The 55,319-nt window shown below is 65.2% G+C and carries 57 protein-coding genes and 1 pseudogene (1 of these 58 running past the window's edge); 24 read left to right on the top strand and 34 right to left on the bottom strand.

The genetic code is table 11. From position 1 onward, the window contains the following. From QM712_RS10155 to QM712_RS10125, 7 genes are all read right to left on the bottom strand, one after another. Window positions 1–572, bottom strand: the beginning of a protein-coding gene (locus QM712_RS10155; RefSeq protein WP_415022956.1) for a dihydroxyacetone kinase subunit DhaK. Its footprint begins 1,045 nt before the window's first position; the window shows 572 of its 1,617 coding nt (coding positions 1–572); its start codon is at window positions 570–572; the stop codon falls past the left edge of the window. 109 nt (window positions 573–681) lie between these two features. Beyond that, a complete protein-coding gene (locus tag QM712_RS10150; RefSeq protein ID WP_415022955.1) occupies window positions 682–1,833 on the bottom strand; it encodes an ABC transporter substrate-binding protein in 1,152 nt (383 codons plus the stop codon). An 87-nt stretch (window positions 1,834–1,920) separates the two neighbouring features. Further along, complete coding sequence (locus tag QM712_RS10145; protein WP_415022954.1) at window positions 1,921–2,736, bottom strand: ABC transporter permease; 816 nt, start codon at window positions 2,734–2,736, stop codon at window positions 1,921–1,923. Window positions 2,737–2,747: 11 nt separating this feature from the next. After that, window positions 2,748–3,545, bottom strand: coding sequence for an ABC transporter ATP-binding protein (locus QM712_RS10140; RefSeq protein ID WP_415022953.1), 798 nt, complete (start codon window positions 3,543–3,545; stop codon window positions 2,748–2,750). 95 nt (window positions 3,546–3,640) lie between these two features. After that, window positions 3,641–4,690, bottom strand: a complete 1,050-nt coding sequence (locus QM712_RS10135; protein ID WP_415022952.1) for an alpha/beta fold hydrolase — start codon at window positions 4,688–4,690, stop codon at window positions 3,641–3,643. A gap of 8 nt (window positions 4,691–4,698) precedes the next feature. Further along, window positions 4,699–5,211, bottom strand: a complete 513-nt coding sequence (locus QM712_RS10130) for a GlcG/HbpS family heme-binding protein (RefSeq protein ID WP_415022951.1) — start codon at window positions 5,209–5,211, stop codon at window positions 4,699–4,701. A gap of 249 nt (window positions 5,212–5,460) precedes the next feature. Continuing rightward, the gene (locus QM712_RS10125; RefSeq protein ID WP_415022950.1) at window positions 5,461–6,399 is read right to left on the bottom strand and encodes a response regulator transcription factor; all 939 of its coding nucleotides are present in this window, start codon (window positions 6,397–6,399) and stop codon (window positions 5,461–5,463) included. A 173-nt stretch (window positions 6,400–6,572) separates the two neighbouring features. Here QM712_RS10125 and QM712_RS10120 point away from each other — a divergent pair, with 173 nt between their 5' ends. Continuing rightward, a complete protein-coding gene (locus QM712_RS10120) occupies window positions 6,573–8,654 on the top strand; it encodes a methyl-accepting chemotaxis protein (protein WP_415022949.1) in 2,082 nt (693 codons plus the stop codon). A gap of 5 nt (window positions 8,655–8,659) precedes the next feature. On the opposite strand, the gene QM712_RS10115 is transcribed toward QM712_RS10120, so the two are convergent. Then, window positions 8,660–9,250, bottom strand: coding sequence for an NADPH-dependent FMN reductase (locus QM712_RS10115; RefSeq protein ID WP_415022948.1), 591 nt, complete (start codon window positions 9,248–9,250; stop codon window positions 8,660–8,662). 57 nt (window positions 9,251–9,307) lie between these two features. Continuing rightward, window positions 9,308–10,255, bottom strand: a complete 948-nt coding sequence (locus QM712_RS10110; RefSeq protein ID WP_415022947.1) for a helix-turn-helix domain-containing protein — start codon at window positions 10,253–10,255, stop codon at window positions 9,308–9,310. Between the two features lie 301 nt (window positions 10,256–10,556). Here QM712_RS10110 and QM712_RS10105 point away from each other — a divergent pair, with 301 nt between their 5' ends. From QM712_RS10105 to QM712_RS10095, 3 genes are all read left to right on the top strand, one after another. Next, a complete protein-coding gene (locus QM712_RS10105) occupies window positions 10,557–11,684 on the top strand; it encodes a DUF2336 domain-containing protein (RefSeq protein WP_415022946.1) in 1,128 nt (375 codons plus the stop codon). Further along, on the top strand, window positions 11,681–12,010 hold the full coding sequence (locus tag QM712_RS10100) for a PilZ domain-containing protein (RefSeq protein WP_415022945.1): 330 nt from the start codon (window positions 11,681–11,683) through the stop codon (window positions 12,008–12,010). The genes QM712_RS10105 and QM712_RS10100 overlap by 4 nt, the downstream gene beginning before the upstream one ends. Before the next feature lie 68 nt (window positions 12,011–12,078). Beyond that, window positions 12,079–13,155, top strand: coding sequence for an HD-GYP domain-containing protein (locus QM712_RS10095; protein WP_415022944.1), 1,077 nt, complete (start codon window positions 12,079–12,081; stop codon window positions 13,153–13,155). 398 nt (window positions 13,156–13,553) lie between these two features. Here the strand turns inward: QM712_RS10095 and QM712_RS10090 are convergent, their stop codons facing one another. Next, on the bottom strand, window positions 13,554–14,231 hold the full coding sequence (locus tag QM712_RS10090; RefSeq protein WP_415022943.1) for a nitroreductase: 678 nt from the start codon (window positions 14,229–14,231) through the stop codon (window positions 13,554–13,556). Between the two features lie 134 nt (window positions 14,232–14,365). Between QM712_RS10090 and QM712_RS10085 the strand changes: the two genes are divergently transcribed. The 3 genes from QM712_RS10085 (at window position 14,366) to QM712_RS10075 (ending at window position 16,569) form a co-directional block, all read left to right on the top strand. Further along, complete coding sequence (locus QM712_RS10085; protein WP_415022942.1) at window positions 14,366–15,328, top strand: alpha/beta hydrolase; 963 nt, start codon at window positions 14,366–14,368, stop codon at window positions 15,326–15,328. A gap of 5 nt (window positions 15,329–15,333) precedes the next feature. Next, window positions 15,334–16,227 (top strand): dienelactone hydrolase family protein, encoded by an 894-nt coding sequence (locus QM712_RS10080; RefSeq protein WP_415022941.1) that lies wholly within the window; start codon window positions 15,334–15,336, stop codon window positions 16,225–16,227. A gap of 93 nt (window positions 16,228–16,320) precedes the next feature. After that, a complete protein-coding gene (locus QM712_RS10075; protein WP_415022940.1) occupies window positions 16,321–16,569 on the top strand; it encodes a hypothetical protein in 249 nt (82 codons plus the stop codon). 220 nt (window positions 16,570–16,789) lie between these two features. On the opposite strand, the gene QM712_RS10070 is transcribed toward QM712_RS10075, so the two are convergent. Next, complete coding sequence (locus QM712_RS10070; RefSeq protein WP_415022939.1) at window positions 16,790–18,412, bottom strand: ABC-F family ATP-binding cassette domain-containing protein; 1,623 nt, start codon at window positions 18,410–18,412, stop codon at window positions 16,790–16,792. A 123-nt stretch (window positions 18,413–18,535) separates the two neighbouring features. Further along, window positions 18,536–20,143 carry a multicopper oxidase family protein gene (locus tag QM712_RS10065; protein WP_415022938.1) on the bottom strand — a complete coding sequence of 536 codons (1,608 nt, stop codon included), beginning with the start codon at window positions 20,141–20,143 and terminating at the stop codon, window positions 18,536–18,538. Between the two features lie 230 nt (window positions 20,144–20,373). Here QM712_RS10065 and QM712_RS10060 point away from each other — a divergent pair, with 230 nt between their 5' ends. The 4 genes from QM712_RS10060 (at window position 20,374) to QM712_RS10045 (ending at window position 26,296) form a co-directional block, all read left to right on the top strand. Further along, window positions 20,374–23,148 carry a xanthine dehydrogenase family protein molybdopterin-binding subunit gene (locus QM712_RS10060; RefSeq protein ID WP_415022937.1) on the top strand — a complete coding sequence of 925 codons (2,775 nt, stop codon included), beginning with the start codon at window positions 20,374–20,376 and terminating at the stop codon, window positions 23,146–23,148. Beyond that, window positions 23,145–23,669 carry a (2Fe-2S)-binding protein gene (locus QM712_RS10055; protein WP_415022936.1) on the top strand — a complete coding sequence of 175 codons (525 nt, stop codon included), beginning with the start codon at window positions 23,145–23,147 and terminating at the stop codon, window positions 23,667–23,669. The genes QM712_RS10060 and QM712_RS10055 overlap by 4 nt, the downstream gene beginning before the upstream one ends. A gap of 20 nt (window positions 23,670–23,689) precedes the next feature. Beyond that, window positions 23,690–24,307, top strand: a complete 618-nt coding sequence (locus tag QM712_RS10050) for an Isoquinoline 1-oxidoreductase subunit (RefSeq protein ID WP_415022935.1) — start codon at window positions 23,690–23,692, stop codon at window positions 24,305–24,307. 123 nt (window positions 24,308–24,430) lie between these two features. After that, window positions 24,431–26,296 carry a tetratricopeptide repeat protein gene (locus QM712_RS10045; protein ID WP_415022934.1) on the top strand — a complete coding sequence of 622 codons (1,866 nt, stop codon included), beginning with the start codon at window positions 24,431–24,433 and terminating at the stop codon, window positions 26,294–26,296. 45 nt (window positions 26,297–26,341) lie between these two features. Here the strand turns inward: QM712_RS10045 and QM712_RS10040 are convergent, their stop codons facing one another. The 7 genes and pseudogenes from QM712_RS10040 to QM712_RS10010 form a co-directional block, all read right to left on the bottom strand. Next, window positions 26,342–27,046 (bottom strand): GrlR family regulatory protein, encoded by a 705-nt coding sequence (locus QM712_RS10040; RefSeq protein ID WP_415022933.1) that lies wholly within the window; start codon window positions 27,044–27,046, stop codon window positions 26,342–26,344. A gap of 254 nt (window positions 27,047–27,300) precedes the next feature. Beyond that, window positions 27,301–27,450, bottom strand: coding sequence for a hypothetical protein (locus QM712_RS10035; RefSeq protein ID WP_415022932.1), 150 nt, complete (start codon window positions 27,448–27,450; stop codon window positions 27,301–27,303). A gap of 55 nt (window positions 27,451–27,505) precedes the next feature. Continuing rightward, window positions 27,506–27,973: a hypothetical protein gene (locus QM712_RS10030; RefSeq protein ID WP_415022931.1), complete on the bottom strand. Its 468-nt coding sequence runs from the start codon at window positions 27,971–27,973 to the stop codon at window positions 27,506–27,508. Window positions 27,974–28,114: 141 nt separating this feature from the next. After that, window positions 28,115–28,936, bottom strand: a complete 822-nt coding sequence (locus QM712_RS10025; protein WP_415022930.1) for a tetratricopeptide repeat protein — start codon at window positions 28,934–28,936, stop codon at window positions 28,115–28,117. A gap of 32 nt (window positions 28,937–28,968) precedes the next feature. Continuing rightward, window positions 28,969–29,654, bottom strand: a pseudogene (locus QM712_RS10020) (substrate-binding domain-containing protein). A gap of 19 nt (window positions 29,655–29,673) precedes the next feature. Then, window positions 29,674–30,375, bottom strand: coding sequence for a GrlR family regulatory protein (locus QM712_RS10015; RefSeq protein WP_415022929.1), 702 nt, complete (start codon window positions 30,373–30,375; stop codon window positions 29,674–29,676). A gap of 198 nt (window positions 30,376–30,573) precedes the next feature. Beyond that, a complete protein-coding gene (locus tag QM712_RS10010; protein ID WP_415022928.1) occupies window positions 30,574–31,608 on the bottom strand; it encodes a glutamine synthetase beta-grasp domain-containing protein in 1,035 nt (344 codons plus the stop codon). 537 nt (window positions 31,609–32,145) lie between these two features. Here QM712_RS10010 and QM712_RS10005 point away from each other — a divergent pair. Next, window positions 32,146–32,349, top strand: coding sequence for a DUF2735 domain-containing protein (locus QM712_RS10005; protein WP_415022927.1), 204 nt, complete (start codon window positions 32,146–32,148; stop codon window positions 32,347–32,349). Window positions 32,350–32,457: 108 nt separating this feature from the next. On the opposite strand, the gene QM712_RS10000 is transcribed toward QM712_RS10005, so the two are convergent. Further along, a complete protein-coding gene (locus QM712_RS10000; RefSeq protein WP_415022926.1) occupies window positions 32,458–32,769 on the bottom strand; it encodes an MliC family protein in 312 nt (103 codons plus the stop codon). Window positions 32,770–32,858: 89 nt separating this feature from the next. On the opposite strand from QM712_RS10000, the gene QM712_RS09995 reads away from it, so the two are divergent. After that, a complete protein-coding gene (locus tag QM712_RS09995) occupies window positions 32,859–33,602 on the top strand; it encodes a tyrosine-protein phosphatase (RefSeq protein ID WP_415022925.1) in 744 nt (247 codons plus the stop codon). Between the two features lie 10 nt (window positions 33,603–33,612). Here the strand turns inward: QM712_RS09995 and QM712_RS09990 are convergent, their stop codons facing one another. Then, window positions 33,613–34,320, bottom strand: a complete 708-nt coding sequence (locus QM712_RS09990) for an SGNH/GDSL hydrolase family protein (protein WP_415022924.1) — start codon at window positions 34,318–34,320, stop codon at window positions 33,613–33,615. Between the two features lie 118 nt (window positions 34,321–34,438). Between QM712_RS09990 and QM712_RS09985 the strand changes: the two genes are divergently transcribed. From QM712_RS09985 to QM712_RS09975, 3 genes are all read left to right on the top strand, one after another. Further along, entirely contained in the window at window positions 34,439–35,119 is a 681-nt protein-coding gene (locus QM712_RS09985) for an SDR family oxidoreductase (RefSeq protein ID WP_415022923.1), read from the top strand. A 92-nt stretch (window positions 35,120–35,211) separates the two neighbouring features. Beyond that, entirely contained in the window at window positions 35,212–35,898 is a 687-nt protein-coding gene (locus QM712_RS09980; protein ID WP_415022922.1) for a DUF2161 domain-containing phosphodiesterase, read from the top strand. A 103-nt stretch (window positions 35,899–36,001) separates the two neighbouring features. Further along, on the top strand, window positions 36,002–36,307 hold the full coding sequence (locus tag QM712_RS09975; protein WP_415022921.1) for a hypothetical protein: 306 nt from the start codon (window positions 36,002–36,004) through the stop codon (window positions 36,305–36,307). Between the two features lie 78 nt (window positions 36,308–36,385). Here QM712_RS09975 and QM712_RS09970 read toward each other — a convergent pair whose 3' ends face one another. Next, window positions 36,386–36,997: a GNAT family N-acetyltransferase gene (locus tag QM712_RS09970; protein ID WP_415022920.1), complete on the bottom strand. Its 612-nt coding sequence runs from the start codon at window positions 36,995–36,997 to the stop codon at window positions 36,386–36,388. Window positions 36,998–37,147: 150 nt separating this feature from the next. Then, window positions 37,148–37,549 (bottom strand): PaaI family thioesterase, encoded by a 402-nt coding sequence (locus tag QM712_RS09965; RefSeq protein ID WP_415022919.1) that lies wholly within the window; start codon window positions 37,547–37,549, stop codon window positions 37,148–37,150. Window positions 37,550–37,667: 118 nt separating this feature from the next. Between QM712_RS09965 and QM712_RS09960 the strand changes: the two genes are divergently transcribed. Further along, window positions 37,668–38,456 (top strand): cobalamin-binding protein, encoded by a 789-nt coding sequence (locus QM712_RS09960; RefSeq protein WP_415022918.1) that lies wholly within the window; start codon window positions 37,668–37,670, stop codon window positions 38,454–38,456. A gap of 81 nt (window positions 38,457–38,537) precedes the next feature. Here QM712_RS09960 and kynU read toward each other — a convergent pair whose 3' ends face one another. The 5 genes from kynU to QM712_RS09935 form a co-directional block, all read right to left on the bottom strand. Continuing rightward, window positions 38,538–39,740 (bottom strand): kynureninase, encoded by a 1,203-nt coding sequence (gene kynU / locus QM712_RS09955; protein ID WP_415022917.1) that lies wholly within the window; start codon window positions 39,738–39,740, stop codon window positions 38,538–38,540. An 8-nt stretch (window positions 39,741–39,748) separates the two neighbouring features. Then, a complete protein-coding gene (gene kynA / locus QM712_RS09950; protein WP_415022916.1) occupies window positions 39,749–40,588 on the bottom strand; it encodes a tryptophan 2,3-dioxygenase in 840 nt (279 codons plus the stop codon). Between the two features lie 34 nt (window positions 40,589–40,622). Further along, entirely contained in the window at window positions 40,623–41,432 is an 810-nt protein-coding gene (locus QM712_RS09945; RefSeq protein ID WP_415022915.1) for an alpha/beta hydrolase, read from the bottom strand. Window positions 41,433–41,685: 253 nt separating this feature from the next. Then, window positions 41,686–42,963, bottom strand: a complete 1,278-nt coding sequence (locus QM712_RS09940; protein ID WP_415022914.1) for an ArgE/DapE family deacylase — start codon at window positions 42,961–42,963, stop codon at window positions 41,686–41,688. 55 nt (window positions 42,964–43,018) lie between these two features. Continuing rightward, window positions 43,019–43,744, bottom strand: a complete 726-nt coding sequence (locus tag QM712_RS09935; RefSeq protein ID WP_415022913.1) for a pyridoxamine 5'-phosphate oxidase family protein — start codon at window positions 43,742–43,744, stop codon at window positions 43,019–43,021. A 74-nt stretch (window positions 43,745–43,818) separates the two neighbouring features. Between QM712_RS09935 and QM712_RS09930 the strand changes: the two genes are divergently transcribed. Together QM712_RS09930 and QM712_RS09925 are read left to right on the top strand one after the other, a co-directional pair. Continuing rightward, the gene (locus QM712_RS09930; protein ID WP_415022912.1) at window positions 43,819–45,288 is read left to right on the top strand and encodes a PLP-dependent aminotransferase family protein; all 1,470 of its coding nucleotides are present in this window, start codon (window positions 43,819–43,821) and stop codon (window positions 45,286–45,288) included. A gap of 70 nt (window positions 45,289–45,358) precedes the next feature. Then, window positions 45,359–45,604, top strand: a complete 246-nt coding sequence (locus QM712_RS09925) for a DUF6719 family protein (protein WP_415022911.1) — start codon at window positions 45,359–45,361, stop codon at window positions 45,602–45,604. Window positions 45,605–45,615: 11 nt separating this feature from the next. On the opposite strand, the gene QM712_RS09920 is transcribed toward QM712_RS09925, so the two are convergent. Both QM712_RS09920 and QM712_RS09915 read right to left on the bottom strand, forming a co-directional pair. Further along, a complete protein-coding gene (locus QM712_RS09920; RefSeq protein ID WP_415022910.1) occupies window positions 45,616–45,978 on the bottom strand; it encodes a hypothetical protein in 363 nt (120 codons plus the stop codon). Between the two features lie 33 nt (window positions 45,979–46,011). Further along, window positions 46,012–46,176 carry a hypothetical protein gene (locus QM712_RS09915; RefSeq protein ID WP_415022909.1) on the bottom strand — a complete coding sequence of 55 codons (165 nt, stop codon included), beginning with the start codon at window positions 46,174–46,176 and terminating at the stop codon, window positions 46,012–46,014. A gap of 398 nt (window positions 46,177–46,574) precedes the next feature. Here QM712_RS09915 and QM712_RS09910 point away from each other — a divergent pair, with 398 nt between their 5' ends. Beyond that, on the top strand, window positions 46,575–46,775 hold the full coding sequence (locus QM712_RS09910) for a hypothetical protein (protein WP_415022908.1): 201 nt from the start codon (window positions 46,575–46,577) through the stop codon (window positions 46,773–46,775). Here QM712_RS09910 and QM712_RS09905 read toward each other — a convergent pair. Continuing rightward, window positions 46,765–47,313 (bottom strand): CreA family protein, encoded by a 549-nt coding sequence (locus QM712_RS09905; RefSeq protein ID WP_415022907.1) that lies wholly within the window; start codon window positions 47,311–47,313, stop codon window positions 46,765–46,767. The genes QM712_RS09910 and QM712_RS09905 overlap by 11 nt on opposite strands. Window positions 47,314–47,510: 197 nt before the next feature. Between QM712_RS09905 and QM712_RS09900 the strand changes: the two genes are divergently transcribed. The 4 genes from QM712_RS09900 (at window position 47,511) to QM712_RS09885 (ending at window position 51,597) form a co-directional block, all read left to right on the top strand. Beyond that, window positions 47,511–49,223: a L,D-transpeptidase family protein gene (locus QM712_RS09900; RefSeq protein ID WP_415022906.1), complete on the top strand. Its 1,713-nt coding sequence runs from the start codon at window positions 47,511–47,513 to the stop codon at window positions 49,221–49,223. Between the two features lie 90 nt (window positions 49,224–49,313). Continuing rightward, complete coding sequence (locus tag QM712_RS09895) at window positions 49,314–49,883, top strand: glutathione peroxidase (RefSeq protein WP_415022905.1); 570 nt, start codon at window positions 49,314–49,316, stop codon at window positions 49,881–49,883. Between the two features lie 163 nt (window positions 49,884–50,046). After that, the gene (locus QM712_RS09890) at window positions 50,047–51,033 is read left to right on the top strand and encodes a polysaccharide deacetylase family protein (protein WP_415022904.1); all 987 of its coding nucleotides are present in this window, start codon (window positions 50,047–50,049) and stop codon (window positions 51,031–51,033) included. Window positions 51,034–51,042: 9 nt separating this feature from the next. After that, window positions 51,043–51,597 (top strand): dihydrofolate reductase, encoded by a 555-nt coding sequence (locus QM712_RS09885; RefSeq protein ID WP_415022903.1) that lies wholly within the window; start codon window positions 51,043–51,045, stop codon window positions 51,595–51,597. A gap of 26 nt (window positions 51,598–51,623) precedes the next feature. On the opposite strand, the gene QM712_RS09880 is transcribed toward QM712_RS09885, so the two are convergent. The 3 genes from QM712_RS09880 to QM712_RS09870 form a co-directional block, all read right to left on the bottom strand. Next, window positions 51,624–52,076 (bottom strand): DoxX family protein, encoded by a 453-nt coding sequence (locus QM712_RS09880; RefSeq protein ID WP_415022902.1) that lies wholly within the window; start codon window positions 52,074–52,076, stop codon window positions 51,624–51,626. A 312-nt stretch (window positions 52,077–52,388) separates the two neighbouring features. Then, window positions 52,389–54,698 (bottom strand): NADP-dependent malic enzyme, encoded by a 2,310-nt coding sequence (locus QM712_RS09875; protein ID WP_415022901.1) that lies wholly within the window; start codon window positions 54,696–54,698, stop codon window positions 52,389–52,391. A 239-nt stretch (window positions 54,699–54,937) separates the two neighbouring features. Then, the coding region (locus tag QM712_RS09870; RefSeq protein WP_415022900.1) for an amino acid--tRNA ligase-related protein at window positions 54,938–55,319 on the bottom strand (382 nt) is incomplete at its 5' end.

The following is a 55,319-nucleotide window of genomic DNA, read 5'->3' as shown; positions in this document are numbered from 1 at the left end:
AACGACATCCCGATGCTCATGACATTGGAGGCCGCGCGACGCGCGGCCGCAGTCACCTCATCCAGGTCACCTCCGCGCTCGGACACGGCTCCCGCGAGCTTGTGCACGAAGACCGTTCCGGCGATGCCGCGGGGACGGCCGATGTCCGGGATGGCGATATCGTCCTGGACAATCACCATCGTCACTTTCCTGCCCAATGCACGGGCCCGTTCGGCAGCAAGACCGAAGTTCAGACGATCGCCGGTGTAGTTCTTGACGATAAGGACACAGCCGGCAGGTCCCGTCACGGCCAAGATTCCCGCCAACACCGCATCGACGGATGGAGAGGCGAAAACGTCGCCGCATACGGCCGCCGTCAGCATGCCCGGGCCGACAAAGCCAGCATGTGCTGGCTCATGCCCGGACCCGCCGCCGGAGATCACGGCGACGCGGGACCGATCCCAATCCGACCGGGCGACCACGCGTATGAATGGGTAACCGTCCAACCTGACGAGCTGGCCACCGGAAGCGGCAACCAGACCGTCAATTGCCTCTTGAACGATGTGTTCCTTGGCGTTGATGAATTGCGTCATTCTGATTGGCTCTTTGTCTGGACATTGGGCCCGAATATAACGCCTCGCCGGGCACCGGGAGATAGGTGCCTGGCGAGGTAGCGTCACCGATGCCTGGGCCCCAGTTCTATCAGTTGATGACGTTGTCGTAGAATTTCGCTTCGACGTCGGCCATGTCGATCGCCGCGAGATCCTTGGGCAGTGCATAAGCATCGGCATCGGCATGAACCTTCGCCTTGTCGAAGTCGTTCGCTCCGGCGATGAATTCATTGGTGACATAACGGCGGGTATCGATGTCGATACTCGATTGGCCGATGGTCTTGAGTATCTTGAAGAAATTGTCCCAGGCCGAGATGTTGTGCTCGCCCCAGCCTGCGCGCCCCGCCATGTTGCCCTTGAAGGTGCGGTGGATCTGCATGAGGCTCTCAGTGCCCGCTCGCGGACCGTAGTTTGCCTTGGTCGTCGGCAACGCGTTGAATACGATATCTGCAGCGGCGCGCGGATTGCGGTCGGCGAATTCGCTGCCCATGGCCCAGCCCTTCAAGTACTTCTTCAGGAACTTCAGCCGATCGGCATCCTCCAGATCGGACCGCCGCACGACCAGCGAATTCGACGGCAGGGGTGAGCCGCGCATGCCCAACCAATAGTCGAACTTGAGGCCCTTTGCGCCCAGATCCGCTCTCAGGCCCTCCCAGGCAAGGCAGGCGTTCCCCTGTCCGCTGGCAAGCGCCGTTGTCCAGGTCGGCCAGCCGGCTTCGACATAGGTGATCTTTTTGGGATTGACGCCGACCGCGGCGAACATCGGGTCACAGATCGACTGCCAGGCGGCCGACCCCAGAAGCACGGTCTTGCCTTCGAGCTGTTTCAGATCCTTGACGCCCTCGCCTTTGCGGAAGGCGACGTTGAAGAGATCGAGAAAGCCGCTGCCGAAAACCGAGACAAGGTCCATCCCCGCGTTGACCGCGAACGACAGGACGCCCAGCGAGGGAAAACCGACATCAGCCTGTTGCACCGCCAGGAATTTCACCACCGCGGTCCCGTCTGAGGGGCCTGGCTCCATGGCGGTTTCGACCCCGAGGTCACCGAAGTAGCCCATCTTTTTGGCCACCCAGTAAGGGTAGTCGTCCATCACCTCGATGGTGCCGCGCGGCGAAATCCAGGTGAAGGGCGACTTGTAGGGCTTGGCCTCGGCCGGGCCCGGGGTCAACAGGCTGCCACCGAGAACGGTCGTCGTCACAAGGCCGGTGGCGCTGACTTGCAGCAGCCGCCGACGCGTCATCATTTGGTGATCCATAGGTCTCCTCCCTCGTTGATTGGGCCGCAGCGTTCGTATGTCCCGGGACGAGCGCGGCGCTTCGCCCGTTCCTGGTCAGCTTTCCCAGCCGACCAGCCTTTTTCCGAGCCAGAAAAAGAAGGCGTAGATCGTGATCCCGGTGACGGCGAGGATCACGATGCAAGCGAAGAACTCCGGCATTCGAAGCGTCGAAGAATAGGTCGTCAGGCGGCTGCCCAGCCCGAACCCGCCACCCGACATCTCGGCGCCGACCGCGGTGATCATGCCGAAGATCGCACCGATCATGAGGCCTACGATCACCATCGGCATGGCCATCGGGATGCGGATCTTCGCAAAGATCTGCAGGGTCGACGCCCCGCAGGATCTCGCCAGCGCAATCTTCATCGCGTCGACACGCCGAAATCCGGTGGCTGCGTTGATCATCACCATCGGACCGGAAGCGAGCGCGACAGCGATGATCCTCGGCGTGAATCCGAAGCCGAAATTCAGGATCAGGAGCGGCACGAGCGCCAGCATCGGCGTCGTGACCAGCAACAGGATGTAGGGCGTGATCACCTTCTCCACGAACGGGAATTGCGTGATGACCGCAGCCAGGACCAGCCCGATCGACGCGCCGATCGCATAGCCAGCAAAGAGCTCGATCAGCGTGTAGAAATAATGTTCGCAGATCGTCGAGATCTCGGGCGAGAGGAATACGCCGGCGATGGCCGAAGGGGTCGGCAGGATGTATCGCGGCACCTCGAACAGACGCAGCAGCAGTTCTCCTCCGCCGACGACCAGCAGGGCCACCGCGATGATCGCGGCGACTTCCTTGCCCCCTTGGTTGCCAAGCCCGCTGGTAATTCCCGTCGCGCCCGCGATGCCGGCACCGGTCTGAGTTGTCTCACTCATGGTGACCTCCCTCATCTCGCCATAGCGACAGCCGGCGTCGCCGGCCGCTGGTGTTGAATGTCGTGCTTGATCATGTTGACGAGGTCGAAGAACTCGCGCGATTCCATCAGGTCCAGGGACCTCGGCCGCGGAAACGGAATGTCCACCACCCGCGCGATCTGGCCCGGCCGCGCGCTCATGATGTAGACCTTGTCGGCGAGGAACACCGCTTCTGCGATGGAATGGGTGATCAGGACCACCGTCTTGCGGGATTCCAGCCAGATCTCCTCCACCAGCTTGTTCATCTCGTCGCGGGTGAAGGCGTCGAGCGCGCCGAAGGGTTCGTCCATCAAGAGGACCGCGGGGTCACTCGCCAACGCACGCACGATCGACGCACGCTGCTGCATCCCTCCCGACAGTTCCCGAGGCATCTTGTCGCCGAAGCCGCCCAGCCCTACCCGCTGCAGGAACGTATCGATCCGCGCGGCGTCCGGACGTATTCCGCGAATCTCGAACGGAAACTCGATGTTCTTGCGGATCGTCCGCCAGGGCAGAAGATTCGCCTCCTGAAACATCATGCCGATACTGGGATGTGGGCCTGTAATCCATTCCTCGCCAAGCGCGATGGCGCCTGAGGTGAGCTTGTGCAATCCCGCGATCGACCAAAGCAGCGTGGTCTTGCCGCAACCCGAGGGGCCGACGACGGCGATGAATTCACCCTGGCGCACCGTCAGATCGACGTCCTTCAGTGCGTGAACTTCGCCCGATTGCGTCCTGTAGATCTTTGTGGCGCCCCTGACGTTGAGCGCCTTGCCCTTGGTCTGTTGCATCTTGCACGCGTCCTCAGGCGCGGTCGTCCGGATATGTCTCTGCGTTCCCCGAAGCGACAGCACCGGGGGCGGTTCAAAACCGAGCTTGGAAGTTGTCAGATCGCCAGCAATTCAGTCAGGTGACGATCGACCTGCTGCATGTATCCCGGCTCGAATCCGTTCAGGCCCATGTGACCTTCAGGAGACTCGATCACGCGAAACAGAGCGTCCGGCAGAAGTCGATAGTCTGCCTCGCATTCCTGCGGCGGAAAGAAACCATCGTGGCTGATCGGCATGACCATCGTCTTTGCCTTCACCCGCGCCAGCGCTCGGGCGAGGTCACCCGCGGTGTGTCGCGATACGTCAGCCCGTTGCCACTTGTGCATCTCGCACAACAGGACATTGGGGTCCATCGGCTCGAAATAGGCCTTCATCACGCCGTTGATGAAATCCTCGAGCGACGACATACCGACGATGCTGCGCCAACGCTCCTCTTGATAGAACTGCGTAGACCAGCCGAGCGTCGCCACGATACGCGCCATCCGGTCCATGCCCTCGCGCACAACGAGGCCCGAGGCGTACCAGCCACCGTTCCAGCAAGGGTCGGACGTGATCGCTTCCTTGAGCGTTTCGACGAAGACCTGCTGGTGCAGCGAAATGCGGGCCGTCGCAGCGATCGGCGCTGCCCGTTCGACCATCGTCGGATAAGCGACAACCCATTCGTAGACCTGCTGCCCGCCCATCGACCCGCCGACCACAAGGGCCAGTCGTTCGATCCCGAACAGGTCCGCCAGCATCCGGCGCTGGGCGCGGACGTCGTCGCCGATCGTCAGCTTCGGAAACTTCGCCATCGCCTGTGGTGCCGGGGTGTTATGCGGCGACGACGACACGCCGCTGCCGAGCTGATCCACGATGATGATGAAATATCGGTCCGGATCAAGCGCGTGGTTCTGCCCGACATAGACGTCCTCCATCACCTTGCCTGTTCCCGAGAACCAGGTTGTCACCAGGATGGCGTTGGATTTCTCCGCGTTCAGCTTACCGAATGTGCGGTAGGCCAGCTTCGCGCCGCGCAGCGTTTCGCCGCTTTCAAGAATGAGGTTGCCGAGTTCGTAAAGCTCGAACTCGCCCTGCGTTTCGCGGTCGTAAAAGGGGTTCTCGATCATGGCGCCACTCAGTTCAGGCTTTCTGAAACTGCATTGAGGCCCGCTTGCGCGCAGCTTTCGTCCTGATCCTCGCTGCCGCCGCTGACGCCAATCCCACCGATGACATCGTTCGTCGCGGTCTTGATGGGCAGACCGCCGGCAAAGGCCACGAGACCAGGGACAAAGGCTGCCCCGGGCAATCCGGCATTCACGCCATCGCGCTTCACACCAAAGGACAGATCGGCAAATGTCCGGGTCGGCGCGGCATACAGCGACGACGTGATCGCCTTGTTCTGCGCAATGTCGATGCAGGCCTTGCACGCACCATCCTGTCGCGCGGCGGCGATCAGCCGTCCCCCATCGTCGACCACGACGACATTGACCTTCGCGTATCCGCCGGCGGCCTGCGCGGCGAAACAGGCTGCAATCATCTTTTCGGCCGCGTTGTAGGTAAGCACCGGCTTGCTCTTCAGGCCCCCGGCCATGCCGAGCGTCGGCGAGCAAACCACGAGCAGTGTCGCCGCAAGCAATTGTTTGGCCATCTCCCCCTCCCTTCCCTTCGCCAAGCCTCCCGTCCGGGATGGTTCAGCGCGGCACGATGATTCACGTGCAATCCGGGTCTACCAAGGGACGTGTGGGGCCATCTATCGCGAAGGTTCGCGATACCGGTCAGGCCCCGCGAAGCCCGGCTTCATCGATCCGATATCCTGGAGATACTTCTCTTCAGGAGCAGAGGCGGGCTCCCTGACTTTTGCGAATGCGACCTTCGCAGGCGCGTCTTCCGCGGTTCTTCAGACCAGCGGCAAGTCCGTCCGCGCAAGCAGGCTGACCAGCGCGGAGGTGCTGGAAGCGCCGGTCTTCTGCCGGATGCTTCGGAGCTGATGATCGATCGTGGAAAAGGACCTGCGGCGAACTCTGGCTATTTCCTTGTAGCTCATCCCCTTCGCGACCAGTCTGGCAACCTCGATTTCCGAGGCCGTAAGGATTGCCAGCCAGGCATTCGCCTCTCCATTCCGTCCCGTCGGGTCTCGATCGGCAATCTCCTTGGCAACGGCAACGATCGGGCTCAGGACATCGACCACCGTCTGCTCGAAACAATCGTACAGGCCGGATTCCCAAGGGGCAAAATGCTCGGTCCAGTCGGCGCAGATCAGGCCGTAGCTGCCGCGTCCGGTCCGAAGCGCCCAGGCGAATTTCGACTTGGTTCGCGCCCCCGAAAGCCTCTGCCGCAGCTTCATCGTGATGCGGCTATCCTGCTTGATATCGGCAAAGATCACCGGGCGGGGATCCAGCCACATCGCCTGCATCGCGGCATCCCGATTGTCGACGGCTTTGCCGCCGAACGAGGGAACATCGTAGTCTGCGTCTTTTGCTTCGGCAAAACCCGGGAAATAGTCGCTTGCTTCGCGCATTCCGAAACCAGTGTCGACGCGCTGACAGCGAAGTTCGGCCCGCAGCCAGTTGGTCGCAATCGACCAGCAGCCCGACAGGTCATCGAGATGAAGCAGCATGTGGGCGGCCAGATCGCGCGCATGAGGCAGGCGGATCGCACCACCATCGAGAAGCCGGGTGCGCAGCGTCCGCTGCCTTGCAAAGACATCCTCGCGGAAATCCTCTGCAAAGGCCGGGGTGTGCCACGTTTCCTGGCTTTGCGTGCCCACCAATTCTTCCCTGTTTGGACGTCCCATCTCACGGGCCTGCGCCGGGCGAAATTTACGGTAGATGGACACCGGGCGACAAGACGCCTTTCCTTCGACTTTATGCCAGCCGCCTTCCAAGTCAAACCCGGGTCGGCCGGTGCCCCATCCCGGCATCCGGCCGGCAACGTAAACCCCGGATTAAGCTCGCCTGCCTATCGTCTGTGAAGAATGGCTTTCTCCTTTACGTAATTGCCGGACGGCTCATGAAAATCGGTACGCTCCTGACCACCGCCATCGTCTCGCTCTCGACCGTTGGCGGCGGCCTCGCCGTCTATGTTGCGGTGACGAAATACCAGACGATGGAGAGGATCACCGAAGCGCAGGGCCGGCTCTCGATCGTCCGCGCCGTGAGCGACATTCCGCGCTATCTCAATCCCGAGCGGGGCTTTGCCACCAACATCCTCTATGGACCTGCGACCGTCGATCCGGCGCAGCTCTCCGAGCATGACAAATTGCGCAAGCAGACCGACGGCGCGCGCGACAGGATGAACGCGTTGCGCAAGAAGCTCCCCGGCTCCTTCGATGACGGCAACGCCATCGGCGGCAGCATCGACACCATCAATTCGAAATTCGCCGCGCTGCGCGAGGCCATCGACAAGGCGATCATCGGCCCCGCGGATGCCCGCAAGGACGCCGCCCGGAAGATCGTCGCCGACAACGCCGTTCTGAACGCCGGTGTCACGGCGCTGCTGAACGAGCAGGTCCGCCGCATGGCGATCCTGAACGGCGATGCCTATCGCCAGGCCAACTACGCCAACATCGCCATGACGCTCCGCGACATCGGCGGCCTCAATGCCAGCGTGCACAAGAACCTCGTCGGCGGAAAGAAGGTCGCGAACGACGCCGAGAAGGCGGAAGTCGCCCGCTCGCAAGGACGCAACGACCAGATCGTCATGTCGCTGATGGAATTGCGCGGCAACCCGGCGACACCGGCGAACGTCGCCGCGGCGCTGGAGACGATGAACGCGATCTATGTCGAGGAGTTCGGCCGCGAGCTCAAGCTCGCCAAGGAAGGCGCCGTCAGCGGCAAGTACGAGCACGACGTCGAGACCTACTATCTGGCGTCCCAGCGCGGCCTCGGCACCGTCATCGGCGTCCGCGACGCGCTGTACGACAACGCCGAGCAGATCCTCGCGGGCGCATCCGCCGCCGCGCACGCCAGCTTCACCATCGCGCTGCTCGGCCTCCTCGCCGTGCTGATCGCCAGCGTCGGCCTCGTCGTGATGGTCCGCCGCAGCGTCTGCGCGCCGATCGTCAACCTGACGTCGCGAATGTCACGGCTCGCCGATGGCGACGTTGCCGACAGCATTCCCGGCGCCGAGCGGTCCGACGAGATCGGCGCGATGGCGGCGGCGGTCCAGGTCTTCAAGGACAACATGATCCGGGCCGACCGGCTCGCGGCCGAGAAGCAGGCCGAGAACGACGGCAAGATGCGCCGCGCGCAGGCGCTCGACGACCTGACCCGTGCCTTCGAAGCCAAGGTGTCCGAGCTCGTCGGCGGCCTGTCCGAGGCGTCCTCCACGATGGAGAGCACGGCGCAGTCGATGACCTCGACCGCGGCCCAGACCAACAGCCAGGCCGCCGTGGTTGCCGCGGCGTCCGAGCAGACCTCGACCAACGTGCAGACCGTTGCAAGCGCCACGGAAGAGCTGACCTCCTCGATCGCGGAGATCGGCCGCCAGGTCGCCCAATCGACCGAGATCGCGGCCCGCGCCGTCGAGAATGCGCGCCGCACCGGCGACACCGCACGCGCGCTCGCCGAGGGCGCGCAGAAGATCGGCGACGTCGTCACGCTGATCCAGAGCATCGCAGAACAGACCAATCTCTTGGCGCTGAACGCGACCATCGAGGCCGCGCGCGCCGGCGAGGCCGGCCGCGGCTTTGCCGTGGTCGCTTCCGAAGTGAAATCACTGGCCGGCCAGACCGCCAAGGCCACCACGGAAATCTCCGAGCAGATCACCGCGATCCAGACCGCGAGCGACGAGACCGTGACGGCGATCCGCCACGTCGCCGACGTCATCGCCGAGATCGACCAGATCGGTACGGCGATCGCTGCCGCGATCGAGGAGCAGGGCTCGGCGACCGCGGAGATCTCCCGCAGCGTCCAGGAAGCCGCCCGCGGCACCCAGGAGGTCAACGCCAATATCACCGGCGTGCAGCGCGCCGCCGACGATACCGGCGCGGCGGCCCATGACGTGCTGGGCGCGGCTGAGCAACTGTCGACGCAGTCGCGCGACCTCGCCGGACAGTTCGACCGCTTCCTCAGCGAGGTCAGGGCCGCATAAGCGGCTCAGTACGGCGGGGCCTTCCGCGCCCGCTGCGCCTTGGCGGCCTCGATCCACCACAGCAGATCGTCGGCAAAGCGCGGGAACGAGCGTTCCAGCGCCTTGCCCCCCTCGCCGATCGGTTCGGATTCCGCCGACAGCGTCTGCGCGATCGGACCGACGCCGATGGTGCTCGACACCACCACCATGCCCATCTCCGACAGCGTGCCGTGCCAGGCGGTCGAAGCACGTGCGCCGGACAAACGCCCGGCCGAATAGCTGGCGATCGCAGCCGGACGCCAGAACCACTCTTCCAGGAAATGGTCGGTGAGATTCTTCAATCCGGGCTGAATGCCCCAATTGTATTCGCCGGTGACGAACACGAAACCGTCGGCGCCGCGGATTTGCCCGGCCAGCTTCTCCAGCGCCTCGGGAGCCTTGCCCTTGGGGTGTTCCTTGTACATGCGGTCGAGCATCGGCAGCCCGATCGCCTTGGCGTCGATCAGCACGACGTCTTCGCCACGAGCGCGCAGGCGATCGACGACGAAATTCGCCAAGCGGATGCCCATGCGGTCGGAGCGGTAGGAACCGTAGAAGACGAGGATCCGGTTGCTCATTGCCGGCAGGCTAGCACAGAACCGGTTTCGCGGCGCGCGCCATTTGCCGGCAACGCATCACGACCGGCGGCCGCGCTCCAGCGTCTCCGACGGCGCCTCCCCGAACTGTTCGCGATAGCTCCGGGAGAAGTCGCTGAGGTGCCAGAAGCCTGACGCGAGCGCCACGGCCTTGACGCTCTCCGCGCCCGCGAGGAGGCGCTGACGCACCAGCCAGAGACGACGCAGGCGCAGATAGCGATGCAGGCTCATGCCGCGATAACGCCGGATGACGTCATGCATGGTGCGGACGGAGATGCCGAGTTTGCGTGCCAGCTCCTCACTGTAGATGGGCTGCGCGAGATCGTCCGACACCAGCGCGCGGATATCCTGGAATATCTTGAAGTTTCGCGCGTCGTTCGGCCACGAGGTCCATCGCGCCGGCACGATGTCGGCGATGGCCGCGTCGACCGCTCCGAAGAGGGATTCCTTCATCGCACGGGCCTTGAACGGCACCTCGATGGGATCGATCGGCTCGGACGCCGCCGCCACCACCTCCCGCACGACCCGCCGCAGACGGTTCAGCGCCGGAATGCCGGTCTCGAATATCTTGAAGGTCGAATTCGTCGGCGGCCAGCCGCGGTCCTTGACCTCGGGCCGAAACACCACCGAGGCGATCTGTCTCGGCGCCTCTTCGATCGTATTGTAGGCGGCGCCGCCGCTGCCGATGACGATGACCGCGCGGTCACGCTGCGCGCCGTTGAAGCGGATCGGAATCTCCGTCTCTTCCATGGCGAAGCCGACGGCCGTGCAATCCGCCGTGAGCTGCGCGTCCACGACGCGGGGAAACGCGCGCGTCACGTTCACGTCGCAGCCCGGCAGTTGCAGGATGATCTGCTCGGTCGAAATTCTGCGCACGAACGGCGTGAACTCGATGTTCAGGCCGCGTATCGAACTGCGAAATTCGTCGACATCGAAGAAGCGAAAAATCTTTGGCGCCAAACCCGGCGCATCATCAATATTGGTCATGGCAAAATGAAAAGCGGCGTCAGGAAGTCGCAAGCGCCGACGAAAACCGGTGTGATTTTCCCCCTTCCGGCTCCAAGCAGAACCGAAAGACTCATCCTATCCTCCTGCGGTCAATTGGCGAGGGTTCAACTCAAAGGACAAGCTGGCTCAGGGCCGTCCGCCAAATTTCGATAGCGTTTCCCGTGAATTAAAGGTGTGACCATACCCGAACCACCGGCGTCTAAAACTCAAATTAACAACTCTGAGGCGCAATAGAGTTTGTTCAATACTCAGATTTTTAGCATTTTCAGGCCTGCCACCGATGGCAAATTCGCCTGCCGATATCCTTGCAGAACTGGAAGAAGCGGTCGCGGCCTGCTCGCCGGAGCGGTGCGCGCGGATTCTGACGGGTATCGTCCGCCTGCTCGCGGTCGGCTCCGACCAGCCTAACCAACAACTGGTCAACGTGGCTGACGCTATCCTCCGTCGCCTGACGGGACGTGTCGCCCCCGCCGCGCTGGTCCCGGTCAGCCTGGCACTTGCCGAACTCAAGGCAGCTCCGAAGGAGACTCTGCGGGAGTTGGCCCTGCACGCCGATCCGGACGTGGCATGTCCGGTCCTGCTCAAATCCCAGGCAATCTCGACGGCGGACCTCGAGGCTGCCGCGACGTCCCGCGGCGAGCGGCATCGGCTCGCGATCGCCGCGCGGGGCACGCTCGAAACAGCCGTGACCGAAACGCTCGTCAAGCATGGCGCCCGCGACGTCCATCTCGCGTTGATCCAGAACCCCGGAGCGGGCTTCTCCTCCGCGGCCTATGCCGCGTTGGCGGCCAGGGCTGAACGGGACGGCGATATCGCCAAGGCGCTGGCGCTCAGGCCGGGCATCCCCGACATCGTTCTGCGCAAGCTGCTTCCTCCCTCGCCCGATCCGAAGACTCCGGCGAGGCTAGAGGCGCCCGCCTCGCCGCCCCAGCAGGCCGCCGCGCCAGCCGGCGCAACGCCCGCCCCCGTCGTGCCGAAGCGCCCCGGCTCGGCCGAATATGCGAAGGCGCGACCGGAGATCGTCGCGCTCAACCGCACCGGCAAACTCAACGACTCCACGGTGAACCGCTTCGCCATCCGGGGGGAAACCGCCAATCTGTTCACCGCGCTGTCGGTGCTCTCGTCGGCTCCCATCGAGATCATCGAGCACGTGATGACCGATGCCGATTGCGAGGGTCTGGTGATGGCATGCCGCGCTTCGCGGCTGAACTGGCAGACCACGCTTGCGATCCTGAGCAATCGCGGCGGCGCGCGGCTGTCCTTCGCCGAACGCTCTCGGGCGCAGGAGATATTCGACACGCTGCTTCTGTCGACGAGCCAATGGAGCGTGCGCTGGGGGGAAATTGCCGCGAACGCCAATCCGGGTGATCCGGGACATTGCGGCGTCAAGGTTGGGGGCAGCCGATGAGATTCGATAGTCGCAAGGCGCTTCGCGTCCGGATGGATCACAGGCAGCCCGTCAACCTGATGGGTGCCGACGGCACCTGGCGCCGCAGTTGCGTCCTGGTCGACGTCTCGGAGACCGGCGCCAAGCTCGAGGTCGAAGGCACGCTCGACGTGCTCCAGGCCAAGGAATTCTTCATGCTGCTGTCCTCGACGGGGCTCGCCTACCGGCGCTGCGAACTGGTCTGGATCGACGGCACCATGGCCGGTGTCCATTTCATCACCGCGGACACCAAGAAGAAACCGACGAGCCGTCAGGACGGCTCGCAGAAATTCGACCACAACAGGTAGGTCCGACATTCATCTCATCGAACTCCGACGCATTGCAGTCCAGGCTAATTGTGCAGAACGCGCGAACCATGTCCATTGTTAGCGGCACCCACGGGGTGGACCGTACGTTCGTGCACGTCCTGGCCGACACATCCGACAAATTGTCGGGTGTCTGCTCGATCCTCGAACACAGATTCACCGTTGCCGCGGAACGGCTCGACGCGGAATCCAGCCTGCCGCAGACGCCCGCTGCCGTCGTCGTCCGCGCGGAGCTGCGCGACGTCGACAGCATTGCGGCGATCAAGAAGCGGGCCACGAAGCTGGCAAAGGCGAGGAAGCTGATCTTCCTCGTCGAGCACAGCTCGCACGTGTGCGTCTCGCAGGCCTATGCGCTCGGCGCGACGCTCGTCCTGCCCGGGACCATCAACCGAACCAGGCTGCTCGCCGCGCTTGCTGATCCCCCTGCTGCTTCATCCGGTGCCGAGCCGCAACCGGACAACGCCGTCGAGACCGCGGCGACCGCCATTGCGTCGATGTTCACGGCCGTCACGCTCGGCGAGCCGATCGACATCGACGGCACGAAGGAGGCCGGTCGCAAGATCGCGGAGCGCATCAGCGAACACGGCCTGTCGGAATGGCTCACGACAGTGCGGCGCCATCACGAGGGAACCTATCAGCATTGCCTGCTCGTGACGGGAGTCGCGATCGACTTCGGCCTCAGCCTCGGCGTCGGAAGAACGGATCTCGAGCGCCTGTATTCGGCCGCCATGTTCCACGACATCGGCAAGGCCCGGATCCCGCTCGCCATCCTGGACAAGCCGGGCCGTCTCGACGACGACGAACGCGCCCTGATCGAGACGCATCCCGCCGCGGGCTACGAGTTCCTGAAAGGACATGCGGCGATCTCGCCGGAGATTCTCGATGCCGTGCGGCATCACCACGAATATCTCGACGGAAGCGGATATCCGGATGCGCTTTGCGGCGAGAACATCAGCGACATCGTGCGAATTCTCACGATCTCGGACATCTTCGCGGCGCTGATCGAGCATCGGCACTACAAGCCGCCGATGCCGCGCGCGGAGGCTTACAACATTCTTTGCGGGATGACCGGAAAGCTCGAGAAGGCGCTCGTGACTTCCTTCAAGCAGGTCGCAATCACGAGATGAGCGCACGCGCGAGCGCGCGGCGATGCCGAGGACAGTAAGCCGGGCCTAGTGAGTCGCCCGGTACTTGGGACGGTGCGGGATCGACCTGCAGGCCAACCCTTCCGCAATCTGCTTCATGTCTTCGCGTCTGCCGCTGCGGATCAAGCGGCCGAACTCTTCAGGACTGAACGGAAGACTTGGATCGTCTCCCACCGCATGCCGCACTCGCGGACCGAAGAACCGTAGAACCAGGCTAGCCAGCCGCCGCATGTCAATTCCCTCGCGCCAGCAACAAACCTTTTACTGTGGCCATTGTTCCTCCCGCACGATCGAGATTGCAAGAGGAAGCAACGAGCCCACACGAAAAATTTCAGCGGGGGAATAATCGTTCTCGTCGCCCCGGCCGCGGCTGTAGTGCCTCAATCGGCAAAGCCGACGTAACGTACGAAGTCGCCATTCTCCTCGCGATCGGAGCGAACGGTATTCGCGGCGAAGCTCTCGTCGGGATAGCCCAACGCGACGCACGTCATGATCACTTCGTCGTCCGGGATCTTGGCGACCTCGCGCACGATGTCGGAGCGCATGATGCCCTGCCCGTTGATCACCGAGCCGAGCCCACGGTTCCAGGCCGCGAGCACGATGCCGTAGCTGAGCGCGCCGAGATCGAAATGACAGACGGCACCGGGATCGAGCACGCGATCGTAGGTGAGCACCAGCGAAACCGGCGCATCGAACTGGCGGAAGCCGCGCAGCACCCAGTCCTGTCGCATCGGCTTGTCGTCGCGTTCGATACCCATCGCTCCGAACAGCTTCTTGGCGATGTCGACCTGCCGCGTGCGATGCACGCCCTGGTACTCGCCATGGCTGACGATGTCGCGCTTGACCTTCGCGCCGGCGATCATCTCCTCCATGTTGCGCCGGCGCACTTCGTCCAGCGGCGCACCCGTGAGCACGTGGACGTGCCAGGGCTGTGTGTTCATCGATGACGGCGCGCGCTTGGCACTTTCGATGATCGCCTCGATCACGTGTCGCGGCACCGGCTGCTGCCTGAACCCGCGGACGCTGCGGCGCGACTGCACAAGCGTTTCGAATTCCACCTCACGACCTCCCATGCTCATCCGGCAGCATTGCAAGACCGCCGGTTGCCGATGCGGCGCACGAAATCTATGCTAACCCGCAAGCAAGACCAAGAACCCGGTGTGGACCCGCCACGCCCCGTGAGGACCAGACAATGCCTGCACCACTCGATCCCGTCATCGCAGAGATCATTCCGAAGCTGCCGCTGCGCGATCCGACCACGATGACGCCACAGAGCGCCCGCGATGCCTTGCGCGCACTCGCTGCCGCGCGCGCCGCGGTGCCGCCGCCGCCCGTCGATATCGTCAAGGACATCCAGGTGAAGGGCGGCGCCGGTCCGCTCGCGGCGCGTCTCTACAGGACCGGCAGCGGCTCCGCGCCGACGGTGGTGTTCTTTCATGGCGGCGGCTGGGTTGCGGGTGACCTCGAAACCCACGACCGGCAGGCCCGACTGCTGGCGATCGAAACCGGCGCGGTCATCGTCTCCATCGACTATCGGCGGCCGCCGGAGACGCGCTTTCCCGGCGCGTTCGAGGATGCCTTCGCGGCGGCGCGCGATGTTTTCAGCCGTGTCGCGGAATTTGGCGGCGACGCGAAGCGCCTCGGGGTTGCCGGCGACAGCGCCGGCGGCAATCTGGCGGCGACCACCGCCATTGCCTGCCGCGATGCCGGCATCAGGCTCGCCGCGCAAATGCTGGTCTATCCCGTGACCGACGTCGCCGGCAGCTATGCCGACGCGCGCGAGAATGCACGCTTTCCGTCCCGCAGCGAAAACGCGGAGGGCTATTTTCTCTCCCGCGCGGTGATGGAATGGTTCGCCGGCCATTATCTGGCTGATCCCGGCCATGCCGCGGATTGGCGTGTGTCGCCGCTGCGCGCCGCATCGCTGGCCGGACTTCCGCCCGCGATCGTGACCACCGCCTGGTTCGATCCGCTGCGCGACGAAGGCGCGGCCTATGCGCGGGCGCTGGAGGCCGCCGGCGTGCCGGTCAGGCATCATGAAGGCGCCGGCCTGATCCATGGCTATTTCGGGCTGGGCGAGGCCTCCGAGGTTGCGCGGGCCGAGGCGCAGCGTGGACGGGCCGACTTCAAGGCCCTGCTCGCACGCGGGATCTGATCGCTTTGCGGCCGGACCGGAACGCATCATGGTATCGGCCCGGTCGTCTCTGGATCGGCCTGATCGCGGCACTGCTGTCGATCCGGCCGGCCTCTGCCGCACCGCAAACCGTCTCGTTTCGCAGTGCAGACGGCAGCACCGAGCTCGTCGGCTACCTGTTCCAGCCCTCCACGCCCGGGCCCTGGCCGGCCGTCGTCATGCTGCATGGCCGGGGCGGCCCCTACTCCATCAACGACAACGCCGATTGCACCTATGTCGGCGCCGGCACGGCGTCGCGCTGCAACGCCACCACATTGTCCCGGCGCCATGCGATGTGGGGCGAATACTGGTCGGCGCACGGCTACCTGGCCCTGCTCCCGGACAGTTTCGGCCCGCGCGGCAAGGCGCACGGCTTCGGCCGCTTCACCCATGGCGATCCCGATCGCGCCGACGTCAACGAGAAGACCGTGCGGCCGCTCGATGCCGAGGGTGCTCTGGCCTATCTGCGTCAGCGCAGCGACGTGATCGGCAACCGCATCTTTCTCCAGGGCTGGTCCAATGGCGGCAGCACCGCGCTGAACGTGATGATCCGGCAGGCGACCCAGCCGGGCTATCGCGGCGCGCTGGTGTTCTATCCGGGCTGCGGGCCGGCCGCGCTTCTCGCGCCGGTCATCCCCGCCACGGCGCCGATTGCCGTGTTTCTCGCCGCCGACGACGAGGAAGTCTCCCCGCAGAACTGCCAGCGCGTCGTCGACCGATCGCATCAGGCCGGCGCGCGCATCGATCTCACCGTGTACCCGGGCGCGACCCACGATTTCGACGATCCTTCGTCCCGGCGGCAGTCCGTGCCCGGGAATCGCGACGCGATGGACGATGTCCTCGTCAAGGCCGTTGCGATCCTCGACCGCTGGAAAAATTGAAACGAATGCGAATGCCGCCGCGCCGATCCAGCTTGATTGCGCCACGATTCCGGGTTCCAATTCCCTCGCCACTTTTGGTTTAGGGAGACACCCATGATGAAGCGGATTTTCCTGGCTGCGATCCTCGCCACCTTTGCAGCCGGCTCGGCCCTCGCGGACGACACCTGCGAGAGCAAGGCTGTCGGCAAGGACGGCAAGGCACTGGCCGGCGCGGCCAAGACCTCGTTCATGAAGAAGTGCAAGGCCGACGCCTGTACGCCCAAGGCGGTCGGCTCCGACGGCAAGCCGCTCGCCGGCGCCGCCAAGAACAGCTTCATGAAGAAGTGCGAAGTCAGCGCATAACGCGCCGGGATCAAGATCCACTCACCTTGCCCCGCTCGCGGGGCGAGGTGACGTCTTCAGGCCGCTGCACTCGTCAAACGCCCGTCGGGCCTTCGTCGCGCGATCATCGCGATGTCGCAGATCCCGGGAGTTGCCCCGTACGGGCCAGCGCGAGTCCTGCCTGTCTTCCGCTCCGACAGTGGCGGATGTCGCTTCGAGTTATCCGGGCGACCGAGCCCGTCTACGACCGCAGTCCGGGCGCTTCCTGGCCGGTGCGCGCGACGTATTCCGTATAGCCGCCGCCATACTGGTGGATTCCTTCGGGCGTCAGCTCGAGCACGCGGTTGGACAGCACGCTGAGGAAATGCCGGTCGTGCGATACGAACAGCATGGTGCCCTCGAAATCCGACAGCGCCGTGATCAGCATTTCCTTGGTGGCGAGATCGAGATGGTTGGTCGGCTCGTCCAGCACCAGGAAGTTCGGGGGATCGAACAGCATCTTGGCCATCACCAGCCGCGCCTTCTCGCCGCCCGAGAGCACGCGGCAACGCTTCTCGACGTCGTCGCCGGAGAAGCCGAAGCAGCCGGCGAGCGCCCGCAAGGAGCCCTGCCCCGCGGTCGGAAACGAATCTTCCAGTGACTGGAACACGGTACGCTCGCCGTCGAGCAGGTCCATCGCGTGCTGGGCGAAATAGCCCATCTTGACGCTGCCGCCGAGCGCGACGGTGCCTTCGTCCGGCTCGCTCGCACCGGCGACGAGCTTCAGCAGCGTCGACTTGCCGGCACCGTTGACGCCCATCACGCACCAGCGCTCGCGGCGGCGGATCATGAAATCGAGACCGTCATAGATGCGCTTGGTCCCGTAGCCCTTGTAGACGTTCTTCAGCGCGACGACGTCCTCGCCCGAGCGCGGCGCCGGCAGGAAATCGAACGCGACGCTCTGGCGGCGACGCGGCGGCTCGACGCGCTCGATCTTGTCGAGCTTCTTGACGCGGCTCTGCACCTGCGCGGCATGCGAGGCGCGCGCCTTGAAGCGCTCGATGAACTTGATCTCCTTGGCGAGCATGGCCTGCTGGCGTTCGAACTGCGCCTGCTGCTGCTTCTCGTTCTGCGCGCGCTGCTGCTCGTAGAATTCGTAGTCGCCGGTGTAGGTCGTGAGCGAGCCGGAATCGATCTCGATCACCTTGGAGATCACGCGGTTGATGAACTCGCGGTCGTGCGAGGTCATCAGGAGCGTGCCTTCATAGTCGTGCAGGAACTTCTCAAGCCAGATCAGGCTTTCCAGATCGAGATGGTTGCTCGGCTCGTCGAGCAGCATGACGTCGGGACGCATCAGGAGGATGCGGGCCAGCGCGACGCGCATCTTCCAGCCGCCGGACAGCTTGCCGACATCGCCCTCCATCATCTCCTGGCTGAAGCCGAGGCCGGACAGCGCCTCGCGGGCGCGGCCGTCCAGCGCGTAGCCGTCGAGCTCCTCGAAGCGGTGCTGCACCTCGCCGTAGCGGGCGATGATCTCGTCCATCTCGTCGGCCTTGTCGGGATCGGCCATCGCGGCTTCGAGCTCGCGGAGCTCGGCCGCGACCTCGCTGACGGGACCTGCGCCGTTCATCACCTCGGCGACCGCGCTATGGCCGGACATCTCGCCGACGTCCTGGTTGAAATAGCCGATGGAAATGCCGCGATCGGTCGACACCTGCCCTTCGTCCGGCAGCTCCTCGCCGGCGATCATCCGGAACAGCGTGGTCTTGCCCGCGCCGTTCGGGCCGACGAGGCCGATCTTCTCGCCCTTGTTGAGGGCGGCGGAGGCTTCGATGAACAGGATCTGGTGGCCGGCTTGCTTGCTGACGTTGTCGAGGCGGATCATGGCGGTCTTTTGGGGGAATTTTGCGTTGCAGCGTAATAGGCCATGCGGGCCGCCAGGGGAAGCCCGGCCGATGCCGGAATCCGCCCCCGGGACGGGTCGATTTCCCGCAATCCGCCCCGAGACTTAGGGCTTATAGACCTCGACCGTCTGCATCATGCCCATCTCCTCGTGGTTCATCATGTGGCAATGGAGCATGAAGACGCCCGCGAAATCGAGGAAACGCGAGCGGAACACGACCTCGCCGCCCTTGCGCTCGACGATCACGGAGTCCCGCCATTCGGGCGTCGCCAGCGCCTTGCCGTTGACCGAGACCACCTGGAACGGATTGGTGTGGATGTGGAACACGTGGTCGTCGTGCTCATGCGTGTTGACGATGGTCCACTCCTCCACCGCACCGAGCTTGACCCTTTGATCGATACGGCCCGGATTGAACTTCTTGCCGTCGATGAAGAACTCGAACTCCTGCCAGTGGCCGGCGGCGTCGGCCTCCGGCGCGGTCGCCGACAGCACCACCTTGCGGCGGTTGGTGATCTCCGCGTCCTTGATGGATGCGAGCGGCGCCGGCGGAAGCGCACGCGGCAGCTTCATGTCCATCGGCGCGCCTGACACCACGACGCGCGCCAGCGGGCCGACCGGAGACGGATGGCCCTGGTCGTAGGGCATCGCGTTGAAGGCATAGGTGCCCGGCGTGCCCGCCTTCACCAGGATGTCGGCGCGCTGGCCCGGCGCGATCAGGAGCTGCTTGAGCGGCTGCACGGCGCCGAGCTGGATGCCGTCATAGGCGATCGCGTGCAGATCGTGCTTCTCGAGGTCGAGCAGCATGTCGTCCTGATAGGCCGCGTTGAGAATGCGCCAGCGCTGCACTTCGCCGGGGCGCATCTCGATCATCGGGCGGCGCTGGCCGTTGATCGCGAGAAACCGCGTCGCGGTCTCCGGAAACAGCGTCTCGAAATTCTCGATCATGCCGCTGGCGTCGTGGACGACCTGGGTCAGGACCAGCAGCCGCTCGCGCGCCGCCGCGATCTCCGCAACGTCGGCGAAATCGCCCTCGACGATGATGGCGCCGACCATGCCGCTCGACATCTGGATGTCGGCGCTGCCGTGATGGTGCGGATGATACCAATAGGTGCCGCGCGTGTGGTCGGCCGGAAGCGCGATCTCGATGTTGTAGCTGTGGCCGGGTGCCATCGAGCGCATCACGTTGTCCGCGATCCCGCTCGGGCTCGCATGCGCACCGTGGAAATGGAAGTTGGTGTTGTTGAACTGGTGCGGGTGGCTGATGTTGGCCGGCAGCCCGTCGCGGTTCGGCGGCAGGTCGTTGATCAGCTTGATGCGCAAGGTCTCGCCCGGCTTCATGCGCAGCGTCGGCCCCGGGCTCGTCCCTTCATACGACCTGACATAAAGCCTGACGCCGCCGATCTGGCGATAGGCGTAGCTGCAGCGCAAGGTCGTGCTGAGCACGCCGTTGACGGAGCGCCGCACCTCCGGCTCGGTCAGCGGCTGGTCCATCGCCGGCACGGGCGTTTCCGGAACCATGCCCATCGTCGGCGACATGTCCGCCGTGTGCGACGTCCCGCCATGGTCGTGCGCCGCATGCTGGGCCTTCGCCGTCCCCGCGATCAGCGACAACGCGCCGGCCTTGAGACCGCAATCGAGCAACTGCCGCCGCGACAATCCTCTGGCGCCCGTCGTGGCGCCGACGGAAACGCCGTCGTCCTGATCCTGCCGCATCTCAAGCCCCCCTGTGCCACGAAACGTCTTCAATTCGATTCGACTGCAAATCAAGCACGAATGAGTATTTCGTCGCGCGCGCAGCTTCTTCATTCGTTGTAAACGTCCTGCCCTTTTCTATCATCGCGTGGCGAATCGTGACAGCTTCACGCCAGCGTCGGCGCGTACCATTCGGGCATCGATTCCGTCAGCATCGCTGTGCCCACCAAACCTTGTACAAGGATGAGATCATGCGGCCTTCGCGACGCGAGTTCGTGAAGTGGTTTTCGGCGGGAGGGATCACGGTCAGCCTCTCGCACCTGGGTCTGGCGAAAGAGGCGCCGTTCGCGTCCCACGAAACGCTTCCCGGCCGCGGCAAAATCAACCCTGCGGCAAAAGGCGCGGGCCGCGTCGACGGCGTCGCAAAGGTCACCGGCGCAAAACTGTACGCGTCCGACTTCCGCGCCAACGACCTGCCCGGCTGGCCGCAGACCACTTCGCACGCGATCCTGGTGCGCGCCAACGACGCCACGCACGTCTACACCGGCATGGATCTCGGCCGTCTCAAGGGCGCGCTGAAGCCGGCCGTCGTCGTCACGGCTTCCGATCTCGACCGCATCGGCACGCAGGTGCCGGAGTTCTACGCCGGCGACCTGTTCTGCCCGCTCGGCAAGACGCCGCTCTATCTCGGCCAGCCGGTCGCCCTGCTGATCTTCGAGACCTTCGACGCCTTCGATCGGGCGCGCATCGCCTTGCGCGACGGCACCTTCGTCAGGTTCGGCGAAGAGACCGGGCCGGTGACCGCGCCCGATTACGGCTCCTACCGCTTCACCCGCGTCGCGGGTCCCTCGCCCGACAAACCGGACGTCTATTCGCCGATCCAGGCCGGATGGGTCTCGCCGAAGAAGGTTCAGAACGCGGCGCTGCCGGTGTGGTCGCCGCTCGCCAGGGAGATGCCGCCCGACTACGTCAAGGCAGCCAAACATGGCGAGCGGATCCGCGCGGAGCTTGCCGCTGACGACGACGCCATGCTGGTGCTCGACCGCGAGTTCGAGACACAGTCGGTCGACCCGATGTTCCTGGAGCCCGAATGCGGCCTCGCCTGGTACGCCGGCAAGGGCGGCACGCTCGAACTGGTGCTCGGCGTGCAGTCGCCTTACGAGGCCGCGGAGTCGCTCGCGCATCTCCTCGCCAGCGCCCACGCGCCCTACAAGCCCGCCCATATCAACGCGCAGTTCGCCCATGTCGGCGGCGGCTTCGGCGGACGCGACCACACGCCCTTCATCCTCTATGTCGCGCTCGCCGCGATCGTCTTCCCCGGCAAGCCGGTGCGGCTCGCGCATGACCGCTACCAGCAGTTCCAGGGCGGCATCAAGCGCCACCCGATCAAGATGCGCTCGCGCATCGGCATCGACCGCGCGAGCGGTCTCATCAGGGCTTTCGCGGCCGACCACGTCCTCGACGGCGGTGGCCTTGCTAATTTCTCCGCCAATGTCGCCGTCGTCGCCGCCACCGGCGCGATCGGGATCTACGACATCCCCAAGGTCGACGTCACCACGGTGGCGATGCATTCGCGCGGCGTGACCGCTGGCTCGATGCGCGGCTACGGCACGCTGCAGACCATGACCGCGATCGAGGTACTGGTCGACGAGGCCGCAGGCGAGCTCAAGCTCGATCCGATCGAATTCCGCAGGCGCAATGCGCTGAAGCAGAACGGCCGGACCATGACGGGCAATCCCTACATCGTCTCGGTCCGCACGCCGGAACTGCTCGACAAGCTCGAACAGCATCCGATCTGGCAGCAGCGCGCTCAGCTCAAGCAGCAGGGCGCTTCCGGCCGGCTGGTCGGCACCGGCGTTGCCTGCGTGACCAAGGATTACGGCTCCGGCGCCGACTGTTCGCTCGGCCGCGTCGAGCTGGACCCCGACGGCAGGATCGCGATCTTCTGCGACCACGTCGAGATGGGCAACGGGATCGGCACGGCCCTCGCCAATCGCGTCGCAAACCATCTCGGCATCATTGCCGACGAGGTCTCGGTCGCCCGCGTCGACAGCTACGATGCCCTCGGCCTCGTCACCTCCGGCGATCCCTACACGATGGACCAGAAGACGCAGGACGCGGCCGAGAAGAATCCGCGCTGGGTACCCGCGATCAGCTCGGCGACATCCGCCTCGATCGGCGCGCATGTCGGCACGCATTCGGCCGCCGAAGCCGCCCGCGCCATCTTCCGTTTCGGGCTCTGGCCGGCGGCGCTCGAGCTGTGGCGCATTCCGAAGACCGATCCGCGCGCACGGCAATGGGCAAGCGCGAGCTGGCGCAACGGCCGGCTCACGATGCCAGATCTCGAACCGCTGGCGCTGCCGGCACTTGCCGCGACAGCCCACGCACGCGGCTTCGTCACCGGCGCGGTCGCGCACAGCTTTTCGCGCTGGGCCTGGTCGCGGGCGCGCTTTCCCCTGTTCGGCGAACAATATCGCGCCGAGATCGACGCACTCGCCATCCGCAGGGGCAACGGCAGGTTCGAACGGATCAACCGCAGCAGCGTCAAGTTTCCGCCGACCGACAACAACCGGATCGGCACCGCCTACACCTCGATGTGCGGCACGCTCGTCCGCGTCGAGATCGAACGCGCGACCGGCGCACTCCGCATCGCCAAAGCTTACAGCGTGTTCGAGTGCGGCACCGCGCTCGTGCCCGAGGTGGTCATGGGCCAGGCCCATGGCGGCTTCGCCATGGGTGTCGGCTACGCGCTTTTGGAAACGCTGCCGCCGTTCGAAGGCGGCCCCGGCAACGGCGAATGGAATCTCGGCCGCTATCTGGTCGCGCGCGGCTCCGACCTGCCCTTGCGCGACCTGGAAATCGAGATGCTGAAGCCGCGGACACCGGACGAAGCGCCGAAGGGCATGGCCGAGGTCGTGATGATCCCGATCGTGCCGGCGCTGATCAACGCCATTCACGACGCGACCGGCCACCGCTTCCGCAGCCTGCCGGTCACATCAAGCCTCTTGAAGGGAGTGCTCGCGTGACGACCCTCAGCCTCACCATCAACGGCCGCAAGCACGGTCCGACGGAGGTCCGCGACGATCTCTCGATGAACGACTTCCTGCGCGAGATCCTCGGGATGACGGGGACCAAGTTCGGCTGCGGCGCCGCGCAATGCCTGAGCTGCGCCATCATCGTCGACGAGCCCGACGGCACCAGCTACACCAGCCCGACCTGCATCGCGCCGGCCGTGAACTTCGACGGCAAGACGATCCGCACCGTCGAGGGACACGCCAGGGACGGCGAGCTCTCGGCCCTGCAGCAGGCCTTCGTCGATCATTTCGCGTTCCAATGCGGCTATTGCACCGCCGGTTTCCTCAACGAGGGCCAGGTGCTGCTCGAGCGGCTGTCGCGCAAGCCTGTCGCGCGCGAGACGCTGGAGCAGACCATCGCGGAGGCGCTCGACGGCCATCTCTGCCGCTGCACCGGCTACATCAAATATCACGAGGCGGTGCGTGACGTGATCCTTGCGGATTCAAACCGCTATCTCATCGCCACCAAATAGCGGCGCGGAGGACACCAGCCATGATCTCCGATGCGCGGTTCACGACGATCGCGGTGATCGTCGCTCTCGCCGGCAGCCTTGGTGCCGGCTACGCCGCCTCGCAGACGGCGAGCCACGCACTTGCCTCTCCCGACAGCTTTGCCGGCATCGCCGACCCCCAGAAGCGATCGGCCGCGATCTTCACCGAACTCGGCAAGGTGCTGACGCATCCGCGCTGCACGAACTGCCATCCCGCCGGCGATAGTCCGCGCCAGGGCGACACGCCCCGCCTGCACCAGCCGCCGGTGGCGCGCGGCGCCGACGGTCACGGGCTGGAGACGATGCGCTGCCAGGCCTGCCACCTGAAGGCCAATTTCGAGCCAGGCCGCGTGCCCGGTCATCCCGAATGGCACCTCGCTCCGCGCGAGATGGCATGGGAAGGCAAGACGGTCGGCGAAATCTGCGAGCAGATCAGGGATCCCGCGCGCAACGGCGGGCGCAAGGTGGACGAGCTGATCGATCATATCGGCAAGGACACGCTCGTCGGCTGGGCCTGGAAGCCCGGCTTCGGACGCTCGCCTGCGCCGGGCACGCAGGAGCAGGCCGGCGCGCTGGTCGAAGCCTGGGTAAAGACCGGAGCCGCCTGCCCCGCGCCGTGACGGGACGACGAAGCGGGAACTGATCGGCCCCGGGACGGACCGTTTCGAGGCACCGGCCCGCCGGTTTACCGGGAGCTGACGAATCACCTAGGGATTGCAACCGGCTATTCCCGAGGAATTCTCATGGCCAATCCTGATCGCCAATTCGCCGAGCCGGACAAACGAGACAACGATCTCGGATCGATCGACGGGACCCGCACGGCCGTCGCGCTTCTCGCGGAGCTTCACGCATCAGCCATCGAACATCTGCGCGACGGGCGATTGCCGAAGGCGCAGTCTCGCGCCAAGGAGGCCCTCAAGCTGGATGCGGAGAACGCCGCGAGCATTCACCTCATGGCGGTCGTCGACCTCGCCGCCGGCCGCGCGGACAAGGCGATAGATTGGGCGTCCCGTGCGATCAGGAAGGACCCGCAACCCGCCTATCTGGCAACGCTGGGCAATGCGCTCGTGGCGGCAGGTCGCATCGATGAGGCCCTGAGAGTCTTCGACAAGGCTGTCCAGCTCCGGCCTGACGATGCCGAGCTGTGGCGGCAGATGGGCGACGGCCTGACGCAGGCCCGGCGACCGAACGATGCCTTGCTGTGCTTTCGTCGCGCGCTCGAACTCGATCCGAACCATGCCGACGCCGCCTACAAGATCGGACACATTCTTCATGGAGCCGGGCAACTCGCGGAGGCGCTCGTGCATCTCGACCGGAGCGTCGCGCTCCGCCCCGACCATGCCCCGAGCTTCCATATGCGCGCCTTGGTGCTGAACGGACTGAAGCGGCACGACGAGGCGATCGCTGACGGCAGGCGTGCAGCCGAGCTCGATCCTCGAAACTCCGAGACCCTCAGCAATCTCGGCGCATTTCTTCGCGCGCAGGGCCGCCTCGACGAAGCTCTTTCGTTCTACGATCGATCATTGAAGGTCAAACCCGACGCTGGGAAAACCGTCTTCAATCGGGCCAATGTCCTGGCGGAGCTCGGGCGCGTGGACGACGCGATGTCCGCCTACAAGCGGTCCGCGGTCCTCGGGCCGGAGCACGCGCGCGCGGCATGGAATCTCGCCCTGCTTCAGATGCTGACCGGCGACTTCAAGCGCGGCTGGAAGGGCAGAGAGACGCGCTGGGATGTCCCGTCCCTCATGAAGTCCTATCCGCCGCTCGCCGGACCCAAGCTGGCAGGGATCGAAGGCGTGGCCGGCAAGACGGTGCTCGTTTGCGCCGACGAAGGATTGGGCGACGCCATCCACTTCGTGCGATACGTTCCGATGCTCGCAGCCTGCGGCGCGAACGTCGTCCTGCTCGTGCAGGACGCGCTGCAGCCGCTGTTTTCAGCACTGCAAGGCGTCTCGCAGTGCCTCGCGGGATCGTCCGGGGCGCACATACCGCCCTTCGACTTCCATTGCCCCCTCGCCACCTTGCCGATGCTTTTCGGCACGCGATTGGAAACCATTCCAGCGGCGACGCCCTATTTGCCCCCCGCATCTCCAGCGCGCATGCAAGCCTGGCAAGAGCGGCTCGACGATCGGTTCGGCGATGGTCGATTGCGGGTTGGCCTTGCCTGGTCAGGCAACGCCGAGCACGCGAACGATCACAATCGATCGATTCCGTTTCGAATGCTCACCGGCCTTCTGGACACGGGTGCCGCCTTCGTCAGCCTGCAGAAGGAGGTCAGGCCGACCGACCAGCCGGCATTCCGCGAGCGGACCGACATCCTCGACGCGGCACCTCATCTCACTGATTTCTGCGAGACGGCCGCACTCATCTCGTGCCTCGATCTGGTCATCAGCGTCGACACCAGCGTCGTTCATCTGGCGGGCGCGCTGGGCAAGCCGACCTGGGTTCTGCTTCCCTGCGTCCCGGACTATCGGTGGCTTCTCGGTCGGGACGACAGCCCGTGGTATCCGACGGTCCGCCTGTTCAGGCAAACCGCGAGCCGTGACTACGCCACCGTGATCGACGGCGTCCGCGAGGGGCTGACCAAGAGGCTCGATCAGCCCCGCTAAACGGTCGAAGCGCATAAGGCGGTTCGGCGATGATCGCCGTAAGCCCTACGCCCGCCGCATCAGTCTGAGCGAGGCCGCAAGACGCAGGCTGCGCTTGCCGGCCAGCGCGATGCCTTCGATCTCTCCACTGTCGGCGGTGCAGCTGCCGGAAAATCCGATCCCGACTTCGTAGCCGCCGAACACGGGATTCTCGCCCCGCGCCGGCGTGTGTTCCTGGTTGAGCATCTCGCCCTTCCAACGGCCGTCCGCCGAGGAATACGAGCCGAGATAGTAGAAGAACGCATCGCCGCCGAGGATGTGGCCGTCGATCAGCAGCATCACGCCGGAGAGCCCGGCATCGACACCGTCGAGCGCGCGCAAGCTGATCGCGTAGAGCCCGTTGACGATCCCGCCCGGACCGATCGTCCCGCGCGGCGGCAGCGCCTCGTCGTCGAGCCGTGCGAGATTGGCCCAGAACCTGCCGCCCGGCATGGCATCGGAGTGACCTTCGAAGCGGATCTGGTGGCCGTCGAACGGCCCGCGCACGCTGATCGCGGCGACGTCGGAGCCCATCAGCGGCTTGAAATTGGGATCGTCGTTATGGCGCTCGGTGATCACCTCGCCCACGACCTCGCCATCGTGCGCCCGATAGGTGCCGAGATGCGCGAAGGCCGAGTTGCCGCCCAGCATCTTGCCGTCATGCATGCACATGATGCTGCGTCCGAACGCATCGTTGATGCCGTATTCAACCTTGTAGAGTCCGTCCAGCAACGCAATCGGCCCGCAAAATCAAGAAAGGAATCGCGGGCTACCTAGCACTCTCGCCGCACCGTGGCCATCCGGCGTTTCCGCGCAGGGCTGCTTGCGGAACCTTTCGCCGCCAGGATGCCATCGTGCGCCTGGTTTGCCCGACGGGTCAATCCACTTCGTAAAATCCGCAGCCAGCCGTTCTGACGCCCCGGCTACTGTGCATGGGGTTGTTTTCGAGTTTTTGGTTGTTCGCCTCGTGGCGGCGCAGCCGGCAATCAGTGCCGCTTGAAATACTGCACGTCGCGCTCGTGCTTCTCGGCCGCGGCGCGGCTCTTGAAGGTGCCGAGGTTGCGGCGCTTGCCGGTCTTCGGATTCACCTTGCGTGAGTAGAGGCGATATTCGCCGGTTGCGAGCTTGCGGATCATGGTTGCCTCCTGTCGTGCGTTCGGTTTCAACCCGCGCCACGTCAGGTCCGTTCCGTCAGGGCTTGACGGCCGGCGCGAATTGCTGATTGGCGAAGGGCTGTTGATCGGAGGGAACCCGCATGACGACGAAGCTTCGCTTCATCGACCTGTGACAGGCATTGCAACCGTCGGTCAATTCGCCCAGCGCCTTTCCGAATTTGCGGCCGTCCTTCGCCGCGACCGCATCGGCGATCGACTGCAACGACGGCTCCAGCGTCGTGACGTTGCTGACGGGAATGCCGGAATAGAGCACCGCGGCCTCGACCAGGCTGGCCTTCAGCTGGTTCAGCTCGTAGGCGGCCAACTCCCAGTTCTGCGCCTTGCCGGCCAGCCAGAGCTTCTGGTGCCGCGTCTGCGCGGTGCTCATGATGTCGCCGAGGCGCGGCACGTATTGATCCGGGGACGGCGACCTCAGGTCCTGGGCCGCAACCGCACTGGCCGCTCCCGACACGGCGAACGCCACCATCCAATTCCGCAGCTTCATCGCAGATCTCCCTTCCGCTGAAGGCAGATTGTAGCCACGCACGGAGCCCGGCGGCCTTGCGCTCGATCAAGCCCCGCATTGGTCCCGCGGATGCAGGCACGCGACAATGCCGCTCGTCACGACAGGCCGGAAGCACAGAGGCTAGAAGCACAGCGTGGTGACGAACTTCCCCTGCTTGTCCTTGATCGCATAGGGACAGCGCAGGCGTTCCACCGCCTTCTTGGCATCCTCATTGCCGAGCGCGGCGGCGCGCTCGTAATAGGCCTTCGCGGCGTCCTTGTCCTTCGCGCCACCGCGGCCGTCCTGCGCGAAGGCGCCCATCCGTTCCAGCGCGCCGGGATGGTTCTGCGCCGCCGCCTTCTCGAACATCGCACGCGCCGCGACGTCATCCCGCTCCCCGCCGGTGCCGTTGGAGAGCATCAGGCCGAGCTGATACTGCGCCTCCGCATTGGTCTCGGCGGCCTTGCCGAGCAGCGCGCGCGCCTGCGCGGGATCGGCAGGCGCGCCACCGCCCGCGCCACCAAGCGCGGCAAGATTGCTGACACCGCGGGGGTTGCCGGCCTGCGCCGCCTTCTCGAACAGTCTGCGCGCCTGCGCTTCGTCCTTCGCGACGCCGGAGCCGGTGCCGTAGAGCACGCCGAGTTCGACCATCGCCGCGCTCGATCCCTTGTCGGCCGCCTTGCGCCAGGCCGCCATCGCTTCCGCCGTCTGCCGATTGGCCGCATAGGCGCGGCCGAGCTCGAACATCGCGCGCCGCGACGATGGCGCGGCCTGTTTGCAGAATTTGATGGCGGTCGCGACGTCGGAGGCTGCGACCTCCGGCACGCCCTTCACGTCGGCGGGCTTGTCGGGATCGCTGGGATCGGCCGCGACCCGGTCGCACAGCACGAGGTCGGCCGATTGCGCATGCGCCGCGAGGGGCACGCCAAGCAAAAGCAGAACGGCACAGAGACGGGCTCGCATGGTGGTCACGTTGCGTCGCGGTGCCGGCGAATTCAAGGCTCCAGCCCCGATTGCCGCAGCACCGGGACGACCTCCGCGGATGCCAGGTAGCGCAGCAAGCGGTCGGCCGCGTCCGGATGCTCGGCGCGCGCCATGCGGCCGGCAGAGAACACGGCCGGTGTCTGCAGATCGTGCGGAATCGGACCGACCACCTCGATGCCATCGACCTGCTTGAGTTCGCTGATCTGCTGCACGGCGAGATCGGCCTCGCCGCTGATCAGCCGCTCGGCGGTGAAGCCCTGCTGCACGATGGTGGCGCGGGCATTGATCTCGTCGGCAATCCCCATCCGACGATCAATTGGGCGAAGTAGATTCCGCTGGCGCCGAGCCGCGAATAGGCGACGGAGCGCGACGCGGTCAGCGTCTTGCGCAGCGCGGCCTCGCTGCCGATGTCCGGGTGCGGCTGCCCGGCGCCGACGGCAATGCCGACGAAGGAACGCGCCAGATCGGCCGCGCTCGCGGCGACGACGTAGCCCTCCCCGATCATCTCGTCGAGGCCCTCGCGCGTGAGGATCACGAGATCGGCGCCCTCGCCGTCACGCAGCCGCTTGAGCAGCGCCTGGGTCGGCGCGAAATCGGCATCGATGCGGACGCCCGCCGCGGCCTCGTAAGCAGTGGACAATCCGCGCATCGCCCCCATCAGGCCGAGCGTGGAGAGCATGCGGACGACATTTTCCATCTGCGCTTTCCGGTGGCGATCAGGCGCGGTGCATGAGCTTGAGCGCGGCGGTCAGGCGCAGGCTGCGCTTGCCGGCGAACGCGGTCGCCTCCAGCACCGCGTGCTCCTCATCATAGGTGCCGGAGAAGCCGATGCCGACCTCGTGGCCGCCGAAGACGGGATCGTCCTTGGCCGGCGAATGCTCCTGGTTGAGAATCTGGCCCTTCCACCGGCCGTTCGCGGCCGTGTAGCTGCCGAGATAGTAGAACGAGGCGTCGCCGCCGAGAATGCGGCCATGGTTGAGCAGCATCACGCCGGTCAGGCCGCCGTCCAGTCCGTCCAGCATCCGCAGATGGACCGAGTAGAGACCGTCGACGATGCCGCCCTCGCCGACGCCACCGGCGATCGGCACCTCGTCCTCGGTGATCGGCGTCATCAGGGACTGGAATGGCACGCCGGGCAGCTCCTTCAGCTCGCCCTTGAAACGATAGAGATCGCCGTCGGCACGGCCCTTCGCGATCAGGGTCGCATCGTCGGTGCCGGCCAGCGCGCGATAATTCGGATCGGGATTGTGCCGGACCGTGTTGATCACGACGTCCACACCGTCCTCGGTCTTCGCATAGGTGCCGATATGCGCGAACGCGGAATTGCCGCCGAGCATCTTGCCATTGCCGGCATGCATCACGCTCCGGCCGACGGCGTCGCCGAGCTGAAATCGTACCTTGTAGAAACCCTCGAACACCAGCCGCGTCCCCGGCCCTGCGCACATCCGGATGGCATTCTACCCCCCTTTCAGCCGCGATGGACAAGTTTCGCGCGATCTGCACCGGCGGATCACAGGAATGGTTGTCATCAAGATGCAAAAATCCGCCGGAGCCTTTCAGCTCCGGCGGATTGAAAGCCAACCCGGACCAGCCCCCCAGCCCGGGCCGGGAGGATCTTAGGCGGCCGCCTTCTTGTCAGCCGGCACGGACGCGATCGTCTTCAGGATCTGCGAAGCGATCTGGTATGGGTCGCCCTGCGAGTTCGGACGGCGGTCTTCCAGATAGCCCTTGTAGCCATTGTTGACGAAGGAGTGCGGAACGCGGATCGAGGCGCCGCGATCGGCAACGCCATAGCTGAACTTGTTCCACGGCGCGGTCTCGTGCTTGCCGGTCAGACGCTTGTCGTTGTCCGGGCCGTAGACGGCGATGTGGTCCATCAGGTTCTTGTCGAAGGCAGCCATCAGCGCCTCGAAGTACTCCTTGCCGCCGACCGTACGCATGTACTCGGTCGAGAAGTTGGCGTGCATGCCCGAGCCGTTCCAATCGGTGTCGCCGAGCGGCTTGCAGTGGAACTCGATGTCGATGCCGTACTTCTCGGTCAGGCGCAGCATCAGGTAGCGGGCCATCCACATTTGGTCGGCAGCGGTCTTGGACCCCTTGCCGAAGATCTGGAATTCCCACTGGCCCTTCGCGACTTCCGCGTTGATGCCTTCGTGGTTGATGCCGGCAGCGAGGCAGAGGTCGAGATGCTCTTCGACGATCTTGCGGGCGACGTCGCCGACGTTCGAGTAGCCGACGCCGGTGTAGTACGGGCCCTGCGGCGCCGGATAGCCGGACGACGGGAAGCCGAGCGGACGGCCGTCCTTGTAGAAGAAGTATTCCTGCTCGAAGCCGAACCAGGCGCCGGCGTCATCGAGGATGGTGGCGCGCTTGTTGGAGGCGTGCGGGGTCTTGCCATCGGGCATCATGACTTCGCACATCACGAGCACGCCGTTGGTGCGCGCGGCATCCGGGAACACGGCGACCGGCTTCAGCACGCAATCGGAGCTGTGGCCTTCGGCCTGCTGGGTGGAGGAGCCGTCGAAGCCCCAGAGCGGAAGCTGCTCGAGCGTCGGGAACGACGCGAATTCCTTGATCTGGGTTTTGCCGCGCAAATTCGGAGTCGGCGTATATCCGTCGAGCCAGATGTACTCGAGCTTGTACTTGGTCATTGAGCCTCTCTGTAGATGATGCGAAAGGTGAGGACTGAGAGCCCCCGCACGTTGTACCCGGCCACCATCGGCCGCCCTTCTATAAGCATTTTGCGTGCCAAAAGGCCGCACGGCGGGCACTTATCCACCGTCGTCGTCCGGCGCGCCGGACCCGCGCCCAGCCCGCGGCCGCGTGCGTCATAGCAGCGCACCTTTCCGTGAAGCTGCACTGCAAAAATCCCGCGGAAAACGCCTGATTCCAGAGCACTGGAGGCCTTCCCCGAGGTTGCCGACTAAACGCGCATCAACGTCCAGCAATATTCGGGAAGTCTCCGGGCCGCCGCTCGCAACCTTCGCAATGGCCCAAGCGTTAGTCAGTGGAGCGGTGCCTTGGGGGAAGCAGAACGGTGACTGCCTACAAAATAGGCCAGAACTGATTTCCTTTTCAGCACTTTGCATTTCAGGACGCACGGCCGATATGGAGATTCCAGTAACCACACGCGAACGAGTCGGGCGCACCATGGAGGTCAAGGACTTCGCGCCAAAGGAGATAGTCGAATGATGAACAATGGTTTGAGTCAGGGATCTGCGAAGATCTACCAATTCCCGGTCGGGGGCCGTGCGGCTCTCGGGGGGCGCCGCTATGGCGAGACCGGCCTGCCGGCCGATCGTCTCTCTCTTCCCGTCAACGAGACGATCTGCAGCGGTAGCTGGTACCACCAGGAAGCAATCGAGGAAGCCAAGCCGAAATGGGATCGCTGATGCCTGCGCTTGGTCCAGTATCGCCGCACCTTTGCAAGGGCACGGCGGCAGTTTGAAAAAGGGTCGAAACAACGAGGTTTCGGCCCTTTTTGATTCCTGACGATCCCCTCAGATCAGTGCGCAGGCCGTCGCCGGCCGTCTCAGATGCCTGACCGTCGTCGTCCCGGTCTTGCCGATGGTCAGCGTGATGCCCGCTCCCGAATAGCGCGCTCCCGAGACCGAAAGCCGCTTGGCGAGAGTTACGGGCTCCCCATCGATCTGAAGGAAGGCGCGCTTGTCGGCGTCATAAAACCCAACGATGAACTGCGTACCATCGGTACAACGATAGGTCTGGAACGTCTGCGCATCCGCCTGCCGCGCGGTGAGGACCTCGCCCGCCATCAATGCGAGTGTCAAAATAATGGCCTTGTGCCGGCTCACGATCGCCCCCTTAGTAGACGTCAAGGACGCCCGCAGCGCGTCCGCCGGAAACATAGCCCAAGCTGGTCCCAAGAACGCAAGCTGATCCCATGTCAGACTCCCCCGCTCGCCATCTCGCCCTGCAGGGCGCCAGCAATTTTCGCGACCTCGGCGGCTATCCGACCGCCGATGGCCGCGTCACGCGCTGGCGGCACCTCTTTCGCTCCAACCATCTCGGCCAGCTCACCACGGCCGATATCGAGATCGTGCGCGCGCTCGGCGTCAGGAGCGCTTTCGATTTCCGCGGCGTCGAGGAGCGCGCCGCCGGCGTCTGCATGATGAACGACATCACCGTGCATTCGCTGCCGATCGAGCCGACGGTCGTGGCCGCCCTGCGCGCCGAGCTTGCCCAGGGCACGCTGACCGCGCCGGTCGCGCTCGACATCATGCGCGAGTCCTATCGCAACTATGTCCGGCACAACACGCACAGCTTCCGTACGCTGTTCGGCCATCTCCTGGAAGACCGCGCACCGCTCGTGATCCACTGCACCGCCGGCAAGGACCGCACCGGCTTTGCCAGCGCGCTGATCCTTCATGCGCTCGGCGTGCCCGATCACGTCATTGCCGAGGACTATCTGCTGACCAACCGGCACTACAAGCGCGACCTGTCGAGCGCGTCCGATCTGCCTGCCGACGTCCTCAACGCGATCGGCAGCGTCGAGGCCTCCTATCTCGCGGCGGCCTTCGAAGCCGTCGGCAGTGAATACGGCGACCTCGACACCTATTTGCGCGACGGGCTCAAGCTCGGTGCCGCGGAGCGGACCGCGCTCAGGGATCGTTATCTGCAGGCGTGACCCGGGCGCCTCAACTTCCGGGCGCCGCGGCTTTGGTGATCGCGGCGCTAAGCGCCTTCGATACGAACTGGGTGCTCCAGTCACTCTGATGCAGCTTGTCCGGATCGGTGGTGTCGACCAATTGCTCGAAGGACACGTTGTTCTGCACGTGCCAGTGCCGCATCAGGGCCCATCGCCGGAACAGATTCACCTCGGCGCGTTCGGCCGCGGCCCGGATGCGACGCACCATCCTGTCCGAGAGTTCAGCGCGATCATCCCATAGCATCTTCGTCACATATTGCGGATCGATCAGCAGAACGTCGAAGCCCCGGCCGCTCAGCCTGGCGAGCCCCTCCGCGATTTTTGCGGCGACGTCGTCGACGTCGTACTGGTCGTTGTGAAACACCGCGTTCGTTCCGACCTGCCAGATGACCAAAGCGGGGTTGTCAGGGTAAATATCGGTATCGAAGCGCTGCAATTCCTCGTTCGCTTCCTCTCCGCCCTTGCCCCGGTTCAGCACGTCGATCCGGATGGCCGGCCGCGGCTCGACGCCCTGGTAATGCTGCCTCAGATACATCTCGAGCCGGTAGGGATAAGGCACGACATCTTCTCGCCCTGCCGTGGAGGATGATCCCATCGCCACGATCCGCACGGGACCCGATCCGTTCACCGCCTGCCAGAAATGCTGCAGCGGAAATTTCAGATCCACGATCTCGGGCGGAAACTCGATATCTGACATTCAAGACCGTCCTGGCGACCCTAGGTTGCGCGGAACATTCAGCCCTGAAGGCCTCGCCGTTGCAAGTCCAATTCGCAGGGAGCAATAGTCAAGGCAGACCGAAGCGACGGAGAGCAGCATGCAGGGAAAAATCATAGCCGTGACCGGCGCGCTCGGAGCGCTCGGCAAGGTGGTCGCCGACATCGCACAGTCGCGCGGCGCGCGTGTTGCCGGCATCGATCATGCGCCCTCGCAGATTCCCGCGACCGCCGAACGCATCGAGATCGGCGGTGTCGATCTCTCCGACGCGGCCCAGGCGAAGACGGCGATCGAAGCTGCGGCTGCGCATTTCGGCGGGCTCGACGCGCTGATCAACATCGCCGGCGGCTTCGCCTTCGAGACCGTCGGCGACGGCGACACCAAGACCTGGCAGCGCATGCATGCTCTGAACGTGCTGACCGCGCTCAACGCCTCGCGCGCGGCGCTGCCTCACCTGGCCGCGTCCAAGGCCGGCCGCATCGTCAACATCGGCGCGATGGGCGCGCTCCAGGCCGGCGGAGGCATGGGTCCCTATGCGGCGTCGAAGGCAGGCGTGCATCGCCTCACCGAGGCGCTGGCGAACGAGTGGAAGGGCAAGGTTACCGTCAACGCGGTGCTCCCCTCGACCATCGACACCAAGGCCAATCGCGCGGACATGCCGAAGGCCGACTTCTCCAAATGGGTCACGCCGCAGGAACTCGCCGAGGTCATCCTGTTCCTAGCCGGCGATGCCGCCAGCGGAATGACCGGCGCGCTGATCCCGGTGAGCGGACGGGTGTAGCCGTCGATCGGATCGTCCGGGCTCGGCCCGGATTCAATTGGCGCCGGGAAGGCTCTAGACTGGCCGCAACTGATTCTCCGATCGGACACCCCGTGGAAACCGCGCTCTATCTGCCCGTCAAACGCTTCCTGGAAGAACTCGGCTTCACGGTGAAGGGCGAGATCGGCGGCTGCGATCTGGTGGGCCTCAGCGCCGGCGATCCACCGGTCGTGGTGATCGGCGAACTCAAGCTCGCCTTCAATCTCGAACTGATCCTCCAGGCGGTCGATCGCGCACCGGCGGGCGACGAGGTCTGGATCGCCGCGAGGATGTCGGCGCGCGGCAAGGGACGCGAGAGCGATGCGCGCTACCGCAATCTGTGCCGCCGGCTCGGCTTCGGCATGCTTGGCGTCACCGACCGCGGCCAGGTCGAGGTGCTGGTGAAACCGCCGACGGCGGCGCCGCGGCGCGAGCCGAAGGTTCGCTCGCGCCTCGTTGCGGAGCACCAGCGTCGCCAGGGCGATCCCGTACTCGGCGGCAGCACCCGTTCACCGATCATGACGGCCTATCGGCAGCAGGCGCTGGCCTGCGCGTCCGCGCTCTCCGACGGCCCGCGGCGCGTCCGCGAATTGCGCGAACGCTGTCCCGATGCCGGCAAGATCCTGCTGCACAACGTCTATGGCTGGTTCGCGCGGGCCGAGCGGGGAATCTACGGGCTGACGGAAGCCGGACAGGCAGCGCTGCGACGCTGGCCGCAGCAGAAGGTTGAGCCGGATTCGACCGTCGCGTCACCGCCCTGACATCTGACCGATGCATGACAAGAATGGCTGAAATGCCGCGACGAATTCATATTGCAATGCAACATATGCCGCACTAGGTATCCCGGATCAAAACGAGGCCCCTATGAGCGCAGATTGGAATACCAAATACGGCACGCGGCGCGTCCGCCACGATCCGCCGACCCTGGACGAGGCGATCTTTGCCGCCGTCGGCATCACCGACGATCAGGATCAGCAGGCCGAGATTGCCGCCGCTCTCATGGGGATGCCGCTCGACGTCGTTCAGGCCGAGGTGAAGAAGCAGGCCCGCACCAACAGCCGCATCACCGCCACGCGCGTGATCGCCGGCGAACAGGGCGCGCAGCGCTCGGTCGTGGTCGAACGTCGCGTCGTCCGCCGCTTCGGCAACGACAAGCGCATCGGCACCTGAACGCTGATTTTCAGCGACGCCCATACAAAAGCGGACCGGCCACGCCGGTCCGCTTTTTGATTCCAGTCCGCTTCCGCCTCAGGCTGCGCGATGGCCGTACATGCTGGAGATCAGCTTCCAGCAGGTCGAGTTGAAGCTGAGGAAGGCGCGGCCGGCCGTGAACGGCGCCGCCGCCAGATCGGCGAACTCGGCCTCCGGCGTCTTGGCGAGATCAATCGTGCCGGTCGATTCGCCATGGCGGAATTGCAGGTGCGCGCCGAACCTCTTCGCGAGCGCCCGCATGGCGTGGTTTTCCGCACCCGTGGTGATGCGCAGGCGCTTGTGGCCCTTCCAGCGCGCCTCGGCGATCAGGCGACGGAACAACACCGAGCCGACGCCCTGGCGGCGCGCGGATGCTTCCACGCTGAACGCCACCTCGGGCAGCGAATCGCCTTCCGGCGGATGCAGCTCCGCCGCGCCGCGAACCACGCCGTCGACGACATAGGCGACGATCACCGTGCCGTCCTCGGCGCAGCGGGCGGCATAGCGCTCGATGAAGCTGTCGTCGAGAAAGCCGTTGAAGCGGTCGTGCCGGCTCTCGGGATCGAGCCTCAGCAGGTGGTCGCGCAAGAGCGGCAACTCTTCCTGCTGGCTCAAGGTCCGCACATAGCCCGGAACGGACCTTACGCGGGTGATGTCTTCAAGTGCCACGTCAAAACTCCTCTTGGTATCCCTCGAGGAGGCGTTCGAATCCCTAGGCTTCCTATATTGTGCGTTGCAATATATTTTTCAAGATGAAGCGCTGCCCAAGTTAGAGGCACCTAGGGGACCAATTCGTTAACAAAATCAAGGCCCCCGTAATCATACGAGGACCAGCTGCGTCTGGGTCACCACGGCGACCAGCTTGCCGTCCTCGGTCTCCAGCCGGGTTGTCCAGACCTGGGTTCGGCGGCCCCGATGGACCGGCGTGGCGGTCGCGATGACCGTGGTTCCCTCCTTGGCTCCGCCGATGAAGTTGGTCTTGCTCTCCAGCGTGGTCGTGCCCTTGGCATCCTCCGGCAGGTTGATCACCGTCGCGGCCGCCCCGACGGAATCCGCGAACGCCATCACCGCGCCGCCGTGGATCGTATGGCGAAGCGTGCACAGATCGGGCCTCACGGTCATCCGCGCCACCACGCGATCCTTCTCGGCTTCGACGAATTCGACGCCCTTGAGCTCGGCGAACGGCATCTTCATCGCTTTAAGTTTCTCGAGCGGCGTCATCGGATCTCCTCCCAATTCGTTGTGACCTCAGCGTGAATCGCTCCGGGCGGCAAAGCAATGACGTCCGAGGTAATGGCCACGGTGACATCGGCCGGATCATTCTGCATATGGTCGCGCCATGCGCCACTTCCCGCCCCGCCGCATCGTGTGCCTGACCGAAGAGACCGTCGAGACGCTGTACCTGCTCGGCGAGCAGGACCGCATCGTCGGGGTGTCCGGCTATGCGGTGCGCCCTCCGCAGGTCCGCCGGGAGAAGCCGCGGGTCTCGGCCTTCGTGTCCGCGGACATTCCCAAAGTCCTGGCGCTGGAACCCGATCTCGTGCTGGCCTTCTCCGATCTCCAGGCCGGCATCGTCGCGGACCTCGTCCGCGCCGGCGTCGACGTCCACGTCTTCAACCAGCGCGACGTCGCCGGAATCCTGGCGATGATCCGCACGCTCGGTGCGCTGGTGGGTGTGGCGGCGCGGGCGGACGACCTCGCCCAGGGCTTCGAAAGGGGCCTCGCCGCGATCGCGGCAATGTCCCGCCCCTCGCCGCGCCCGAAGGTCTATTTCGAGGAATGGGATGACCCGTTGATCTCTGGCATCGGCTGGGTCTCCGAGCTGATCGAGATCGCCGGAGGTGAAGACATCTTTCCGCAGCTGCGCCACCAGCAGGCCGCCAAGGATCGCATCGTCTCACCTGACGCGGTGCGCCAAGCCCGTCCCGACATCATCCTCGCCTCCTGGTGCGGCAAGAAGGTCGTCCCTGCCCGCATCCGGGCACGCGACGGCTGGAATGAGATTCCGGCCGTGCGCGACGACCGGATCGTCGAGATCAAGTCGCCGATCATACTGCAGCCCGGTCCGGCGGCACTGACGGACGGTCTGGATGCCATCGTGGCGGCGCTGTGGGGTGAGCGCGCTTGAGGTCCCGAACCTCATCAGAGCGAGGCGGTCCATAACGTCTCTGCCGGGCGCTTCACTCGCAATTGCAGCGGGCCAGATGCTTTACGTCACCGCGTTCACCACCTGGTATTCGGGCCGTCGCCACACCTCGCCGGCGATCACCTCTTCGATGATCTCGGCCGCCTTCGTCACCTCGGCTTCGCCGACATAGAGCGGTGTAATGCCGAAGCGCATGATGTCGGGCGCGCGGAAATCGCCGATGACGCCCCGCGCAATCAGCGCCTGCATGGCGGCATAGCCGCCGTCGAACGCGAACGAAACCTGCGAGCCGCGGCGTTCGTGCACGCGCGGCGTCACCAGCTTGAGCGCCGGGCAGCGACGCTCGACCTCGGCGATCAGGAGGTCGCCGAGCGCCAGCGAGCGAGCGCGCAGCTCGGCCATGTCGACGCGATCCCAGATGTCGAGCGACGCTTCCAGCGCGGCCATCGCCAGCACCGGCGGGGTGCCGACGCGCATACGCTCGATGCCGCCCGCGGGTGCATAGGCAAGATCGAATGCGAACGGCTTGGCGTGCCCCATCCAGCCGGACAGCGCGGCGCGCGCCCGATCGGCGTGGCGCGGCGCGACATAGAGGAAAGCCGGCGCGCCCGGACCGGCGTTGAGATATTTGTAGGTGCATCCGGCGGCGAAATCTGCGCCGCATCCAGCGAGATCGACCGGCAGCGCGCCCGCGGAATGCGCGAGATCCCAGACGGTGACGATGCCGAGCGCATGGGCCTTCGCGGTCAGCCCCGCCATGTCGTGGCGGCGGCCGGTGCGGTAGTCGACCTCGGTGACGTAGAGCACCGCGATCTCCTCCGACAGGGACGCCTCGATCTCCTCCGGTGCCACCAGCCGCAGTTGATGGCCGCGTCCGAGCGTCGCGATCAGGCCTTCGGCCATGTAGAGGTCGGTCGGAAAATTGCCGGTGTCGGACAGCACACCCCTGCGCGACGGGTTCATGTCGAGCGCGGCGGCGAGTGCTTGGTAGACCTTGAGCGACAGCGTGTCTCCGACCATCACCGAGCCGGCTTCCGCGCCGATCAGCCGCGCGATGCGATCGCCGACGTGGCGCGGCTGGGCGTACCAGCCGGCGCTATTCCAGGCGCGGATCAGCTCGTTGCCCCATTCGGTCGTGATGACGTGCTTGACGCGCTCGGCAACCCCGAGCGGCAGCGCGCCGAGCGAATTGCCGTCGAGATAGGTCACGCCGTCGGGCAGATGGAACAGCGCCTTGGTGTCCTCATAGACGCGAAGCTTTGCCATGGACATCCCTACAGGATCGTACGCACGCGCCAGAGTTCTGGAAACAGCTCGACCTCGAGCATGCGCTTGAGATAGCTGACGCCACCGGTGCCACCGGTCCCGCGCTTGAAGCCGATGACGCGTTCGACCGTCGTCACGTGGTTGAAGCGCCAACGGCGGAAATAATCCTCGAAATCGACCAGCTTTTCGGCGAGTTCGTACAGCATCCAGTGGGTTTCTGGCGCCTCGTAGACGACACGCCAGGCCTGCAGCACGCCCTCGTTGAAACTGTGCGTCTCGCGCACATCGCGCGCCAGCACCGCCGCCGGCATCTTGAGACCGTGGCGATCGGCGAGCCGCAGCACCTCGTCATAGAGGCTGGGCGTCGCGAGCTCGGCCTCCAGCAGCTTCGTCGTCTCCGGATCGTGAGCGTGCGGCTTGAGCATGGCGTGGTTGCGGTTGCCGAGCAGAAACTCGATCAGCCGGTACTGACGCGACTGGAAACCCGAGGACTGGCCGAGCTGCGAGCGGAAACGGGTGTATTCGCTCGGCGTCATGGTCCGCAGCACGTCCCAGGCGTTGTTGAGCTGTTCGAAGATCCGCGACATCCGCGCCAGCATCTTCATGGCGGGCGAGACCTCGTCCCTGGCGATGGCCCGGCGCGCGGCGCTGAGCTCGTGGATGGCGAGCCGCATCCAGAGTTCGGTGGTCTGATGCTGGATGATGAACAGCATCTCGTCATGCGCTTCCGACAGCGGGTGCTGGGCGCCGAGAATGGCATCCAGCGCCAGATAGTCGCCATAGGACATGCGCCGGGCGAAATCGGTCTCGGCGCCTTCGCTTGCAGGATCGTAATCGCTGGACGTCATGACAGGCCCTTTCGATCGATCATCCCCGCTTCGCTCAATCGAGGCCGATCAGCCGCGAGGTGATCGGTGACGACGGATCCTTCAGTCCGTCGATGACGGTGAAATGGTTGAGCCCGGGATCCACGACGAGGCGCGTCGGCACGTCGAACCCGGTCCAGACATTGGCCATCAGATCGGACTGGCGGATGAATTCGGGCCGCTCGCCGCCTCCGACCCAGGCGGTGACAGGCGAATGCCCGCGAGGCAGATGCAGCGCGGCGCTTTCGAGCGTCGCCTCTTCCATCGTCATGCCGAACGTGTCGTTCATCCCTGTCTTCAGGAGCGGGCGAAGGTCGTGCAGACCACTGATCGACAGCGTGCCGGCGATGCGGTTGTAGACCGCAGGCTCGAGCCGGCTGTCGTCGCACAGCATGCGCGTGACGAGATGGCCGCCGGCGGAATGGCCGGCGAGCCGGATCGGTCCCGCGACGAGTGACGCCGCCTTGGCGGTCGCTGCGGTGATCTCGGCGGTGATGTCGGAAATGCGCGCGGCCGGCGTCAGCGTGTAGCTCGGCAGGGCGACGGTCCAGCCGTGATGTCGCGCGCCCTCGGCGAGATCGGTCCAGGTCGACTTGTCGAAGCGCATCCAGTAGCCGCCATGGACGAACACGACGAGCCCCTTGCTGTCTCCGTCGGGCAGGATCAGGTCGAGGCGCTGGCGTTCACCCGAGCCATAGGCGATGTCCGCACGAAAATCCCTGAGGCCGGCGCGATAGGCAGCGGCCCGCTCCGCCCATAGCGCCGGCAGCTTGTCCGAGCCCGGGATATGGGCCGAATTGGCATAAGCATCATCCCAATCGCGCATCATGTTTCCTCAGCGGACTCGGCGTGCCGCTGGACGGCAGTCTGCCACCGGCGGAGGCCGCCTCCTAGTCTTTATTTTAAGCTTAAAGTATTTGGGCGCGCCCGCGTTTCGGGCAGCTGACGGCAAGATATTTCCGTACACCCCAAGGAGGATCTGGCAGATCGTCATGGCGAGACGCGCAGCGGCGAAGCAATCCAGACTGCTCCCTGGCTCGGATTGCGCCGCTGCGCTCGCAATGACGACGGGAAGAGGCCTAGGCCCTCTCCACCCCGCACCAATCCGCGATGAACAGCGCCATCGCCTTGGTGGATTTCTTCAGCGACTCCAGATCGACATATTCGTTGAAGCCGTGCATTTCCCCACCGCTGGGGCCGAAGCAAAGACTCGGGATGCCGTAATTGAGACCGTAGAAGCGGGTATCGGTGAGCGCGGTGAAGACGAGGTCCTCGACCGCGCCGCCATACACGGTATTGAACGCCTTCCCGAAAGCGGCTTCCGGCGCCGCGGCGCCGGTCAGCTCGTAGCCTTCCGACAGGAAGCCGGACCATTCGATCTCCGGCGGATTGTTGGCAAGGAAGCGGTGGTTGCGCGCGGCGGCCGCCACGCAGGCCATGATCTCCTTCTGGTGGTCTGCCACCGACCAGCCAGGCAGAATGGCGATGCGGCAATCGACGTCGCACCAGGCCGGCACGCTGGAGGCCCAGTCGCCGCCCTTGATGATGCCGGGATTGAAATTGATGGGATGGTCGAGCGTCTTGAAATGGGGATCGGCCTTGGCACGCTCGTTCCACTCGATCTCGAGCTTCTGGATCGCCTGGATCAAATGATACGCCGCCATGATCGCATTCGCACCCGAGCCGGCGAAGGCGACATGGGTCGGGTGTCCCTTCACGCGCAGACGAAACCAGATCACGCCGACCTGCGAGCGTACCATCTTGCCGCCGGTCGGCTCCGGGATGAAGCAGGCGTCGGCGCGATAGCCGCGCTGCAGCGTCGAGAGCGCACCGACGCCGGTGCTTTCCTCCTCGATCACGGACTCGAAGTGGATCCGCGCAGTCGGCCTGAGGCCGGCGGCCTTGATCGCATCGAGCGCGTAGAGCGCGCCGATGGTGCCCGACTTCATGTCGCAGGCCCCTCGGCCGAACATCTTGCCGTCCTTGATCACGGGCGAGAACGGCGGGGTATCCCACAATTCCAGCGGGCCCGCCGGCACCACGTCGCAGTGGCCCTGGAGGATCAGCGATTTGCCGCCATTGGTTTGCGGCCGGTAGGTCCCGACCACCGAACGCGCCCTGGAGAAATCGTGCTCGATCGGGCCGAAGCCGCGCAGATCCCTGAGATCGTCGACATTGATGTGCCAGTCGTCGACCTCGTAGCCGCGCTGGCGCAGCAGGTCGCCCATCATGTCCTGGCACGGCCCCTCGGCCCCGCGGGTCGAGGGGATCGCGACGAACTGGCTGGTGGTCGCAAGCTGGGCGTCGAAGCCGGCATCGACGGCGTCGAGGATCCTCTGCTGCGTTTCGGCATCCATCAGGCAACTCCAATCGGGGTGTTCAGATCATCGATGGAGCGCAGGCTAGCCGATTTCAGCCCTTCGGGTACTGCACAAAATAGGCATCCCGCAATGCATCTTCGAGCAACCGGCCTTCGGAATAGCCATTCAGCGTCGCCGGCCGGCTCACGCCGTCGAGCAGTCGCGGACATGGCTCCGGCGCGCCGAGCACGGTGCGCACCGGAATGCGTTCCGCATAAATCGGCAGTTCGTAATCCTCGTCGTCGTCGGCGACACCTTTCGCGCGGACCTTGGCCGACGCCTCCTCGATCTCCATCGCGATGAAGGATGTAGCCTTGATCTCCTGCGTGTTGCTCGCCCGCAAGCTTGCCGTGCGGTCGGGGAAGAAGCGATCGACCATGGCGATCACCGCCCGCTCCTTCTCCGCGGGATCGGTGACGAGGTAGGCGGTACCGAACGCCATCACCGCGCGATAGTCGGCTGAGTGGTTGAAGCCGCAGCGCGCCAGCACGAGGCTGTCGAGATGGGCGACCGTGAGGCACACGCGCTCGCCCCTGGTCTGGTTGCGCAGCATGCGGCTGGCGCTCGATCCGTGCCAGTACAGCCTTGTGCCCTCCCGCCAGAAGAAGGTCGGCGTGCAATAGGGCTGGCCGTCGATGACGTAGGAGACGTGGCACAGCATCGAGGAATCCAGGATGCGATGCACCGTATCGTGATCGTAGAAGCCGCGGTCGTGACGGCGCTTCACCTGGTTGCGCGCTGACGTCGGATAGGACTCTTGGATCTCAGCTTGGCTCACGGCCGCTCCTGTCGGGATTGGAAGAATTCCAAGTAGTTGTACCGGCGCATTTGGTCTGCGATAGTGCCAATTCCATGCAAAAAATTCCGACCAATTCTCCGTCGCCGGCCAAGGCCGAGCTGCCGCTCGACCTCGCCGGGCCGCACATCACGGCGGGCGCGTCCGCTGCGCACCGGCTGTATCAGGCGCTGTGCGAGATGATCGTCGGTGGCCTCGTGAAGCCCGGCGAACCGCTGCCGCCATCGCGCACGCTGGCCAGGCAGACCGGCTTTCGTCGCAACGCCGTCGTCATCGCCTATGAGCGCCTGATCGCCGACGGTTTTGCCCAGGCCATCGTGGGCTCCGGCACCTTCGTCGCCGCGCGCATCCCTGCGCGCGCAGCCGCGCCGAAGAAGCCGAAGGCCGTCGTCGAGGCGCCGCGGCAAGGCGCGTTCTCGCTCGGCTGCACCCATATCGACGAGCGCGCCGTGCAGCGTTTCCGTGCCTTCGTCGGACGCCGCATGCGCGCCTTCGGAACTGAGCATCTGCATTATGGCGATCCCCGAGGCAGCCGCGAGCTGCGCGCGGCGATCGCCGATCATCTCCTCTCGGCGCGAGGGCTGCGCTGCGATCCAGACCAAATCATGCTGACGTCGGGCACGCTGCATGCGTTGCGCATCGTGCTCAGCGCAATCCTCAAGCCCAACGACCAGGTCTGGTGCGAGGATCCCGGCTATCCCGCGGCCCGCAAGACGATCGCACATTGCGGCTATCGCGCGGTGCCCGTCCCGGTCGACGAGCATGGAATGCGCGTCGCCAGAGGCCGCACCGCCGCGTCCTCCGCGCGCGCGGCCTATGTGACGCCCTCGCACCAGTTTCCGCTGGGCGTGCAGATGTCGATGCCGCGACGGCTCGAACTGCTGGATTGGGCCAGGCAGGCCGGCGCCTTCGTGCTGGAAGACGATTACGACAGCGAATTCCGCTATGACGGCGCGCCGTTGATGTCGCTCGCCGGCATCGATCATCTGCAGCGCGTGATTTACATGGGCACGTTCGCCAAGACGTTGTTTCCGGGGCTGCGCATCGGCTACTGCGCCCTGCCCGAGCGGCTGATCGCGGACGTCACGGCCGCACGCGCCGCGCTCGACCGCTTTCCCGCCACGCTGATGGAAGGTGCGGTTGCCGACATGCTCAATTCCGGCGCGTTTGCCGCGAACCTGAAACGCGTGCGAAAGCTCTATCGCGAGGCGCGCGACGCACTGGCTGAGACGCTCGAAGCGGCATCCGACGGTGTCTTGTCGGTCCCGGTGCCCTCGCAGGGCCTGCATCTGGTCGCCCGATTCGACCCGGCGGTCGATCCGTCAATCGCCGCGGCGGCGAAGCAGGCGGCCGGCGCGGAAGGCTGGCTGCTTGCCGATACCTACACGCGCACGCGGCCGCTGCCCGGTTTCGTGCTGGGATTTTCCGGGCACGCGGTTCCACTGCTCGTCGCATCGGCGCAGCGGCTGGCGCGGGAATCGCGCGCCGCCTTACGCGCGAAAGGCAAATCGCCACGGCGGGCGTGACAAAGCTTCACTATCAGAATCGCACCGCGCTCCCTAGATTGCGCGCTCGATGATGCCGGGATCCCACACCATGCTGCTGCGCCGCGCGACCTGCTGCTCGCTCCTGATTTCCATTGCGCTGGCTACGGCGGCGCGCGCGGGCACGGTGGGACGCGAACAGGACATCGTCGATCTCAAGCTCGGCCAGCGCGTGCTCGTGGACGACGGAACCTGCCCGGCCGGACAGGTCAAGGAAGTGCGCGGCTCGAAGATGACGGACAAGGGCGTCGCCCGCACCAGCGCTTGCGTGCCCCGGTTCGGTCCCAAATCGAAATAGGCGGGAACGCGTTATTTCGCCGGGTCGAACATGCACTGCAGGGTCGGCTTGGCGATCTTGGTGAAGGTCGGGCCGATCTCGCTCTGCTTGGCGGCCGGCACCCACTGGGTTTCGATGGTCGGCACGCCGGTTTCGCTGATGCCCCGCAACAACGCCTCGCGCAGGTCGTGATCCTCGACGACGGCGGCGGCATGATCATGCAGGCAGCCACACACCGCTTCCGGATGCTCCCAGCGCCCCAGCATGTGCGGCGCGCACTGGCGCACGAACTCGCTGCGGGGATCGGGCAGCCTGCTGGGAGCACGCACCTGCGCCTGGACGGCGTTCATCGTCAGAAGAGTTACGAATGCCGCGGCGCAGAGACGAACAATCATGATGGCCTTGCCGGCTGATTTTCTTGTTGGCGATCAGAAGCGCGCTGCGACGATGATCAGCTGCGCTGGCGCAGTTGTGATCGGTGAGCCGCTATATTCGAAGGTGCCGACACCCGGCAGGTTGCCGTCGATCGAGCCCGCCACCGAGGGGCCCATGAGCGCAAAACCGAAAGCGAGGATGTAGGCGAGCGCGCGCATGAAGTTTCTCCCGGTTCCGCCGTCGTCGTTGGTAACCTGATAACCATGCTCGGTTTCGTGCGTGATGCGCCAAAAGCGGAAAATGGTTTCGTCGAAGCGAGACGTGTTTCATCCGCCAGGCGGCGATGAAACATTCGGCGAAAAACCTCAATCATTTCAGACGAGCCGAACGGCGACGCCGAACGGGCTGAACGATGCATTCGGGCTCGAAGCGGGTTCCGCGTGCGGGCGCGGATATGCTTCGCCTCAAAGGTTTCACACGCATTTTACGTTTGTCTGCTGAAGAGAGCGCGAACGAAGGCTGGCCGGCTCGAACCGGGGACGCATCGGCGGCGACCAAAGCCATCGGAACAAGGAGCCCGCATCACACGATCGGGCACGCATGAGGGATGGCCGTCATGACAGCGGCAGATCGCGCAACGGCGCGCGAGGCGGACCAATTGTCGGACCGCGCCGATCGACAGCCCGTTCGCAGCCGCGCCGGTTCGCCCGGCGCGATGACGCTGCAATCGAGCCGCGGCTATGAAGCCGTGCCGCAGATGTTCGTGCGGCTGACCGGCTCGCATCTCGCGGCCAGCCGCAAACACGTCACTGAGTGAAGAAGTCGCCGCATTTCTGGATGTTGGCGTCGGCCGGCCCCCACGGCATGATCGGCACGGTCGAAGTCGAGTTCTTCGGCGAGCCTTCGATCAGCCTGTCGGAATAGACCATGTAGACCAGCACGTTGCGCTTGGCGTCGCAGCCGCGCACGATCTGCATCTTCTTGAAGAAAAGGGACCTGCGCCGGCGGAACATGTCGTCGCCCTGCTCCATCTTGTCCCTGAACTTGATCGGGCCGACCTGCCGGCAGGCGAGCGAGATATCCGACACTTCCTCGGCAAGGCCCAGCCAGCCCTTGAAGCCGCCGCGCTCCGGCACCGTGAAGTGACAGGCGACACCCTCGACCTCCGGATCATCGATGCCATAGGTCGCGAGCTTGTCGTTCGGGCTGAGCCATTTAAACACGGTGGATCGGCGGAAGATCAGATCCGGCTCGTCGGCAGCGACCGCGCCGGTCGCTGGAACTGCCAGAAGCAGGAGGAATAAGATCAAACCTTTCAAGCGGATGCTGGAAAGTGCGGGCAAACGAGATGACATGAAGTTCTCCGGTAACAAGTCCTCGCAATGTAGGCATGCAAACGCCGATCAGGAGGGCTCCCACATCCTCCGTTTACCGGTCCGTGAGGCTTTTTTGCTACGGCTTGGACAAAAGTCGCTGATGGCAGAACCGCCATGCTGGTGAACGCGTATCCCCTCTGCGAGACTAACGTCTGATTTGAATTGTGGATTCGAGGATGAATAGCGTGAACGGGTCCCGTTTTTCTGCCGCACCGGCGCGGCTATGGCAGATCGCCATTTTGACGGCAGCGGGCGCCATCGGCACGACCAGTCAGGCTGACGCAGCGTATTATTATTGGACGGACTATTCCGACGGGTCCTACTACACGCGACAGGAACGGCACCCTGACATTCCGCGCCAGAAGCCGCAGAAGCGCGGCGCGGCCGGCAAGAAGGATGGCGTCGCCGAGAAGGAGACCGGAACCAAGCCGCAGGGGCCACTGGTCATCGTGGTCTCGATCGACCGGCAGAAGGTGACGGTCTACGACACCAACGGCGTGTTCGCGGAATCGCCGGTGTCGACGGGCATGAAGGGCCATTCGACGCCGATGGGTGTGTTCAGCGTCATCCAGAAGCACAAATTCCACCACTCCAACATCTACAGCGGCGCGCCGATGCCGTACATGCAGCGGATCACCTGGTCCGGCATCGCGCTGCATGCCGGCGTGCTGCCGGGTTATCCCGCCTCGCACGGCTGCATCCGCATGCCGATGGCGTTCGCGGTGAAGATGTGGAACTGGACCCGGATGGGCGCGCGCGTCATCGTCTCGCCCGGACAGATGACGCCGCAACATTTCGCGCATCCTCTGCTCGCCTCCGTCCGCGTGCCGCCGCAGCCCGTGGTGAGCCTCGCGCCACAGACGACCGTTGGCGACAAGGCCGACAAGGGTACGGCGGAGACCAAGGCCGCCGACGCAAAGCCGATCGAGACGAAGACCGCCAGCGCCGACGCCGTGCTCGAGCTTCGCTCGACGGTCGGCCATGTCGTGATGTCCGATGTGACGACCGGCAATGCGCCGGTCCGCGAGGACGCTGCGGCCCCGGCCGACAAATCCGAGACGCCTGCGACAATCGCTGACGCGTCCGAGCAGGCGAAGACGCGAGCTGACGAGGCGGCGAAGGCCGCTGAGTCGACCTCTCCGGACACGAAGTCAGCCGCGACCGCCGACGCGACCAAGGCAGCGACGGACGAGAAGCCTGCCGACAAGGTCGAAGCCGCCACGGCTGAGCCCGCCAAATCCGAAGCCGCCAAGCTCGAGCCCGCGAAGCCGGACCCGGCCAAAGCCGAGCCGGTCAAGGCAGAGACCGCCGACACCGCGAAAAAGCCCGACGCCTCCGTCGCGGCGACGGCGCCGGCCGCTGCGACCGATGCGAAGAAGGACGAGACCCGCGTCGCCGATCCCGCACCCGCTGCGAAGCCGGACGCCCCGAAGCGGGCGGGCCAGATCGCGGTCTTCATCAGCCGCAAGGATTCCAAGCTCTACGTGCGGCAGAATTTCGCGCCGCTGTTCGAAGTCCCCATCACGATCGCCCCGAGCGACCGGCCGCTCGGGACCCACGTCTTCACCGCCGAGGTCGACAAGACCGATCCCAACGCGCTGCGTTGGTCGGTGCTGTCGATGCCCGTCTCGGTCCGCTCCGCCGAGCGCGAGAGCGACAGCCGCGTCACGCACCGCCAGCGCAACGCCGCCGTGATCCCCGTCGCCGCCAAGCCGGTGATCACATCGGACAGCCCGGCCGAGGCGCTCGACCGCCTCTCGATCCCCGCCGACACCATGGCAAGGATCAACGAGATGCTGACCACCGGCGGTTCGATCATCGTGTCCGACCAGGGCATCAACCAGGGCGAGACCGGCGAAGGCACCGACTTCATCGTCCGCCTGCGCTGAGCCCGCGACCGCCCGCGATAACGCGGTGTTGAGCACGCGAACCGCCTTGGCGGAGTAACGTGCCCGCGGATCATTTCGGGGGACGCCGTCATGATGAACCGCAGAACCGTACTCACCGCCGCAGCTTTCGCCGCGGGAGGGTCCGTGACTCCTGCACTGGCCGACAGCGGCATGAGTCGGATCCCCGCCTATGCCTTCTCCTTCGCCGCCTTGTCCGGCGACGACATCCGCCTTGCGAGCTTCACGGGACGACCGCTGCTGGTCGTCAACACCGCCTCGCTCTGCGGCTACACTCCGCAATATGCCGGGCTCCAGGAGCTCTGGAGCGAGTTTCGCGAGCGCGGGCTCACGGTCATCGGCGTCCCTTCCAACGATTTCGGCAGCCAGGAACCGGGCGGCACGAGCGAGATTTCCGAGACCGCGCATCACCAATATGGCGTGACCTTCCCGATCGCGGCCAAGGCCGTCGTGGTCGGCGCGAAGGCGCATCCCTTCTACAAATGGGCCGCGGACGCGCGTCCGAAGGACGTTCCGCGCTGGAACTTCCACAAATACCTGATCGGCCGCGACGGCTATATCGCCGAGGTCTTTCCATCCGCGGTCGAGCCGACCGATACCCGGATCAAGACCGCCGTGGCCAGGGCGCTGGCCGACAGTTGAAGCCTGTGTCCAACACGCCTGGGCACAATTGTGGCGCGGTGCCAAACAGCCGTTGCAATGGCGAGGGCCCACCATCTAGGCTAGGATCACCAGGGGCAGGATGAGTTTCGCCGGAAGCGAAAAGCCACGGCGGAACAACGGGATCAATCTCGAGGACAACACCATGCGTGTGGCGGCAGGACTGATTTTGGCAAGCGCGATGTCTGTTGCGATGGCAGGCGCTGCATGGTCGCAGACCCCGGCCGCAAAGCCTGCGCCCGCCGCGCAGGCGGCACCAGCAGCCCCGGCCGCCGCACCCGCGCCGAAGGCCGCCGTCGCCAATCCGGCCCCGCCGCAGCAGCCGGCACAGCCGGCGCGCGCCGCCTGCAACAATCCGAACGCGCTCGGCGTCGCTCGCACCGTCGAGATCGACACCACCGGTGGTCCCGGCTTCGGCTTCGAGCACTTCAAGGAGCTCGACTTCCTGCGCGACCACGAGGTGGTCCTGACCTTCGACGACGGCCCCTGGCCGCGCAACACGCCCGCGGTGCTGAAGGCCCTCGCCGATCAATGCACCACCGGCATCTTCTTTCCGATCGGCCTGCATTCGACCTACGAGCCGGAGATCCTGAAGCAGGTCTATGCCGCCGGCCACACCGTCGGCGCGCACACCTGGTCACACGCCAATCTCAACAACAAGAAGCTGACGGAACAGCAGAAGAAGGACGAGATCGAGAAGGGCTTCAGCGCCGTGAAATGGGCGCTCGGCGGCATCGCGCCCGCGCCGTTCTTCCGCTTCCCGGCACTCCAGCACCCGCCCGAGATGGTCACCTATCTCGGCAACCGCAACGTCGCGATCTTCTCCTGCGACCTCGACTCCTTCGACTTCAAGGCCTCCAAGCCCGAGAAGGTCGTCGATACCGTGATGAAGAAGCTCGACAAGCTCGGCAAGGGCATCATCCTGATGCACGACTTCCAGAAGCACACCGCCGAAGCCCTGCCCGATCTGCTCAACCGTCTCAAGGCCGGCGGGTTCAAGGTGGTGGCGATGCGTGCCAAGGCGCCGGTCTCGACGCTGCCCGAATACGACCAGGAACTGCTGAAGGACGTCAAGCTGCCGACCGTCAGCCAGCGCCCGGTCAATTCGGTGGTGACGACCGTTTCCGAATAGCCGTTCCCATTGTCTTTCCGTTTCGAAGGTTACGTCATCGTCTCCGCGGACGGCATGCTTGCCGACGCGACCCGCGTCATGCCCGACAGCCTGAAGTTCGAGGGCGACAAGCGCTTCTTCGAGCAGGCGCTCGATCGCGCCGCGCTGATCGTGCACGGCCGGCATTCGCACGAGGGACAGCCGAACTCGCCCAGCCGCAAGCGGCTGGTCCTGACTCACAAGGTCAAGGCCCTCGCCGCCGATCCGGAGATGCCGAACGCGACATTGTGGAATCCGGACCATGCGCGCTTCGAGGACGCCTGCGCATTCGCCGGCGTCGCCTCCGGCACCGTCGCGATCATCGGCGGTCCTGTGGTGTTCGACATGTTCATGGAGCGCTACGAGACGTTCTGGCTGTCGGAGGCCCCGCAGGTGCGGCTACCCGGCGGCGAAGGCTGCTTCCTGGGTGTCCCGGAACGCTCGCCGCACGAGATCCTGACCGCCCACGGGATGAAGCCCGGCGCGCCCTATGTGCTCGACGCGGCGCACGACGTCACGGTCACACCCTGGCGCAGGCCCGGCTAGCGCCGCGCGGGCGCCTGCGGAAGGAGCTAGACGTCGCCGTAAGCCGCCTCCACCGGGCGGGTGGCACGGCCATAGCCGATGATCATGCAGAGCGCGCCAATGATCGAGAGGTTCTTGAGCGCATCGACCAGCATCTTGGCGTTGTCGGGCGCCGCCTGGTTCCAGAAATCGTAGAACAGCACGGTTGCGACCGCGACATAGACGATCAGCAGGAACGCGAAGAAGCGCGCGCCGAAGTTCAGCGCGATCATCAGGCCCGCGATGATCTCGAGGCCCCCGACCGCGATCGCCAGCAGTTGCGGCGTGGTCATGGCGGTCGCCTGCTCGACCTGCTTCGCGTAGGGCGCGATGACGTCGGGCACCACGACCTTGGTGGCGATGAAATCCGCCGTCGCCTGGATGGCGAACAGCTTGGTGGCGCCCGTGTAGATGAACAGCACGGCGAACAGGATTCGCCCGAAAGTCACGAACGCTGGCATGATCGGCCTCTTGGCAATGCTCTAAAGCACGAACGCTTGATGGGATTATGAAGAGTCCGTTTGAGGTTTTCAAACAGGGAAATGGAGAACTGCAACTTATTCAAAATCGGACGTGCGCTGCGAAGGGTTGGCGCTCCCTGGCGGAATCGAACCGTGGACGGCGTGGCCTTCGTCGCTCTCGGAGTCCTGGCCGGGCTTGACCAAGCCGGCCACGGCGTCACGCGTTGCGCGGAGAGACGTGGATGCCCGGCTCAAGCCCGCGCATGACGAGGAAGCGAAGCGACCGCTCCCTCACCCCGACCGGGCGAAGCGCTAGGTGAACAAGGTCGGCTGCTGCCGTGCAGCACGTTCCTGCGCTTCGACCACGGCGACGGCGGTCATGTTGAGGATGCCGCGTGCGGTGACCGACGGGGTCAGGATGTGCGCCGGCCGCGCCGGACCGATCAGGATCGGGCCGACGGGAAGCGCGTCCGCGAGCGACTTGATCATCTGATAGGCGACGTTGGCGGTATCGAGGTTCGGCATGATCATGATGTTGGCCTCGCCCTCGAGCTTGGAGTGCGGCAGCACCATGCGGCGCGCGGCGGCGGACAGCGCGGTGTCGCCCTGCATCTCGCCGTCGGCCTCGATCTCCGGATGCCTCTCCTTCAGGAGCTGGGTCGCCCGCCGCATCTTGCGCGAGGAATCGGTGTCGTAGCTGCCGAAATCCGAGTGCGAGACGAAGGCGATCTTCGGCTTGATGTTGAAGCGCTGCACATGCACCGCGGCCAGCGATGCGATTTCAGCGAGCTCCTCCGCGCTCGGATTGGGCCGGACCTGGGTGTCGGCGATGAAGAAGGCGCCCTTGCTGGTGATCAGCAGCGCCAGCGCGGCATAGTCGCTGACCCCTGGCGAGAAACCGATGATCTCGCGGACATGGCGAAGGTGATGCATGTAGCGGCCTTCGACGCCGCAGAGCATGGCATCCGCCTCCCCGCGCGTCACCGCGAGGGCGGCGATCACCGTGTTGTTGGTGCGCACCACCGTGCGCGCCGCATCCGGAGTGACGCCGCGCCGGCCGGCGACCTCGACATAGGACTGCACGTAGGAGCGATAACGCGGATCGTCCTCGGGGTTGACGAGATCGAAATCCTTGCCGGCCCGGATCGAGAGGCCGAAGCGCTTGATGCGCGCATCCACCACCGAGGGACGGCCGACCAGGATCGGCCGCGCCACCTTCTCCTCCAGCACCACCTGCGTCGCGCGCAGCACGCGCTCGTCCTCGCCTTCGGCATAGATCACCCGCACCGGCTGGGTCTTGGCCTTGGCGAACATCGGCTTCATGACGAGGCCGGAGCGGAACGCGAAGCGCTCGAGCAGCGCGGTGTATTCGTCGAAATTGGTGATCGGACGCGTTGCCACGCCGGATTCGATCGCCGCCTTGGCGACGGCCGGGGCAATGCGCAGGATCAGGCGCGGGTCGAACGGGCTCGGGATCAGCGAGCCCGGGCCAAAGCCCTGCGTCTCGCCGGTGTCGAAGCCCTGCGCGACCGCATCCGACGGCGCCTCGCGCGCGAGCTGCGCGATGGCCTCGACGGCGGCGTGCTTCATCTCCTCGTTGATCGCGCTGGCGCCGACGTCGAGCGCGCCGCGGAAGATGAAGGGGAAGCAGAGGACGTTGTTGACCTGGTTCGGATAGTCGGAGCGGCCGGTGCAGATCATGGCGTCGGGACGGACTTTCCGCGCCTCCTCCGGCATGATCTCGGGCGTCGGGTTGGCGAGCGCCATGATCAGGGGCTTTTCGCCCATCTCCTTGGCCATCTCGGGCTTGAGCACACCCGGTGCCGAAAGGCCGATGAAGATGTCGGCACCGCCGATGACGTCGGCGAGCGTACGCTTGTCGCTCTTCTGCGCGTAGACCGCCTTCCAGCGATCCATCGACGTGTTGCGGCCCTCGTGCACGAGGCCGTCGATGTCGCAAACCCAGATGTTCTTGCGCTGGGCGCCCATCGAGACCAGCAGGTTGAGGGTCGCGATCGCGGCCGCTCCCGCACCGGACGCCACGATCTTGACGTCGGACAGCTTCTTCCCGTTGAGCCGAAGGCCGTTGGTGATGGCCGCCGCGACGATGATCGCCGTGCCGTGCTGGTCGTCATGAAAGACCGGGATCTTCATGCGCTCTTTCAGCCGCGCCTCGATCTCGAAACACTCCGGGCCGCGGATGTCCTCGAGATTGATGCCGCCGAAGGTCGGCTCGAGCGCCGCCACGGTCTCGACCACGCGATCGATGGTGTCGGCCGCGATCTCGATGTCGAAGACGTCGATGCCGGCGAATTTCTTGAACAGGACGGCCTTGCCTTCCATCACGGGCTTGGAGGCCAGCGGGCCGATATTGCCGAGGCCGAGCACTGCGGTGCCGTTCGAGACCACGGCCACCAGATTGGCGCGGGTGGTGAGCGTGGCGGCTTCCGCGGGGTTCTTGGCGATCTCGGTGCAGGCAGCGGCAACGCCCGGAGAATAGGCAAGCGCGAGGTCGCGCTGGTTGGCGAGAGGCTTGCTCGCCTGGATCTCGAGTTTTCCGGGGCGCGGCAGGCGGTGGTAGGCCAGAGCCGCCTGGTGGAGATCATCAGAATAGGACGACATGCGGTGTCTCGCCTCGCGTTACCGGCCTCGAAATCAATGTCCTGACCGGACCACCGCACGGACGGTATTCCGGGTCATGGAAACCGGATGAAGCACGGCCGGCGGCTCGGTGGCAACATCCGAATGCAACCCATGCACTTCACTTGTCGTCATGCCGGGTGCTCAAGACGAGCATGCCCGGGACAAGCCCGGGCATGACGAATTCCTGACACGCGTGCCGCGCGCGGAGCGCGGCGTGGTCACTTCTGCGGCAGGTTGACCCGCACGTGCAGTTCGCGGAGCTGCTTGGTGGTGGCTTCCGAGGGCGCGCCCATCAGCAGGTCCATGGCCTGCTGATTCATCGGGAACAGCGAGATCTCGCGCAGGTTCGTGGTGCCGCAGAGCAGCATCACGATGCGGTCGACACCCGCCGCCATGCCGCCATGCGGCGGAGCACCGTACTGGAAGGCGCGGTACATGCCGCCGAACCGATCGACCACTTCCTGCTCGCCATAGCCGGCGATCTCGAACGCCTTCACCATCGCTTCCGGCACGTGGTTGCGGATGCCGCCCGAGGCGATCTCGTAGCCGTTGCAGGTGATGTCGTACTGGAACGCCTTGATGGTCAGCGGATCCTGCGAC

The organism is Bradyrhizobium sp., assembly GCF_047605465.1.
Classification (GTDB): domain Bacteria; phylum Pseudomonadota; class Alphaproteobacteria; order Rhizobiales; family Xanthobacteraceae; genus Bradyrhizobium.
This window is presented reverse-complemented; position numbering and strand designations above follow the sequence as displayed.

Excerpts from the sequence above, each read along its gene's own strand:
- QM712_RS09975 (WP_415022921.1), top strand. The coding sequence starts at position 36,002 with ATGAGCGCAGATTGGAATACCAAATACGGCACGCGGCGCGTCCGCCAC.
- QM712_RS10140 (WP_415022953.1), bottom strand. The coding sequence starts at position 3,545 with ATGCAACAGACCAAGGGCAAGGCGCTCAACGTCAGGGGCGCCACAAAG.
- QM712_RS10010 (WP_415022928.1), bottom strand. The coding sequence starts at position 31,608 with ATGACCAAGTACAAGCTCGAGTACATCTGGCTCGACGGATATACGCCG.
- QM712_RS09985 (WP_415022923.1), top strand. The coding sequence starts at position 34,439 with ATGCAGGGAAAAATCATAGCCGTGACCGGCGCGCTCGGAGCGCTCGGC.
- QM712_RS09915 (WP_415022909.1), bottom strand. The coding sequence starts at position 46,176 with ATGCGCGCGCTCGCCTACATCCTCGCTTTCGGTTTTGCGCTCATGGGC.
- QM712_RS09875 (WP_415022901.1), bottom strand. The coding sequence starts at position 54,698 with ATGTCGTCCTATTCTGATGATCTCCACCAGGCGGCTCTGGCCTACCAC.
- QM712_RS09890 (WP_415022904.1), top strand. The coding sequence starts at position 50,047 with ATGCGTGTGGCGGCAGGACTGATTTTGGCAAGCGCGATGTCTGTTGCG.
- QM712_RS09995 (WP_415022925.1), top strand. The coding sequence starts at position 32,859 with ATGTCAGACTCCCCCGCTCGCCATCTCGCCCTGCAGGGCGCCAGCAAT.
- QM712_RS09925 (WP_415022911.1), top strand. The coding sequence starts at position 45,359 with ATGCTGCTGCGCCGCGCGACCTGCTGCTCGCTCCTGATTTCCATTGCG.
- QM712_RS10095 (WP_415022944.1), top strand. The coding sequence starts at position 12,079 with ATGTCCATTGTTAGCGGCACCCACGGGGTGGACCGTACGTTCGTGCAC.
- QM712_RS10085 (WP_415022942.1), top strand. The coding sequence starts at position 14,366 with ATGCCTGCACCACTCGATCCCGTCATCGCAGAGATCATTCCGAAGCTG.
- QM712_RS09895 (WP_415022905.1), top strand. The coding sequence starts at position 49,314 with ATGATGAACCGCAGAACCGTACTCACCGCCGCAGCTTTCGCCGCGGGA.
- QM712_RS09920 (WP_415022910.1), bottom strand. The coding sequence starts at position 45,978 with ATGATTGTTCGTCTCTGCGCCGCGGCATTCGTAACTCTTCTGACGATG.
- QM712_RS10035 (WP_415022932.1), bottom strand. The coding sequence starts at position 27,450 with ATGATCCGCAAGCTCGCAACCGGCGAATATCGCCTCTACTCACGCAAG.
- QM712_RS10075 (WP_415022940.1), top strand. The coding sequence starts at position 16,321 with ATGATGAAGCGGATTTTCCTGGCTGCGATCCTCGCCACCTTTGCAGCC.
- QM712_RS10150 (WP_415022955.1), bottom strand. The coding sequence starts at position 1,833 with ATGATGACGCGTCGGCGGCTGCTGCAAGTCAGCGCCACCGGCCTTGTG.
- QM712_RS09940 (WP_415022914.1), bottom strand. The coding sequence starts at position 42,963 with ATGGATGCCGAAACGCAGCAGAGGATCCTCGACGCCGTCGATGCCGGC.
- QM712_RS10145 (WP_415022954.1), bottom strand. The coding sequence starts at position 2,736 with ATGAGTGAGACAACTCAGACCGGTGCCGGCATCGCGGGCGCGACGGGA.
- QM712_RS10135 (WP_415022952.1), bottom strand. The coding sequence starts at position 4,690 with ATGATCGAGAACCCCTTTTACGACCGCGAAACGCAGGGCGAGTTCGAG.
- QM712_RS10060 (WP_415022937.1), top strand. The coding sequence starts at position 20,374 with ATGCGGCCTTCGCGACGCGAGTTCGTGAAGTGGTTTTCGGCGGGAGGG.
- QM712_RS10130 (WP_415022951.1), bottom strand. The coding sequence starts at position 5,211 with ATGGCCAAACAATTGCTTGCGGCGACACTGCTCGTGGTTTGCTCGCCG.
- QM712_RS09930 (WP_415022912.1), top strand. The coding sequence starts at position 43,819 with ATGCAAAAAATTCCGACCAATTCTCCGTCGCCGGCCAAGGCCGAGCTG.
- QM712_RS10100 (WP_415022945.1), top strand. The coding sequence starts at position 11,681 with ATGAGATTCGATAGTCGCAAGGCGCTTCGCGTCCGGATGGATCACAGG.
- QM712_RS09910 (WP_415022908.1), top strand. The coding sequence starts at position 46,575 with ATGACAGCGGCAGATCGCGCAACGGCGCGCGAGGCGGACCAATTGTCG.
- QM712_RS10050 (WP_415022935.1), top strand. The coding sequence starts at position 23,690 with ATGATCTCCGATGCGCGGTTCACGACGATCGCGGTGATCGTCGCTCTC.
- QM712_RS09965 (WP_415022919.1), bottom strand. The coding sequence starts at position 37,549 with ATGACGCCGCTCGAGAAACTTAAAGCGATGAAGATGCCGTTCGCCGAG.
- kynU (WP_415022917.1), bottom strand. The coding sequence starts at position 39,740 with ATGGCAAAGCTTCGCGTCTATGAGGACACCAAGGCGCTGTTCCATCTG.
- QM712_RS10065 (WP_415022938.1), bottom strand. The coding sequence starts at position 20,143 with ATGCGGCAGGATCAGGACGACGGCGTTTCCGTCGGCGCCACGACGGGC.
- QM712_RS09960 (WP_415022918.1), top strand. The coding sequence starts at position 37,668 with ATGCGCCACTTCCCGCCCCGCCGCATCGTGTGCCTGACCGAAGAGACC.
- QM712_RS09905 (WP_415022907.1), bottom strand. The coding sequence starts at position 47,313 with ATGTCATCTCGTTTGCCCGCACTTTCCAGCATCCGCTTGAAAGGTTTG.
- QM712_RS10105 (WP_415022946.1), top strand. The coding sequence starts at position 10,557 with ATGGCAAATTCGCCTGCCGATATCCTTGCAGAACTGGAAGAAGCGGTC.
- QM712_RS10030 (WP_415022931.1), bottom strand. The coding sequence starts at position 27,973 with ATGAAGCTGCGGAATTGGATGGTGGCGTTCGCCGTGTCGGGAGCGGCC.
- QM712_RS09990 (WP_415022924.1), bottom strand. The coding sequence starts at position 34,320 with ATGTCAGATATCGAGTTTCCGCCCGAGATCGTGGATCTGAAATTTCCG.
- QM712_RS09900 (WP_415022906.1), top strand. The coding sequence starts at position 47,511 with ATGAATAGCGTGAACGGGTCCCGTTTTTCTGCCGCACCGGCGCGGCTA.
- QM712_RS10070 (WP_415022939.1), bottom strand. The coding sequence starts at position 18,412 with ATGATCCGCCTCGACAACGTCAGCAAGCAAGCCGGCCACCAGATCCTG.
- QM712_RS10115 (WP_415022948.1), bottom strand. The coding sequence starts at position 9,250 with ATGAGCAACCGGATCCTCGTCTTCTACGGTTCCTACCGCTCCGACCGC.
- QM712_RS10005 (WP_415022927.1), top strand. The coding sequence starts at position 32,146 with ATGATGAACAATGGTTTGAGTCAGGGATCTGCGAAGATCTACCAATTC.
- QM712_RS10120 (WP_415022949.1), top strand. The coding sequence starts at position 6,573 with ATGAAAATCGGTACGCTCCTGACCACCGCCATCGTCTCGCTCTCGACC.
- kynA (WP_415022916.1), bottom strand. The coding sequence starts at position 40,588 with ATGACGTCCAGCGATTACGATCCTGCAAGCGAAGGCGCCGAGACCGAT.
- QM712_RS10045 (WP_415022934.1), top strand. The coding sequence starts at position 24,431 with ATGGCCAATCCTGATCGCCAATTCGCCGAGCCGGACAAACGAGACAAC.
- QM712_RS10110 (WP_415022947.1), bottom strand. The coding sequence starts at position 10,255 with ATGACCAATATTGATGATGCGCCGGGTTTGGCGCCAAAGATTTTTCGC.
- QM712_RS09945 (WP_415022915.1), bottom strand. The coding sequence starts at position 41,432 with ATGCGCGATTGGGATGATGCTTATGCCAATTCGGCCCATATCCCGGGC.
- QM712_RS10025 (WP_415022930.1), bottom strand. The coding sequence starts at position 28,936 with ATGCGAGCCCGTCTCTGTGCCGTTCTGCTTTTGCTTGGCGTGCCCCTC.
- QM712_RS09880 (WP_415022902.1), bottom strand. The coding sequence starts at position 52,076 with ATGCCAGCGTTCGTGACTTTCGGGCGAATCCTGTTCGCCGTGCTGTTC.